Annotated in this window: 51 protein-coding genes, 1 pseudogene and 1 riboswitch (1 of these 53 cut by a window edge); of the genes and pseudogenes, 31 read left to right on the top strand and 21 right to left on the bottom strand. The window is 67.9% G+C overall.

Going from position 1 to position 56,632, the window contains the following annotated elements; genetic code table 11:
- From CLV29_RS04575 to CLV29_RS04620, 10 genes are all read left to right on the top strand, one after another.
- Positions 1 to 134, top strand: partial view of a DUF881 domain-containing protein gene (locus tag CLV29_RS04575; RefSeq protein WP_166649128.1) — the 3' portion only. 697 nt of this gene lie to the left of the window's left edge; only the last 134 of its 831 coding nucleotides appear in the window; the start codon falls outside the window, past its left edge; the stop codon is at positions 132 to 134.
- On the top strand, positions 131 to 463 hold the full coding sequence (locus CLV29_RS04580; protein ID WP_133753848.1) for a small basic family protein: 333 nt from the start codon (positions 131 to 133) through the stop codon (positions 461 to 463). The genes CLV29_RS04575 and CLV29_RS04580 overlap by 4 nt, the downstream gene beginning before the upstream one ends.
- Positions 456 to 1,295: a DUF881 domain-containing protein gene (locus tag CLV29_RS04585; protein ID WP_133753849.1), complete on the top strand. Its 840-nt coding sequence runs from the start codon at positions 456 to 458 to the stop codon at positions 1,293 to 1,295. The genes CLV29_RS04580 and CLV29_RS04585 overlap by 8 nt, the downstream gene beginning before the upstream one ends.
- A 63-nt stretch (positions 1,296 to 1,358) precedes the next feature.
- Positions 1,359 to 1,745 carry a glycine cleavage system protein GcvH gene (gene gcvH / locus CLV29_RS04590; RefSeq protein WP_133753850.1) on the top strand — a complete coding sequence of 129 codons (387 nt, stop codon included), beginning with the start codon at positions 1,359 to 1,361 and terminating at the stop codon, positions 1,743 to 1,745.
- A 55-nt stretch (positions 1,746 to 1,800) separates the two neighbouring features.
- On the top strand, positions 1,801 to 2,322 hold the full coding sequence (locus CLV29_RS04595; protein ID WP_133753851.1) for an FHA domain-containing protein: 522 nt from the start codon (positions 1,801 to 1,803) through the stop codon (positions 2,320 to 2,322).
- Positions 2,322 to 3,026: a transcriptional regulator FtsR gene (gene ftsR / locus CLV29_RS04600; protein WP_133753852.1), complete on the top strand. Its 705-nt coding sequence runs from the start codon at positions 2,322 to 2,324 to the stop codon at positions 3,024 to 3,026. The genes CLV29_RS04595 and ftsR overlap by 1 nt, the downstream gene beginning before the upstream one ends.
- Positions 3,027 to 3,470: 444 nt before the next feature.
- Positions 3,471 to 3,977: a bifunctional nuclease family protein gene (locus CLV29_RS04605; protein WP_133753853.1), complete on the top strand. Its 507-nt coding sequence runs from the start codon at positions 3,471 to 3,473 to the stop codon at positions 3,975 to 3,977.
- A gap of 280 nt (positions 3,978 to 4,257) precedes the next feature.
- Positions 4,258 to 4,827 carry a MerR family transcriptional regulator gene (locus CLV29_RS04610; RefSeq protein ID WP_133755023.1) on the top strand — a complete coding sequence of 190 codons (570 nt, stop codon included), beginning with the start codon at positions 4,258 to 4,260 and terminating at the stop codon, positions 4,825 to 4,827.
- 362 nt (positions 4,828 to 5,189) lie between these two features.
- Positions 5,190 to 5,275: riboswitch (glycine riboswitch) on the top strand.
- A gap of 215 nt (positions 5,276 to 5,490) precedes the next feature.
- On the top strand, positions 5,491 to 8,286 hold the full coding sequence (gcvP, locus tag CLV29_RS04615; RefSeq protein ID WP_243831866.1) for an aminomethyl-transferring glycine dehydrogenase: 2,796 nt from the start codon (positions 5,491 to 5,493) through the stop codon (positions 8,284 to 8,286).
- 98 nt (positions 8,287 to 8,384) lie between these two features.
- Complete coding sequence (locus CLV29_RS04620; protein ID WP_133753854.1) at positions 8,385 to 9,590, top strand: YhjD/YihY/BrkB family envelope integrity protein; 1,206 nt, start codon at positions 8,385 to 8,387, stop codon at positions 9,588 to 9,590.
- A 124-nt stretch (positions 9,591 to 9,714) separates the two neighbouring features.
- Here the strand turns inward: CLV29_RS04620 and CLV29_RS04625 are convergent, their stop codons facing one another.
- The 3 genes from CLV29_RS04625 to CLV29_RS04635 form a co-directional block, all read right to left on the bottom strand.
- A complete protein-coding gene (locus tag CLV29_RS04625; protein WP_133753855.1) occupies positions 9,715 to 10,923 on the bottom strand; it encodes a pyrophosphate--fructose-6-phosphate 1-phosphotransferase in 1,209 nt (402 codons plus the stop codon).
- 97 nt (positions 10,924 to 11,020) lie between these two features.
- On the bottom strand, positions 11,021 to 11,485 hold the full coding sequence (gene soxR, locus CLV29_RS04630) for a redox-sensitive transcriptional activator SoxR (protein WP_133753856.1): 465 nt from the start codon (positions 11,483 to 11,485) through the stop codon (positions 11,021 to 11,023).
- A complete protein-coding gene (locus tag CLV29_RS04635) occupies positions 11,485 to 12,618 on the bottom strand; it encodes a MalY/PatB family protein (RefSeq protein WP_208292750.1) in 1,134 nt (377 codons plus the stop codon). Before CLV29_RS04635 ends, soxR begins: the two co-directional genes overlap by 1 nt.
- 54 nt (positions 12,619 to 12,672) lie before the next feature.
- Between CLV29_RS04635 and CLV29_RS04640 the strand changes: the two genes are divergently transcribed.
- The 4 genes from CLV29_RS04640 (at position 12,673) to CLV29_RS04655 (ending at position 15,860) form a co-directional block, all read left to right on the top strand.
- The gene (locus tag CLV29_RS04640) at positions 12,673 to 13,293 is read left to right on the top strand and encodes an L-threonylcarbamoyladenylate synthase (protein ID WP_133753857.1); all 621 of its coding nucleotides are present in this window, start codon (positions 12,673 to 12,675) and stop codon (positions 13,291 to 13,293) included.
- Positions 13,294 to 13,302: 9 nt separating this feature from the next.
- The gene (locus CLV29_RS04645; RefSeq protein ID WP_133753858.1) at positions 13,303 to 13,785 is read left to right on the top strand and encodes a glutathione peroxidase; all 483 of its coding nucleotides are present in this window, start codon (positions 13,303 to 13,305) and stop codon (positions 13,783 to 13,785) included.
- A 69-nt stretch (positions 13,786 to 13,854) separates the two neighbouring features.
- The gene (locus CLV29_RS04650; RefSeq protein ID WP_133753859.1) at positions 13,855 to 15,030 is read left to right on the top strand and encodes a winged helix DNA-binding domain-containing protein; all 1,176 of its coding nucleotides are present in this window, start codon (positions 13,855 to 13,857) and stop codon (positions 15,028 to 15,030) included.
- 38 nt (positions 15,031 to 15,068) lie between these two features.
- Positions 15,069 to 15,860 carry an inositol monophosphatase family protein gene (locus tag CLV29_RS04655; protein WP_133753860.1) on the top strand — a complete coding sequence of 264 codons (792 nt, stop codon included), beginning with the start codon at positions 15,069 to 15,071 and terminating at the stop codon, positions 15,858 to 15,860.
- Between the two features lie 37 nt (positions 15,861 to 15,897).
- On the opposite strand, the gene ppk2 is transcribed toward CLV29_RS04655, so the two are convergent.
- Positions 15,898 to 16,848 carry a polyphosphate kinase 2 gene (ppk2, locus tag CLV29_RS04660; RefSeq protein ID WP_133753861.1) on the bottom strand — a complete coding sequence of 317 codons (951 nt, stop codon included), beginning with the start codon at positions 16,846 to 16,848 and terminating at the stop codon, positions 15,898 to 15,900.
- Between the two features lie 199 nt (positions 16,849 to 17,047).
- Complete coding sequence (locus tag CLV29_RS04665) at positions 17,048 to 17,395, bottom strand: tetratricopeptide repeat protein (RefSeq protein ID WP_133753862.1); 348 nt, start codon at positions 17,393 to 17,395, stop codon at positions 17,048 to 17,050.
- A gap of 131 nt (positions 17,396 to 17,526) precedes the next feature.
- Here CLV29_RS04665 and CLV29_RS04670 point away from each other — a divergent pair, with 131 nt between their 5' ends.
- The 6 genes from CLV29_RS04670 (at position 17,527) to CLV29_RS04695 (ending at position 25,363) form a co-directional block, all read left to right on the top strand.
- A complete protein-coding gene (locus tag CLV29_RS04670; protein WP_133753863.1) occupies positions 17,527 to 18,579 on the top strand; it encodes a zinc-binding dehydrogenase in 1,053 nt (350 codons plus the stop codon).
- Between the two features lie 120 nt (positions 18,580 to 18,699).
- A complete protein-coding gene (locus CLV29_RS04675) occupies positions 18,700 to 19,533 on the top strand; it encodes a DUF2189 domain-containing protein (RefSeq protein WP_133753864.1) in 834 nt (277 codons plus the stop codon).
- Positions 19,534 to 19,662: 129 nt separating this feature from the next.
- On the top strand, positions 19,663 to 21,459 hold the full coding sequence (locus tag CLV29_RS04680; protein ID WP_243831722.1) for an N-acetylglutaminylglutamine amidotransferase: 1,797 nt from the start codon (positions 19,663 to 19,665) through the stop codon (positions 21,457 to 21,459).
- Positions 21,452 to 23,326 carry a S9 family peptidase gene (locus tag CLV29_RS04685; protein ID WP_208292751.1) on the top strand — a complete coding sequence of 625 codons (1,875 nt, stop codon included), beginning with the start codon at positions 21,452 to 21,454 and terminating at the stop codon, positions 23,324 to 23,326. The genes CLV29_RS04680 and CLV29_RS04685 overlap by 8 nt, the downstream gene beginning before the upstream one ends.
- 73 nt (positions 23,327 to 23,399) lie before the next feature.
- Entirely contained in the window at positions 23,400 to 24,578 is a 1,179-nt protein-coding gene (locus tag CLV29_RS04690) for a Gfo/Idh/MocA family protein (protein ID WP_208292752.1), read from the top strand.
- Between the two features lie 218 nt (positions 24,579 to 24,796).
- Positions 24,797 to 25,363, top strand: coding sequence for an LOG family protein (locus CLV29_RS04695; protein ID WP_133753865.1), 567 nt, complete (start codon positions 24,797 to 24,799; stop codon positions 25,361 to 25,363).
- 308 nt (positions 25,364 to 25,671) lie between these two features.
- Here CLV29_RS04695 and CLV29_RS04700 read toward each other — a convergent pair whose 3' ends face one another.
- Complete coding sequence (locus tag CLV29_RS04700) at positions 25,672 to 27,030, bottom strand: FAD-dependent oxidoreductase (protein ID WP_133753866.1); 1,359 nt, start codon at positions 27,028 to 27,030, stop codon at positions 25,672 to 25,674.
- Positions 27,031 to 27,307: 277 nt separating this feature from the next.
- Here CLV29_RS04700 and CLV29_RS04705 point away from each other — a divergent pair, with 277 nt between their 5' ends.
- Entirely contained in the window at positions 27,308 to 27,697 is a 390-nt protein-coding gene (locus CLV29_RS04705; protein ID WP_133753867.1) for an MmcQ/YjbR family DNA-binding protein, read from the top strand.
- Between the two features lie 91 nt (positions 27,698 to 27,788).
- Here the strand turns inward: CLV29_RS04705 and CLV29_RS04710 are convergent, their stop codons facing one another.
- Genes CLV29_RS04710 through CLV29_RS04715 form a run of 3 tightly spaced genes read right to left on the bottom strand, consistent with a single transcriptional unit; the run spans position 27,789 to position 31,286 of the window.
- The gene (locus CLV29_RS04710) at positions 27,789 to 28,985 is read right to left on the bottom strand and encodes a YeiH family protein (RefSeq protein WP_243831723.1); all 1,197 of its coding nucleotides are present in this window, start codon (positions 28,983 to 28,985) and stop codon (positions 27,789 to 27,791) included.
- Entirely contained in the window at positions 28,982 to 29,137 is a 156-nt protein-coding gene (locus CLV29_RS16125) for a hypothetical protein (protein WP_166649129.1), read from the bottom strand. The genes CLV29_RS04710 and CLV29_RS16125 overlap by 4 nt, the downstream gene beginning before the upstream one ends.
- Before the next feature lie 49 nt (positions 29,138 to 29,186).
- Positions 29,187 to 31,286 (bottom strand): prolyl oligopeptidase family serine peptidase, encoded by a 2,100-nt coding sequence (locus CLV29_RS04715; protein ID WP_341799722.1) that lies wholly within the window; start codon positions 31,284 to 31,286, stop codon positions 29,187 to 29,189.
- Between the two features lie 202 nt (positions 31,287 to 31,488).
- Here CLV29_RS04715 and CLV29_RS04720 point away from each other — a divergent pair, with 202 nt between their 5' ends.
- The gene (locus tag CLV29_RS04720) at positions 31,489 to 32,826 is read left to right on the top strand and encodes a PQQ-binding-like beta-propeller repeat protein (protein WP_133753869.1); all 1,338 of its coding nucleotides are present in this window, start codon (positions 31,489 to 31,491) and stop codon (positions 32,824 to 32,826) included.
- A 132-nt stretch (positions 32,827 to 32,958) separates the two neighbouring features.
- The gene (locus CLV29_RS04725; RefSeq protein ID WP_208292753.1) at positions 32,959 to 33,954 is read left to right on the top strand and encodes an acyl-CoA thioesterase; all 996 of its coding nucleotides are present in this window, start codon (positions 32,959 to 32,961) and stop codon (positions 33,952 to 33,954) included.
- Here CLV29_RS04725 and mftF read toward each other — a convergent pair whose 3' ends face one another.
- The 5 genes from mftF to mftA form a co-directional block, all read right to left on the bottom strand.
- Complete coding sequence (gene mftF / locus CLV29_RS04730) at positions 33,955 to 35,367, bottom strand: mycofactocin biosynthesis glycosyltransferase MftF (protein ID WP_208292754.1); 1,413 nt, start codon at positions 35,365 to 35,367, stop codon at positions 33,955 to 33,957. It abuts the gene before it with no gap.
- A gap of 122 nt (positions 35,368 to 35,489) precedes the next feature.
- On the bottom strand, positions 35,490 to 36,227 hold the full coding sequence (gene mftE / locus CLV29_RS04735; RefSeq protein WP_133753871.1) for a mycofactocin biosynthesis peptidyl-dipeptidase MftE: 738 nt from the start codon (positions 36,225 to 36,227) through the stop codon (positions 35,490 to 35,492).
- Positions 36,228 to 36,229: 2 nt separating this feature from the next.
- Entirely contained in the window at positions 36,230 to 37,486 is a 1,257-nt protein-coding gene (gene mftC / locus CLV29_RS04740) for a mycofactocin radical SAM maturase (protein ID WP_133753872.1), read from the bottom strand.
- Positions 37,483 to 37,764: a mycofactocin biosynthesis chaperone MftB gene (gene mftB, locus CLV29_RS04745; protein ID WP_133753873.1), complete on the bottom strand. Its 282-nt coding sequence runs from the start codon at positions 37,762 to 37,764 to the stop codon at positions 37,483 to 37,485. Before mftB ends, mftC begins: the two co-directional genes overlap by 4 nt.
- Complete coding sequence (mftA, locus tag CLV29_RS04750; protein ID WP_133753874.1) at positions 37,764 to 37,931, bottom strand: mycofactocin precursor MftA; 168 nt, start codon at positions 37,929 to 37,931, stop codon at positions 37,764 to 37,766. The genes mftB and mftA overlap by 1 nt, the downstream gene beginning before the upstream one ends.
- A 266-nt stretch (positions 37,932 to 38,197) precedes the next feature.
- Here mftA and mdo point away from each other — a divergent pair, with 266 nt between their 5' ends.
- From mdo to mftM, 4 genes are all read left to right on the top strand, one after another.
- Entirely contained in the window at positions 38,198 to 39,490 is a 1,293-nt protein-coding gene (mdo, locus tag CLV29_RS04755; protein WP_133753875.1) for an NDMA-dependent methanol dehydrogenase, read from the top strand.
- 205 nt (positions 39,491 to 39,695) lie between these two features.
- Positions 39,696 to 40,955, top strand: a complete 1,260-nt coding sequence (locus CLV29_RS04760) for an AAA family ATPase (RefSeq protein WP_133753876.1) — start codon at positions 39,696 to 39,698, stop codon at positions 40,953 to 40,955.
- On the top strand, positions 40,952 to 42,553 hold the full coding sequence (locus CLV29_RS04765; protein ID WP_133753877.1) for a VWA domain-containing protein: 1,602 nt from the start codon (positions 40,952 to 40,954) through the stop codon (positions 42,551 to 42,553). Before CLV29_RS04760 ends, CLV29_RS04765 begins: the two co-directional genes overlap by 4 nt.
- Before the next feature lie 67 nt (positions 42,554 to 42,620).
- Positions 42,621 to 43,532, top strand: coding sequence for a mycofactocin oligosaccharide methyltransferase MftM (gene mftM / locus CLV29_RS04770; protein ID WP_133753878.1), 912 nt, complete (start codon positions 42,621 to 42,623; stop codon positions 43,530 to 43,532).
- Positions 43,533 to 43,541: 9 nt separating this feature from the next.
- Here the strand turns inward: mftM and CLV29_RS04775 are convergent, their stop codons facing one another.
- The 5 genes from CLV29_RS04775 to mftD all read right to left on the bottom strand — a co-directional run bounded on the left by CLV29_RS04775 (position 43,542) and on the right by mftD (position 49,303).
- Positions 43,542 to 44,258: a MadR family response regulator transcription factor gene (locus CLV29_RS04775; RefSeq protein WP_133753879.1), complete on the bottom strand. Its 717-nt coding sequence runs from the start codon at positions 44,256 to 44,258 to the stop codon at positions 43,542 to 43,544.
- Positions 44,255 to 45,646 (bottom strand): GAF domain-containing sensor histidine kinase, encoded by a 1,392-nt coding sequence (locus tag CLV29_RS04780; protein ID WP_133753880.1) that lies wholly within the window; start codon positions 45,644 to 45,646, stop codon positions 44,255 to 44,257. Before CLV29_RS04780 ends, CLV29_RS04775 begins: the two co-directional genes overlap by 4 nt.
- 48 nt (positions 45,647 to 45,694) lie before the next feature.
- Positions 45,695 to 46,972 (bottom strand): iron-containing alcohol dehydrogenase, encoded by a 1,278-nt coding sequence (locus tag CLV29_RS04785; RefSeq protein ID WP_243831724.1) that lies wholly within the window; start codon positions 46,970 to 46,972, stop codon positions 45,695 to 45,697.
- 68 nt (positions 46,973 to 47,040) lie between these two features.
- Positions 47,041 to 47,847, bottom strand: coding sequence for a mycofactocin-coupled SDR family oxidoreductase (locus CLV29_RS04790; RefSeq protein ID WP_133753881.1), 807 nt, complete (start codon positions 47,845 to 47,847; stop codon positions 47,041 to 47,043).
- A gap of 259 nt (positions 47,848 to 48,106) precedes the next feature.
- Positions 48,107 to 49,303 carry a pre-mycofactocin synthase MftD gene (gene mftD / locus CLV29_RS04795; RefSeq protein ID WP_243831725.1) on the bottom strand — a complete coding sequence of 399 codons (1,197 nt, stop codon included), beginning with the start codon at positions 49,301 to 49,303 and terminating at the stop codon, positions 48,107 to 48,109.
- A 218-nt stretch (positions 49,304 to 49,521) separates the two neighbouring features.
- Between mftD and CLV29_RS04800 the strand changes: the two genes are divergently transcribed.
- The gene (locus tag CLV29_RS04800) at positions 49,522 to 51,213 is read left to right on the top strand and encodes a cation:proton antiporter (RefSeq protein WP_243831726.1); all 1,692 of its coding nucleotides are present in this window, start codon (positions 49,522 to 49,524) and stop codon (positions 51,211 to 51,213) included.
- 105 nt (positions 51,214 to 51,318) lie between these two features.
- The gene (locus CLV29_RS04805) at positions 51,319 to 51,675 is read left to right on the top strand and encodes a hypothetical protein (RefSeq protein ID WP_133753883.1); all 357 of its coding nucleotides are present in this window, start codon (positions 51,319 to 51,321) and stop codon (positions 51,673 to 51,675) included.
- Between the two features lie 377 nt (positions 51,676 to 52,052).
- On the opposite strand, the gene CLV29_RS04810 is transcribed toward CLV29_RS04805, so the two are convergent.
- Positions 52,053 to 53,378 (bottom strand): dicarboxylate/amino acid:cation symporter, encoded by a 1,326-nt coding sequence (locus CLV29_RS04810; protein WP_133753884.1) that lies wholly within the window; start codon positions 53,376 to 53,378, stop codon positions 52,053 to 52,055.
- 499 nt (positions 53,379 to 53,877) lie between these two features.
- On the opposite strand from CLV29_RS04810, the gene CLV29_RS04815 reads away from it, so the two are divergent.
- On the top strand, positions 53,878 to 54,447 hold the full coding sequence (locus tag CLV29_RS04815; protein WP_133753885.1) for a hypothetical protein: 570 nt from the start codon (positions 53,878 to 53,880) through the stop codon (positions 54,445 to 54,447).
- A 44-nt stretch (positions 54,448 to 54,491) separates the two neighbouring features.
- Here CLV29_RS04815 and CLV29_RS04820 read toward each other — a convergent pair whose 3' ends face one another.
- Positions 54,492 to 54,851 (bottom strand): ArsR/SmtB family transcription factor, encoded by a 360-nt coding sequence (locus tag CLV29_RS04820; RefSeq protein ID WP_133753886.1) that lies wholly within the window; start codon positions 54,849 to 54,851, stop codon positions 54,492 to 54,494.
- 202 nt (positions 54,852 to 55,053) lie between these two features.
- Here CLV29_RS04820 and CLV29_RS04825 point away from each other — a divergent pair.
- Positions 55,054 to 56,328 (top strand): annotated as a pseudogene (locus CLV29_RS04825) (MFS transporter); the annotation flags it as partial.
- Between the last annotated feature and the right edge of the window lie 304 nt (positions 56,329 to 56,632).

Genomic DNA, 56,632 nt, shown 5'->3' on the forward strand with positions numbered 1-56,632 from the left:
AGGGAGCTGGCGCCGAGTTGTGGAACCATCTGCGGGACGACTACGGGCTGCGGTACGAGATGGCCGACAGCGCAGAACTCGAGCTGCCGGCCGGACGGCAGCAGCAATTGCATGCAGCGGAGGTGGGTGAATGATCGCCATCATCGGACTGGTGGTGGGCATCCTGCTCGGTGCCCTGTTGCAGCCGACCGTGCCGGTGTTCCTGCAGCCGTACCTGCCGATCGCCATCATCGCCGCACTGGATGCGCTGTTCGGCGCCTTCCGGGCCTGGCTGGAGGGCAGGTTCGACGACAAGGTGTTCGTGGTCTCCTTCGCCTCGAATGTGCTGATTGCGGCGTTGATCGTCTGGATCGGCGACCAGATCGGTGTCGGCAGCCAGCTCTCGACCGGGGTGGTGGTGGTGCTCGGCATCCGGATCTTCACCAATGCCGCGGCGATCCGGAGGTTGCTCTTCCATGCCTGAACGATCCGCCCGGCCGGAGCCGGAGGACGACCCCGCCGCGAGCGAATCGGTCGGCAGTGGCGGCAGCGAAGCTCGAGCCGAGGAGCAGGGTTCGACGGCGATCCCGGCACGCCGGGCACTGCCCGCCACCCGCCGCCGCGGGTTCTTCAGTTTCAGTCGGGGACAGGTGATCGTCGGGCTGGTGCTCTGTCTGGTCGCGGTCGCGGTCACCATGCAGGTACGCGCCCAGTCCACCGATGACACCTACGCCACGGCCCGGCGGGCCGACCTGGTGCAGATCCTGGACGGTCTGAACGCCGAGTCCCGGCGTCTGGACGACGAGATCAGCAACCTGGAGAACACCCGCGACGAATTGCGTAGCGGCGTGGACTCCGAACGGATCGCCCGGGAGGAGGCCATGCGCCGGGAGGAGGACCTGAGCATCCTCGCCGGCACCCGTAGCGCGGTCGGACCGGGGGTGCGGATCGTGATCGAGGACCCGAACGTCGGGCTCACCGATGTGATCATGATCGACACCATCCAGGAACTGCGCGACTCCGGCGCCGAGGCGATCGAGATCAACGATGCTGTACGGGTGGTCGCCTCGACCTGGGTGTCGCGCAGTGAGGATGGTTTGATCATCGACGGTGTCGCGATCACCGCGCCCTATGCGATCGACGCGATCGGCGACGCCAATGCCCTGGCCGAGGCCACCCGGTTCCCCGGGGGATTGGTCAGCGAGGTGGAGAACGAGCGGATCGGCGGCGAGGTCAGGGTGGACCAGCCGACACGGATCACAGTGACTTCCTTGCACACCGTGCGCGAGAATCAGTACGCTCGCCCAGCCCGCTAGCACCGGTTCTCGCTGGTCGGGACGACCCCCGTTCGGTAGGACAGATCACAAAGGATGGTCATGATGTCGGACTTCCCGGAAGACCTCAGGTACAGCTCCGAGCACGAGTGGGTTCGAGTGGGCAACTCCGGTGTCGCCCGGATCGGGATCACCGCCTATGCAGCCGAGCAGCTTGGCGACATCGTCTATGCCCAGTTGCCCGAGCCCGGGGAGGAGATCTCGGCCGGTGACGCGGTGGGCGAACTCGAATCGACCAAGAGCGTGTCCGATCTGTTCACCCCGGTCTCCGGAGTGGTCTCGGCGGTCAACGAGTCGCTGGCCGACTCCCCGGAGACGATCAATGCCGAGCCCTACGGCGACGGTTGGTTGTTCGAGGTCGAACTGTCCGACACGGACGCGCTCGATGAGCTGTTGGATGCGGACTCCTACGCCGAATCCGTGTCATCCTGAGCAGGTAAACAGCGACTACGATTGTCGGACTGGTCGTCGTACGGAGAGCGGAGTCATGCCTTACTGCACGAACTGCGGGCACAACAACCCCGACGGTGCGAACTTCTGCGCCCGTTGTGGCGAGCCGATCGTGCGCCCGCAGGAGGTCGAGAACACCGAGGTCGATGCGTTTTCCGACAGCACCCGGGTGGTCCAGCTGTCCGAGGACAGTGTGCTCGGCGACCTCAGCGCCGATGACGAGAAGGCGATCGACGACCTGCCGCAGGACTCGGCGCTGCTGATCGTCCATCGGGGTGGGCCCGGGGTCCGTTCCCGGTTCCTGATCGACAATGACACCACGACCGTCGGCCGCCACCCGCAGGCCGACATCTTCTTCGACGACATCACCGTCTCCCGGCATCATGCGGAGTTCCGCCGTACCGATTCGGGCATCGTCGTCGCCGACCTGGGCAGCCTCAACGGCACCTATGTCAACCGTGCACTGGTCGACGGAGAGGCTCCGTTGAAGTCCGGTGACGAGGTACAGATCGGCAAGTTCCGGATGCTCTTCTTCGCGAGTTCCCGCGGCGTGGGCTGATGCCGGGCGAGACGCGGAGCATCGGCCAGGTCCTGGCCCAGCTCAAGGCGGACTTTCCCGACATCACAATTTCGAAGATCCGCTTCCTCGAGGACGAGGGGCTGCTGTCGCCACAGCGAGCACCCTCGGGATATCGGCGCTACGTCTCCTCCGACATCGAGCGCCTGCGGTACATCCTCACCGTGCAGAAGGACCACTACCTGCCGTTGAAGGTGATCCGCGAACATCTCGACATGATGGACCGCGGCCTTGCCCCGCCGTCGTTGGAGACGCCGAAACCGCAGCTCTCTGCCGTACCGGAGGAACCGCAGCCGGCTGCCGCGCCCGAGCAACCCCAGCGGCCGCAGCCGAAACCCCCGTTGCGGATGTCGCGGGTGGAGCTGCTGGAGGCCAGTGGCCTGAGCGAACCGGCGCTGATTGAGCTGGAACGACAGATGCTGGTGCTGCCCCGCCGGGGGACGAACTTCTACGGTCGGGAGGCGGTGACGATCGCCGTCGCGGCACGGAAGCTGGCCGAGTTCGGCATCGACGCCCGGCACCTGCGTGCATTCAAGATGGCCGCCGAGCGTGAGGTCGGTGTGATCGAACAGGCGATCGCGCCGCATCGGCGTCGTCACGGCCGGAGCAAGGAGATGGGCCAGGAGGTCACCAGCATCGTGATCCACGTCCATGCCGCGCTGATGCGCATGGCGATGGATCGCTGAAGTGCTGCACGGCTGAGCCACCTCGCTGAGCAAGATGATGGATCGCTGATCCGCATGGACGGCCGAGCCACCTCGCAGAGCAAGATGATGGATCCGGGCCCGGTCGAGCAATCGGCCAAACACAGCCACATATCGCGCTCGCCCGGGGCGCGCCGCCGCCGCCCGTACCAGCTCTCACCTCATTGCCCAGCTCTCACTCATTGCACCGGTCGTCGCGGGTCACCCCTGATTCTTCCAGCGATTTCGGCCGCCTGCCTCGAGACCAGGGGGCCATAACCGCTGAAAAAAGCGGGATCGGGCCGGTGGGGAGTCGAGGGCCGGTGGTGAGTCGAGGGGCTGGCGGGTGAGTCGAGGGGCTGGCGGGAGGGAGTGTTGCGGGTGCGCGTGGATGCAATGTGCCGCGTGCGGGTCGACGCTTCGGGTGATCGGCGTAGGCTGTGGCGTATGCGTGAACTGGATCTGGTCGGTGTGCGGGTCGAGATGCCGCAGAATGCGCCGATGGTGCTGCTCCGAGAGGTGGGGAGCAACCGGTACCTGACCATCTGGGTCGGTGCCAGTGAGGCCTCGGCGATCGCCAATGCGCAGGAGGGGATCGTCCCGCCGCGGCCGTTGACCCATGATCTGCTGGTGGACGTGCTCGCCGGGGTGCAGCGGCGGTTGCTGGAGGTACGGATCACCGAGCTGACCGGCGGCACCTTCTATGCCGAGTTGGTGATCGACGGCGGTCTGGAGGTCAGTGCCCGGCCCTCGGATGCGATCGCCCTGGCGGTACGTACCGGCGTCGAGATCTACTGCGCCGAGGAGGTGCTGGACGAGGCCGGGATCGACGGCCCGGAGGAGGACGAGGAGGTCGAGCAGGACGACGAGGTGGAGAAGTTCCGCGAGTTCCTCGACCAGGTCAACCCCGACGATTTCGTCACCGACGACGGTGGCACCCAGCGGCCGGAATGAGCGGGAGTGACCATGCATCCTTTCCGCAGCATCGGCATCCATCCGGACCGTTTGACCGCGTTTCCTGCGGAACGGACGGGGTGGGGCGACCCTCGACCGGTGGTCGACGGTGGCCGAGTTCTTGGGCTGGTGTTCCGGCGTGTCGTTGACCCATTCGCGCACGGAGCCGTAGCGTGAGCCACAACGATGTACGAAGCCAACCGCCGGTGGCGCATCCCTTCCCCAGGAGCCAACAGTGAGCAAGCAGCCCGAGTTGCCGGAACCGTTGCCTGGGTTGGACATGTCGACGGTGACCGAGCAGGCTCAGGAGCACTTGTTCGATGGTGACTTCTCCCCGGTCCCCGAGGATGTCGGCTACCGCGGTCCGGTCGCCTGCAGCGCCGCCGGGATCACCTACCGACAGCTCGACTACTGGGCGCGTACCGGTCTGGTGAAGCCCGAGGTACGCGGAGCGTCCGGCTCCGGCAGCCAGCGGCTCTACAGCTTCCGCGACATCCTGATCCTGAAGGTGATCAAGCGGCTGCTGGATGCCGGCATCCAGCTGCAGCAGATCCGTACCGCGATCGACCACCTGCGCTCCCGCGGCATCGACGACCTGACCCAGGTCACCTTGATGAGTGACGGCATCTCTGTCTACTGGTGCACCGAGGACAGCGAGGTGCTCGATCTGCTCTCCGGCGGCCAGGGGATGTTCGCGATCGGCCTCGGCAGCGTCTGCAAGGACGTGCGCGGTTCGCTGCACGAGCTCCCGGCCGAACGCTCCGATGTGGCCGAGGACGAGCCCGCGATCGTCGTCCACGAGGGTGACGAACTCGCCAAGCGTCGCGCTGCGAAGCGGCGCGCGGGCTGATCTGCGCTGCGAAGCGGCGCGCGGGCTGATCTGCGCTGCGAAGCGGCGCGCGGGCTGATCTGCGCTGCGAAGCGGCGCGCGGGCTGATCTGCGCTGCGAAGCGGCGCGCGGGCTGATCTGCGCTGCGAAGCGGCGCGCGGGCTGATCTGCGCTGCGAAGCGGCGCGCGGGCTGATCTGCGCTGCGAAGCGGCGCGCGGGCTGATCCGCGCTGCGGCGTCGGCCGAGCCGATTCCCGCCTGACGATGCCCCGGTCGATGGACCGGGGTTCTTCGTCGTCCACTCGGCTGCATCCAGCCACGCTCGCCACGGCGCAAACGCGGGCGGTCACCCGCGATCGCCACGGTGTATCGTGGCCGATGCGACAGGCGGCGTGGGAGAGTCCGCTGACGCGGCGCCGAAGGGGCAACCTCCCCGGAACCTCTCAGGCACCCAGACCACGCCGTGCGCCTGCGTTTGCCGAATCGGCGACGGGGCTGGCAACTCTGGAGCAGGTGCGCCGCACCGGTGACAGAGGGGGATCGGTCAACCAGTCACCGGCGCCCGCCAGCGAGGAGTCACCCGTGGTCCAGCAACTCACCGTCGACGCCCCCGAGGTTCCCGGATCGATCGGCTCGGGTTTCCCCGACCGGCACATCGGTCCGGATCCCGAGCAGCGCGACACGATGCTGCGCACGATCGGGTACGACACGCTCACCGCACTGATGGACGCAGCGGTCCCGGCGAGCATCCGCTCCGCCTCCGGGCCGGACCTGCCGCCGCCGCTGACCGAAGCCGAGGCCGCCGCCCGGCTGCGCGAGCTGGCGGCGATGAACCATCCGCTCCGGGCGATGATCGGCCTGGGCTATCACGGCACCCTCACCCCGGCGGTGATCCGGCGCAACGTCCTGGAATCCCCGTCCTGGTACACCGCCTACACCCCCTACCAGCCGGAGATCTCCCAGGGCCGGTTGGAGGCGTTGCTGAACTTCCAGACCGTGGTCTCCGACCTGACCGGTCTGGCGATCGCCGGTGCCAGCCTGCTGGACGAGGCGACCGCGGTCGCCGAGGCCGTGCAGCTCGCCCGGCGCAATGTCCGGAAGGGACAGGTGGTGGTGGTCGACGCCGGGATCCTCCCGCAGAGCCTGGCGGTGCTGCAGACCCGCGCCGAGGCCATGGGCATCGAGGTCGTGGTCAGCTCCGGTGAGCTGGTCCAGACCTTGCAACAGCACGAGGCGTTCGCCGTGGTGGTGCAGACCCCGACCGCCGACGGGCTGCTGCGGACCCGGGCCGAATTGGCAGCGATCGCCGACAAGGCACACGAGAACGGTGCCCTGGTGATCGCCGCCGCCGACCTGCTGGCGCTGACGCTGACCCACGCACCCGCACAGTGGGGCGCCGATGTCGCGGTCGGTTCCACCCAGCGGTTCGGCGTACCGCTGTTCTACGGCGGACCGCATGCCGGTTACATCGCGGTCCGGGCCAAGCTCGAACGCAGCCTGCCCGGGCGGCTGGTCGGCGTCTCCAAGGATGCCGAGGGAGTCCCGGCGTACCGGCTGGCCCTGCAGACCCGTGAGCAGCACATCCGCCGGGAGAAGGCCACCTCCAACATCTGCACCGCCCAGGTGCTGCTGGCCGTGGTGGCCGGGATGTACGCGGTCTACCACGGTCCGCAGGGGCTGACCGCGATCGCGTCGGCGATCGCGCAGAACACCCGACGGCTGGCCGCGGCGCTGGAGGCCGCCGGGTTCACACTCGCCCATCGGTCCTTCTTCGACACCGTGATCGTGCAGGCTCCGGGCCGGGCGATCGAACTGGTCGAGGCTGCCCGAGAGGCCGGGTTCCATCTGCGCCGGATCGACGCCGACCGGCTGGGCATCAGCATCGGCGAGGACACCGATGAAGCCGAACTGGCCCGGTTGGCTGCTGTCTTCGGCGCCGAACTGACCGATGCCGAGACCGGTGACCTGGCCCAACAGGTACGCGACACCGAGTTCTGCACCCACCCGGTGTTCAACTCCCACCACAACGAGACCTCGATGCTGCGCTACCTGCGGGCGCTGTCGGATCGCGACTTCGCCCTCGACCGGGGCATGATCCCGCTCGGCTCGTGCACCATGAAGCTGAACGCCACCACCGAGATGGAGCCGATCTCGCTGCCCGGTTTCGCCGATCTGCACCCCTTCGCGCCGATCGCCGATGCCCAGGGTTATGTGCAGCTGATCGGCGAACTGGAGGACTGGCTCGCCCGGGTCACCGGTTATGCACGGGTGTCGGTGCAGCCGAATGCCGGCAGCCAGGGGGAGTTCGCCGGTCTGCTGGCGATCCGGCGCTACCACCAGTCCCGGGGTGACGACCAGCGGGTGGTGTGCCTGATCCCGTCCTCGGCGCACGGTACGAATGCCGCCTCGGCGGCAATGGCCGGGATGAAGGTCGTCGTGGTGGCGGCCACCGCCGACGGCTCGGTCGACCTGGACGACCTGCGGGCGAAGATCGAGGCCCATCGCGACGAGCTCGCCGCGATCATGGTCACCTACCCGTCCACCCACGGGGTGTACGAGGAGACGATCACCGAGCTGTGCCAACTGGTGCACGCCGCCGGCGGTCAGGTCTACGTCGACGGGGCCAACCTGAACGCGCTGCTCGGCTACGCCCAGCCGGGCCGCTTCGGCGCCGATGTCAGCCACCTGAACCTGCACAAGACCTTCTGCATCCCGCACGGTGGCGGCGGTCCCGGTGTCGGACCGGTCGGGGTCGGCGAACATCTCGTCCCGTTCCTGCCGAACCATCCGCTGCTGGCCGAGGCGGGACCCGAGACCGGCCTCGGACCGATCTCGGCCGCGCCGTTCGGTTCGGCCGGCATCCTGCCGATCAGCTGGGCCTACATCGCGATGATGGGCGCCGAGGGTCTCGCCTCGGCCACCGAGCACGCCGTCCTGGCTGCGAACTACGTGGCCCGTCGCCTCGCCGATCACTACCCGGTGCTGTACGCCGGCCGGGACGCGCTGGTCGCCCACGAGTGCATCCTCGACCTGCGGCCACTGAAGAAGAGCAGCGGGATCACCGTCGACGACGTGGCCAAACGGTTGATCGACTACGGCTTCCACTCGCCGACGATGAGCTTCCCGGTGGCCGGCACGCTGATGATCGAACCCACAGAATCGGAGGACCTGATCGAACTGGACCGCTTCTGCGAGGCGATGATCGCCATCGCCGAGGAAGCGGAGAAGGTGCAGGCAGGGGAGTGGCCGGCCGAGGACAACCCGCTGGTCAACGCCCCGCACACCGCCGGCGCGGTGACTGCCGAGGAGTGGCACCACCCGTACCCCCGGCGACTGGCCGCCTACCCCGGTGGCCTGCACCGGGGGCCGCTGGCCGCCAGCGGCCACGACAAGTACTGGCCGCCGGTGGCCCGGATCGACGGCGCCTTCGGCGACCGGAACCTGATCTGCTCCTGCCCGCCACCGGAGGCCTTCGAGTAGCCTGACCGTCCGGACCGGGGTGTCGGCAGGGATCGGTGCGCACAGCCGATAGGCTCGCGCACCGAGCGGAACTCGCGCACCGAGCGGAAGGAGACCCGATGTCGGAGAAGGTCGAAGAGGTTCAGCGCAAACCGTGGATCGCCCACCTGCTGCGCGCGAACACCCGGTACGGGACCAGGCTCGGTGCACAGTTCGCCGCCGCCATCACCTACTTCTCGGTGCTGTCGCTGGTGCCGATCATCATGTTCGCCTTCGCCACCACGGGGTTCATCGTCAGCCGTGACGAGGGCCTGCAGGCACTGATCACCGAGCAGATCGGGGTCGTGCTGGAGGGCGCGCCGATGGCCGAGGAGCTGAGCGCGGTCATCCTGGAGGCATTCACCAACTGGGTCGGTGTCGGCATCGTGGCGGTGCTGTCCGGTGCGTATTCGGGTGCCGGCTGGATCGGCAACATCAAGTCGGCGATCCGGGCGCAGATGCGTCCCTCGTTCGACATGACCGAGCAGAAGAAGAACATCGTCCTGGAGACCCTGGTCAACCTGGGACTGCTGGTGATCTTCCTGCTGATCCTGGTGCTCACCTTCGCGCTCTCGCAGGTGGCGACCTCGCTGACCAATGTGATCATCGGCGTCCTCGGTCTGGAACAGATCCCCTACATCACGCTGCTGTTCCGGGCCGTACCCGTCGTCGCCTCCCTGGTGGCCGGCTTCATCCTGTTCCAGTTCATCTTCCGGGTATTCCCCGAGTACCGGCCGCCGAATTCTGCGCTGGCCAAGGGCGCACTCGCCGGCGCGGTCGGACTGGCGATCCTGCAGTACCTGCTGGGTACGTTGATCAGCATCTTCAGCGGCAATGCCGCGGCCTCGGTCTTCGGCCCGGTGATCGCGCTGATGCTGTTCTTCAACCTGTTCGCGCAGCTGATCCTGCGGCTGGCCGGGTGGATCGCGACGGCGAACCAGTGGGCTGTGGCCGGTGAGGAGCAGATCGTCGACGAAGCGCTGGAGGACTCCGATGTGGAGGTGCTCACGCCGGAGAAGTTCGCCGCCGACCGGGACCCCGACGAGCCCGATCCCGAGGAGACCGCCGAGTCGACCCGCGAGCAGTCCAACCGCCCGCGCTGGACGCCGCCGTACCATCCGAAGCCGGTGGATCTGGACGATCCGGACGGTGCCGAGCCGGTGAGCAGTCGGACCGCCGCCCGTGGTGTCCGGGTGGGGATGGCCGGTGGCTGGCTGCTGGGTATCGGCTCCGGCCTCGGCCTGGGCGCCCTGGTCACTGCGATCGTCAGCCGCTTCCGGGGCTGAGCGGCACCCGGCCGACCGGGACCAGGCTGCCCGAACCGAGCTGACCGACGCAACGAGGGGTGTGACCCGATCACCGGGTCACACCCCTCGTTCCTGCTCCGGCCCACAGCGGACCGGAGACCGCTCACTGCGGCGGTCGGGGCTGTCCGATCGCGTCGAGGATCTGCAGGTACCAGTCGGTGCCGATGTCGAAGGGCTTGCCCCCGGCGATCCGGTCGAAGGCGATCGGACCGAGGACGTCGGCGTTCTCGTAGTCCTCACCGATCACACCCGGGGTGCCGGCCAGTGCCGCCTCCACCGCCTTGTCCGACATCGCCTTGATCAGTTCCAGGTCTGCGGCATTGGCCGGTGCCGACCGGGCGTAGTAGCCCGACTTCTGCACCATCACCTTCTCCGCACACAGGCGGTCGGCGAACTTGTCAGCGAACCAGGCGCCCGGGTTCACCTCGTCCAACCGGACGTGACCGAACGGGTCGCGGGGTACGTCGTCACCGGCGGCCTCCATGTCGGCGACGATCGCCTCCAGGCCGGCACCCTCGGAGAGGAAGACGTTCACACAGCCCTGATCGTCCATCACGGCCTTCAGCCGCTGCGCCTCGGCGTCGATGTCCAGGGCGGCCTCGGGCAGCCACAGTGCGTGGATGTCCCAGGCCTCCTTGGTCAGCCCGATCTCCGGCAGCCACTCGCGGGCCTCCAGCCATTCCCGGTAGGCCCGGGCCGTGGCGGCGGTCAGCCAGCCACAGTTGCGCCCCATCACTTCGTGGATGATCAACATCCGCGGGCCGACATTGTGTTCGGCGATGATGTTCTGGGCGAACCGCGAACCCATCTCGGCCGCGGTCCAGGCGCCGAGGGTCTGCTTGATCGGCACCACATCGTTGTCGATGGTCTTCGGCAGCCCGACCACGGTCAGTTCGTGGCCCTGTTCGTGCAGGAACTTCGCCAGGTCGGCAGCGGTGGTGTTGGTGTCGTCGCCACCGATGGTGTGCAGCACATCGACCCCATCGGCCGTGAGCTGGTCGGCGGCGACCTGCAACGGGTCCTGTCCCTCGGCGATCAGCCCCCGCTGGACCAGGTTCTTCACATTGGTCAGCTTCACCCGCGAGTTGCCGATCGGCGACCCGCCGTACTCGGTGAGGATCTCGGCGCTCTCGCGGACGGTGTCGGTGACGGTGATCGAGTCACCGGTCAGCAGCCCCTGGTAGCCGTGCTTGTAGGCGATGATCTCGGTGTCGGGGGAGACCCTGGTCCATTCTTTGATCAGGAATCCGATCGACGCCGACAGACACGGGGCGTACCCCCCGGCGGTCAGCAGGGCAACCTTGTTGGCCATTGCGCGAAGCTCCTTCGTCTCGGGTCCGTTCCAGCCTAGTGGGACACCTGCCGATGTCGGAGACCCCGTCGTCAGTCCCGCTCGCCAGTCCCGCTCATCAGTCCCGCTGCACCCGGCGTTCCAGATAGACCGCACCCGAGCCCAGCTCGGCGGCCCGGTCGTCGGGATTGCTCAACCCGCAGGAGGTGAGGCTGAGGCAGCCGCAACCGATGCAGCTGTCGAGTCGGTCCCGCAGCTCGGTCAGCCGCCGGATCTGTCGATCGAGCCGGGGACGCCAGGATTCGGAGAGGGTACGCCAGTCCTCGGCGGTCGGCGTGCGGCTGCGGGGCAGTGAGGCGAGTGCCTCACCGATCTCGGCCAGCGACAGCCCCACCCGCTGGGCGGAGCGGATGAAGGCCAGCCGGCGCAGATCGCTGCGCCGGTAGAGGCGCTGGTTGGTGGCATTGCGTACCGGGCTGATCAGTCCGTGCCGTTCGTAGTAGCGCAGGGCGGAGTGGGCCAGACCGGAACGGCCGGCGAGTTCACCGATGCTCAGCAACCGGGACGGCTGGTCCTGGTCCATCACTCGATCGCGCGGACCATCCGCTCCACCACCTCGGTCAGGATCTCCGGTGAGGTGGCGACATTGACCCGGACATGCTGGCCGGCGCCGGAGCCGAAGATCGCACCTGGGCTGAGGGCCACCTTGCCGCGGGTACGGAAGACCGCGGCGGGGTTCGTCACGCCGAGGGCCGAACAGTCGACCCAGGCGAGGTAGGTGGCCGGTCCCGGGTGGTAGCGCAGTTGCGGCGCCCGCTCGGCCAGCAACCGGGCCAGCAAGTGCCGATTCGACTCGATCTCACCGATCACCTGGTCCAGCCAGTCCTCGGCCTTGGTCAGGGCCACCGCATGGGAGATCAGCCCCAGATGACTGGCGCTGTGGGTGACCTCGTCGGGCAGGGTCCGCAGGGCCTCGGCGCTGCGCGAACCGCCGATCGCCAGGGCCGCCTTCAACCCGGCCAGATTCCAGGCCTTGGACGCCGAGGTGACGGTGACCGCGTTCTCGGTCCCGGGCAGCGACAGGTACGGCACGAACCCGGAGTCGGCGGCCATCAGCGGCGCATGGATCTCGTCGGAGATCACGGTCACGTCGTAGGTGTCGGCCAGTTCGGCCACCCGGCCGAGCTCGGCGGCGGTGAACTGGGTCCCGGTCGGGTTGTGCGGATTGCACAGCAGGTAGCCCTGCGGTTTCGGGCCGAGACGACCGGCGAAGGCGTCCTCCAGAGCGTCCAGATCGAGCTCGTGATCGGCGGTCAGCGGCACCTCCAGCACATTGCGCCCGACCCACGGCAGATACCCGTAGAAGCAGTTGTAGACCGGGTTGTTCACCACGATGTGGCTGTCCGGTGCGGTGAGCAGCTCGGCCACCCGGGCGGCGCCCTGCATCACATCGGGCACGATCACCGCGTCAGCGGGATCGAACTGCCAGTTCCAGCGGCGGGCGGCGAAATCGGCATAGGCGCGCTGGTAGACATCACCCTCGGGATAGCCGGTGTCACCGGTCTCGATGGCCTCGAACAGCGCATCGCGTACCGCCGGTGCCGGACGGCAGTCCATCTCGGCCACCCAGGCCGGCAGGATGTCGGCACCGAAGCGGCGCCATTTCATGGAGGTGCGCTGCTGCAGTTCGGACAGGGGTACGTCGAAGATCGCCACGGAACCAGCCTAGGCATCTCCGCTCGTACCGTCATCGGTGGCTACACTCCGGACATGGCGAGGTACTTCGATGTGCACCCGGACAATCCCCAACCGCGTTCGATCCAACAGGTCGTGCAGATCATCGAGGACGGTGGTCTGGTGGCCTATCCGACGGACTCCTGTTTCGCCTTCGGCTGCAAGCTCGGCAATGCCGAGGCCCTGGACCGGATCCGGACGATCCGCCAGCTCGACTCCAAGCATCACTTCACCCTGGTCTGCAAGGACTTCGCCCAGTTGGGCCAGTTCGTGCAGTTGGACAATGCGGTGTTCCGGGCGGTGAAGGCGGCGACCCCGGGGCCGTACACGTTCATCCTGCCCGCGACCCGTGAGGTGCCGCGGGCGATGCTGCACCCGAAGAAGCGGACCGTCGGGGTACGGATCCCCATCCACACCACCGCGCTGGCACTGGTCGAGGCACTGGGCGAGCCGCTGCTGTCCAGCACCTTGTTGCTGCCCGGGGCCTCGGAGCCGCTGACCGAGGGGTGGGTGATCAACGAGGAGATCGGCAACTCGCTGGATGCGATCCTGGATTCGGGCGATTGTGGTGTGGAGCCGACCACCGTCGTCGACCTGTCCGGTGACGAGGTGGTGATCGCCCGTTACGGTGCGGGTGACCCTACCCCCTTCGAGTGAGGCCCCGGGATGACCAGCCTGAGTGATTTCACCGCCACCGCGATCGACGGTACGCCGAAGCAGCTCGCCGACTATGCGGGCGAGGTGGTGCTGGTGGTGAACACCGCCTCCCAATGCGGGTTCACCTCGCAGTACGGGCCGTTGCAGCAGTTGCAGACCGACTACGCCGATCGCGGTTTCGTCGTCCTCGGCTTTCCCTGTGACCAGTTCGGTCACCAGGAGCCGGGAACCGAGGCCGAGATCGCGCAGTTCTGCGAGACCTCCTATGCGGTGTCCTTCCCGATGTTCGCCAAGATCGACGTGAACGGCGAGCACGCCCATCCGCTGTACCGGTGGTTGAAGTCGGAACGTTCGGGGATCCTCGGTGGTGCGATCAAGTGGAACTTCACCAAGTTCCTGATCGACCGCGGTGGTGCGGTGGTGAAGCGGTACGCCCCGACCGTCGATCCGGCAGACATCCGCCCCGACATCGAGCGACTGCTGGCAGCCTGACCCCGGACCCACGGACTGTCCGTCCGAACCCGGACAGGAACTGTCCGCTGGGCCCGGCACACTGACGCCATGGCGGACATGATCATCAGCGACGAGCAGCGGCGTGCGCGGCTGGCCGATCGGCACCGGCTGTCGCCGGAGCGCCGTAGCGACGATGTGTTGCTGATCACCGACGGTCTGCTGGCATTGCATGCGACCGATCCGCCGACGGTGCACCTGTCGACCTGGGCGCGGATGCGTACCCCTCGACCGGATGCGGTCACCGAGCACCTGGGCACCGGTGAGCTCCTGCGCCACCATGCGATGCGTCGAACCATCTGGGTGGCCCGGACCCCGACCATGGCCCGGATGCACGAGGCGGCCGGGCGGAAGGTGGCCGCGACCGAACGCCGGACCATGATCACCGCACTGGCCAACGCCGGGGTGGACGATCCCGAACAGTGGATCGACCGGGCCCGGATCGAGGTCCTGGAACTGCTGCGTTCGGAGGGCCCACTGAACTCCCGGGCCATCGGGTCACGGTTGCCCCGGCTGAATCTCACCCTGAGGCTGGCGCCGGGCACCAAGTGGGAGGCCAGACAGAGCGCGCACACCCGGTTGATGACCCTGCTCGGCTTCGAAGGTGTGTTGGCCCGGACCACCCCGATCGGTGGCTGGCACACCAGCGAGTTCGCCTGGCTGCCGACCGAGGACGTGATCGGTACCGCACTGACCGGGCCCCCGCTGGCCGAGTCGGCCGCCGAACTCGCCGCGGCCTGGTTGCGCCAGTTCGGCCCGGCGACCACCGACGATCTGCAGTGGTGGATGGGATGGACCAAGACCCTCACCCGGCAGGCATTGGCCGACGCCGGTGCGCTACCGGTCCGACTGAACGAGGGACCGGGCTGGCTGGCGGCCGACGACCTCGGTGAGGTCGCGGTCGAACCGTGGGTGGCGCTGCTGCCGACGCTGGATCCCACCACCATGGGGTGGAAACATCGTGGCTGGTACCTGTCCGAGCGGGCAGCGACCGATGCCTTCGACCGGGCGGGCAATGCCGCCCCGACGATCTGGGTCGACGGCCGGGTGGTCGGCACCTGGGCCCAGCGTGAGGACCGGGAGATCCGGTTGCACTGGTTCGACGACGTACCGACGAGCCGCCGGGCGCAGGTCGAGGCGCGCGCCGAGGAGGTGGCCACCTGGGTGGGGGACACCCGCTACCGGGTCCGGTTCCCCAGCCGGCTGCACCGTGACCTGGTCGGCTGAGCGAACGGGCCCGGTGGGTCCTCGCTAGCGTGAGTTCCATGACGGACACCGACTTCCTGGCCACCCTCGTCCGCGAGATCGCAACCGAGGCCGCCGGTGCTGCCCTGGCCGGTCGCGGCGACGGCGTCGAGGTGGTCGCCAGCAAGTCGACCTCGGTCGATGTGGTGACCCAGGTCGATCGCGATGTGGAACAGCTGATCCGCAGCCGGATCGCCCAGGCCCGCCCCGACGACGGCTTCTACGGGGAGGAGTCGGGAGCCGAGCCCGGGACGAGTGGCTACACCTGGCTGGTCGACCCGATCGACGGCACCGTGAACTTCCTCTACGGGCTGCCGCACTGGTGCACCTCGGTGGCTGTGGTCGAGGGCCCACCGGAACCGGGCCGGTGGCGTGCGGTCGCCGGTTGCGTGGTCGCACCCGTGCTGGGCGAGACCTTCTGGGCTGCGTCCGGCCGCGGGGCCCACCTCGGCCCGGAACGCCTGAGGATCACCGGCGTACCCGATCTCGAACACAGTCTGGTCGAGACCGGTTTCGGGTACGCGGCGGCCGAGCGCGCCCGGCAGGGCAGGATCGTCGCCGAACTGCTGCCCCGGGTACGCGACATCCGGCGGATCGGCAGCGCAGCACTTGCCCTGTGCGCCGTGGCCGCCGGACGGGTGGATGCCTACTTCGAGGCGAATCTGAATCCGTGGGACTTCGCCGCCGGTGCCCTGATCGCCGCCGAGGCCGGGGCAAGGGTGACCGGGCTGCAGGGGGAGCCGCCGGGCGCGCGGATGGTGCTGGCGGCACCCCCGTCGTTGGCCACCGACCTGGAACCGCTGATCGGCTGATCGCTGTACCCAAGCCTGGGAGGAAAGGACTCGCCGCTCAGTCGCGGGCGTCGTCGCGGAAGATCTCCGCGGCGGGCCCGACGATCAGATGGTCCGGCGTACCGACGACCTCGGTGTCCTTGTTGTCGTAGTCATAAAGCGACAGGACGTGACGCATCGCCTCCAGGCGGGCGCGCTTCTTGTCGTTCGACTTCACCACCGTCCACGGGGCGTCGGGTTTGTCGGTCCGGGCGAACATGTTCTCCTTCGCCTCGGTGTAGGCATCCCATTTGTCGAGTGAGGCCAGATCGGTCGGCGAGAGTTTCCACTGCCGGACCGGGTCGACCTGGCGGATCGCGAACCTGGTCCGCTGCTCGGCCTGGGAGACCGAGAACCAGAACTTCACCAGATCGATGTCGGAACGGGTCAGTAGGCGCTCGAACTCCGGGGCGTCGTCCATGAATCGCTCGTACTGCCGATCGGTGCAGAACCCCATCACCCGTTCGACCCCGGCGCGGTTGTACCAGGAACGGTCGAACATCACGATCTCGCCGGCTGCCGGCAGGTGGGAGACGTAGCGCTGGAAGTACCACTGGGTGAGTTCGCGTTCGGTGGGCTTCTCCAACGCCACCACCCGGGCCCCGCGGGGATTCAGGTGCTCGGTGAATCGCTTGATCGTGCCACCCTTGCCGGCGGCATCACGGCCTTCGAAGATGATCACCAGTTCACGATCGGTGCGCTTGATCCACTTCTGCAGCTTCAGCAGTTCGATCTGCAGCAACCGCTTGTCCAGGTCGTAGACATCGCGGTCCAGCTTCTCCGGGTACGGGTACCCCTCGCGCCAGGTCTCGACCGGACGGCCCTGGGCATCGAGCAGGACCGGATCGTCGTCGTCGACGTCGATCACCCGGTATCCCTCGAGCTTCGCCAGATCGATCGGCCACTGCTGCTGCGCGGTCGGGGTCTTCGTGGCGTCGTGGCCAGTGGGCGCAGAGGTGACTTCGGTCATCGCGTTCGCCTTTCGGTCGGGTGATCCTCACCGAGGCGCGGTACGCCTGCCGGTACTACTCAGCGTAGGGCCGGACAGCCGCCCGATGGGTATCAGGTCCGTCACCTGAGCGGGGTGGAAAAGGCGAGGCCCCCGTCCCCATCGGGACGGGGGCCTCGGTGGCCGCGAACGCGACCGACGGGCGGCGTTCGGGGTGCGCTCACTGGCCGGGGCGGTGATGCTGCAGCAACGAGTCGTCACCGGTCAGTGCGGCCACCAGCTTGCGGTGCGGGGCGGCCTCCTCGTGCTTGGACTGCCGCTCCAGCGTGCGGGCCAGCAGCAACCGCGCGTAGGTCTCGGTCGGATCGGCCTCGACGATCACCCGGAGCTGATCCACGGCCGGCTGCAGCGAGGCGGAGTGGTAGTAGGAGCGGGCGAGCAGCAGCCGGGGCTCGATCGCATCGGGGTGCTCGGCGACGATCTCCTCGAGCAGACGGGCAGCGGTCCGGTAGTCCTTCAGCTCGAAGGCATCCAAGGCGCGGCGGTAGTTGAACCAGCGGAAATCCATTGCGTGCCTCCTTCGACATCGGTGCCGTCGGCGACGGCTCCGATCACTCGAACGCCCATCGGGTGCGGTCTATTCCGGACGGGCTCGGCAGCGGTCGTGGGCCCGTCGGCGACCCCGTTAGGCTTCGGATCATGAAGGCGACGATCATGAATCCCGGGGGTGCGGTCGAGCTGGCCGAGGTCCCCGACCCGACGATCCGGCGAGGAACCGATGTGATCGTGAGCGTGGTCAACGCCGCGGTCTGCGGTTCCGATCTGTGGCGCTACCGCGGCGAGACCGAGGTCACCGCTCCCACGCAGGTCGGCCATGAGTTCCTCGGCGTGATCACCGAGGTCGGCGACGACGTGCGCTCGTTGCGCAAGGGCGAACTCGTCATCTCTCCTTTCACCTGGTCGGACAACACCTGCCCGGAGTGCCGTTTCGGTGTCCAGTCCGCCTGCCGCAATGGCGGGCACTACGGTGCACTCGATCGCGACGGTGAACCCGTCGACGGCGGACAGGGCGAAGCGGTACGCGTGCCGCTGGCCGAGGGAACCCTGGTGAAGGTCACCGAGTACGACCCGGAGCATCTGCCGAGTCTGCTGACCCTGGCCGATGTGATGGGTACGGGCTGGCATGCGGCGATCAGCGCGAAGGTCGAGCCCGGCTCGGTCGTGGTAGTCGTCGGTGACGGGGCGGTAGGCCTGTGCGGGGTCCTGGCCGCGGCGTCGATGGGCGCCCACCGGATCATCGTGATGTCCCGCAACCCTGCCCGCCAGGAGCTGGCACGCCAGTTCGGTGCGACCGAGATCGTCGACCGGCGCGGTGCCGAGGGGGAGGCAGTGATCGCGGAACTGACCAACGGGGTCGGGGCGGATTCGGTGCTGGAATGCGTGGGCACCAAGCAGTCGATGGACACCGCCCTGGCGATTGTCCGGGCCGGTGGCGCGATCGGCTACGTCGGGGTTCCGCACGGCGTGGAGCTGCCCGTGCCGACGATGTTCGCCCGCAACATCCAGATCGCCGGGGGTGTCGCGCCGGCGCGGGCGTACCTGCCGCAACTGGTGGACAAGGTGGTCAATGACGTGATCGACCCCGGGCGGGTGTTCGACCTGCAGGTCCCGCTGAGCGAGGTGTCCGAGGCCTATCGGGCGATGGACGAGCGCCGGGCGGTGAAGAGCCTGCTGCAGGTCTCCGACCTCTGAGCATCCCGAACGGGCGGGGGCCGGTTCGGTTCCACCGGTAGTGGGCATGTCTTTGCGGACCGCCCTCGGGGCATACTGCTGCCCGGTACATCTCTGAGCGTCAAGGGAAGGACATCGTCGATGAGCCAGCCACCGAACGGGCCCAGCCCCGAGGACTCCAACCGCCCCGAGGGGCAGGAGCAGCCCGGGTACGGTCAGCAGCCCGGTTATGGTCAGCAGCCGGTTCCCGCGGTCGGCCAGCCGTACGCCAATGCTGCACCGGAGTTCACCCAGTCGCTGTCGGTGGCCTGGCAGCTGTTCAAACATCACTGGGGCGTCCTGGTCGGCGCCTTCGTCGTCTGGAGCCTGATCATCGGCGCCGTCAGCGTGCTCGCCTACCTCCCGCTGATCGGGTCCCTGGCCGTCGGCATCGACCCCAACACCGGCGAGATGTCCGGCGGCGGGATCGTCGCGATGCTGCTCTCGGTGGCCATCTTCGTGTTGGTCGTGGTGCTGGTCAGCGTCGTGATGCAGGGGGCGATCACCAAGGGCGTGCTGAAGCTGGTGGATCAGCAACCGGTCAGCTTCGGCGACTTCTTCAAACCGCACCAGCTCGGTCAACTGCTGATCCTCAGCCTGTTGCTGGCGGTGGCCATGGGGGTGCTGTACTTCACCGTCATCGGGCCGATCGTCCTCAGCTTCTTCCTCGCCTATGCCACCTACTTCGTCGTCGACCGCGATCTGGGCGCCATCGATGCGATCAAGGCCAGTGCGCAGCTGGCGATGCGCAATGTCGGGCAGACGATCATCATGCTGCTGCTGGGCGGGTTGATCGCCGCTGCCGGCAGCCTGCTGTGTGGCGTCGGCATGCTGGTCACGGCTCCCTTGTCCATGCTCGCCATGGGGCATTTCTACCGGCGTCTGACCGGGCCGAGCGCCTACAGTTCCGCTGCTCCTGCACCGTACCCGTACTGAGCGGCCCGGGGTCGGGGTGAGTGATCATCCCGACTCGACCGCGTGGTCCGGAAGCGGGCACTAGGGTGGTTCAACGGACCGGCTGGCTTCGGGTCCGCGTCGAGGACCGACAGCTGTGCGGTCGAAGGAGTGGGTGGAACGGTGTGCGGGATCGCGGCTGAGATCAGGTTCGACGGGACGCAGGCAGATGTCGGCGCGCTCGCCGCGATGACCGCCTGTCAGGTCCACCGGGGGCCCGACGGCTCCGGGCTGTGGGTACGGGAGCGGGTCGGGCTGGGGCACCGGCGGCTGGCCATCATCGATCTCTCCACCGCCGGCGCCCAGCCGCTGGTCGAGCCCGCGCTGGGATTGAGCGTGGTCTTCAACGGCTGCATCTACAACCACCACGAGCTGCGGGACGAGCTGGGCAAGCTGGGCCACAGCTTCTTCTCGATCTCCGACACCGAGGTGATCGCCAAGGCCTACAAGCAGTGGGGCACCGATTTTGTCGACCACCTGATCGGCATGTTCTCGCTGGTGATCGTCGAGCTCGACAGCGGGCGCACGATCCTCGCCCGTGACCGGCTCGGTATCAAGCCGATGTACCTCGACGAGCGTCCGGGAATGCTCCGGGTCGCCTCGACCGTACCCGCGCTGCTGGCCGCCGGCGGTGTGGACACCACGATCGACCCGGTGGCGCTGTCGTACTACATGAGCTGGCATGCGGTGGTGCCCGCGCCGCGGACCATCCTGAAGGGCATCCGAAAGCTGCCTCCGGCGACCGTCCGGGTGATCGAGGCCGACGGCAGCTCTCGGGAGTGGGTCTACTGGGAGCCCCGGTTCGAGCGCGATGCCGAACTGGCGGGCTGGAGCCAGGCCGACTGGTCGGAGGCGCTGATCGACAAGCTGCGGACCGCGGTCAAGCGGCGGATGGTGGCCGACGTGCCGGTCGGAGTGCTGCTCTCCGGCGGTGTCGACTCCAGCCTGATCGTCGGCCTGCTGGCCGAGGCGGGGCAATCGGGACTGGCGACCTACAGCATCGGCTTCGAATCCGCCGGTGGTGAGTCCGGCGACGAGTTCGAGTACTCCGGACTGGTCGCCGAGCATTTCGGCACCGACCACCATCGGATCCCGATCGAGTCCTCGCGGCTGCTGCCGGGAATCGATGCCGCGGTACGGGCGATGAGCGAGCCGATGGTCAGCCATGACTGCGTCGCCTTCCACCTGCTCAGCCAGGAGGTGTCGAAGACGATCAAGGTCGTCCAGTCCGGCCAGGGTGCCGATGAGGTCCTCGGCGGCTACTCCTGGTACCCGCCTCTGGCCGGCGTACCGCGATCCGAGGCCGCCGAGGTCTATGCCGATCACTTCTTCGACCGGCGATGGGATTCGCTGACCAAGATCGTCAATCGGCAGTGGCTTCCCGATCATGACGCTCCGATGGCCTTCACCGAGCAGCGTTTCGCCGTACCCGGGGCCGAGACCGCGGTCGATGCCGCATTGCGCAACGACACCACCGTGATGTTGGTCGACGACCCGGTCAAGCGGGTCGACACGATGACCATGGACTGGGGCCTGGAGGCACGGGTGCCGTTCCTCGACCACGAGTTCGTCGAGTTCTGCGGCAAGATCCCGCCGGAGTTGAAGCTCGCCGACGGTGGCAAGGGGGTGCTGAAGCGGGGCGCCCGCGGGCACATCCCGGATGCGGTGATCGATCGGACGAAGGGCTACTTCCCGGTGCCGGCGATCCGGCAGCTGTCGGGCCCGTACCTGGACCGAGTGAGTGACGCACTGAATGCCCAGGCCGCCCGGGACCGTGATCTGTTCGATCGCTCCGTGGTGGATCAGTGGCTGGCAGCGCCCAATGATCATCGGACCGAACTGGACGGCAATGCCCTGTGGCAGTTGGCATTGTTGGAGATGTGGTTGCAGGAGCATTCGATTGGTTGAGCTGAATCCCTTGATCGACACCCGCAGCGACGCGGACCTGGCACCGGATCCGGCCCTCGCCCTGGAGCAGGCGTGGGGGAGCTGGTGCCCGACGATGACCCCGGACGCCTCCCGGGTCGCCTTCATCAGCGACCGGGACGGTTCCCCTGCCGTGTGGGTGCAGGATGTGGCCGGGGGAGCCGCGCAGCGGATCCATCTGTCCGAGGATCCGGTGGTCGACGTCCAGTGGTCGGCCGACCGCTCCTGGCTGTCGGTGGCGGTGGCCACCGACGGCGGTGTACGTACACAGGTCTGGGTCGTCCGGCCGGACGGGAGTGACGCCCGTTGTGTCGCGGGCTCGCGGCAGGTGCACGCCGAGCTCGGCCCCTGGGCCCGCAGCGGACAACGGCTGGTGGTCACCATCCCCTCGGCCGAACCCGGCTGGCAGGGTCAGTCCTATCTGGTGAACCCGGTCGACGGTGAGCGCGAGCTGCTGGCCGGCGCCGACCTGATCCATGTCCTCGACCTGTCGGTGGAGGAGCGTTTCGTGGTGATCCTCGACGGCCGGCGCGGTGAGCAGTACTGCGCCCTGGTCGATCGGATGGCCGACACCACGATCCCGTTGCTGCCGCATCGGGAGGTGGGGAGCACCGAGAAGGCGATGATCCGTCCCTCGCCGCCGGATGAGGCGGGGCCGATGACGGTCTACCTGGTGACCGACATGGGCGCGCCGCGGCGCCAGTTGGTGGCGATGGCGATCGGGCCCCACGGTTGGCGCAGCGCCGAGCGGGTGGTCGCGGCCCGTCCGGATGCCGAACTGGAGTCGGTCGACGCCGATGATCAAGGGCGGCTGCTGGTGCTGACCTGGAACCTCGACGGAGGCGACTCCGAGATCGAGTTGCTCGACTCCCACACCGGCGAGCAGCTGATCGTGCCGGACGTACCGAGCAGTCCCGGCAGCCCGAGCATGGTGATCTCGGGGGTCGTGCTCAGCCGCGACGGCACCCGGATCCTGTGCTGTGTCGACGGTCCGACCGCGCCGAGGCGGATCTGGTGCTTCGACACCCGCGTACTGCGCTGGCAGCCGGTGACCGCGCTGACTCCGATGCCGGACATCGAGTTGATCATCCCCACCCTCGAACAGTTCCCGGCCGAGGACGGGTTGATGCTCAGCGGCTGGCTCTACCGGGCACCGGGGGCGGACCGGAGCGCACCGGCGATGTTGTCGCTGCACGGTGGGCCCGAAGCCCAGGAACGTCCGGGATTCTCCCCGCAGCATCAGGCGCTGGCCAGCGCCGGAATCACGGTGTTCGCCCCGAACATCCGTGGCTCGTCCGGTTTCGGCCGGCACTTCGTCCATGCCGACGACAAGCAGAAGCGATTCGACGCCTTCGGTGACGTCCTGACCTGTCGCCAGTTCCTGGTCGACCAGGGCCTGGCCGCGCCCGAGCGGATTGCGGTCACCGGGCGGTCCTACGGCGGTTACCTCACCGCAGCGATGGTCGCGTTCCATCCCGACGCCTTCGCGGCCGGGGTGAACATCTGCGGGATGACCGACCTGCGTACCTTCTACCGCGACAGCGAGCCGTGGATCGCCGAGGCGGCGAAGTCGAAGTACGGCGATCCGGAGCTCGACGCCGACCTGCTTGCGCGGATCTCGCCGATGACCTCGATCGACCACGTCGTGGCGCCGGTGCTGGTCGTGCACGGCGAGCTGGACACCAATGTGCCGATCGGTGAGGCGATGCAGTTCGTGGATGCCCTGCGCGAGCGCGGTCGGGTCGTGGAATACCTCGAGCTGGCAGGGGAGGGGCACAACTATCGCCGGATCTCGTCCCGGGTGCAGCTCACCCGGGCCATCCGCCGTTTCCTCACCGAGCATCTCTGAGCGCTGCCCGACGGCAGTGCCGAACTGGTGGAGTGCAGCGGTCGTCGGGTGGTGAATGTGGGAGAGTTCATCGATGCAGCATTCGAGTCCGCAAGCCACAGTGTCGGGGTCGCTCGGCATCGGCATGGTCGGGTACGCCTTCATGGGCCGGGCCCACTCCCAGGGGTGGCTCGGGGCACGGGAGTTCTTCTCCCCTCCACTGTGGCCGCAGTTGCGTACTGTCGCCGGACGCAACCGTGCCGGTGCCCAGGAGCTGGCCGATCACTTCGGCTGGGGTGGGGTGACCACCGATTGGCAAGACCTGTTGTCCGACGACGGGATCGGTCTGGTCGACATCTGCACCCCGGGTGACACCCACGCCGAGATCGCCATCGCCGCACTCGAGGCAGGTCGGCATGTGCTGGTGGAGAAACCGATGGCGAACACCGTCGCCGAGGCCGAGCGGATGGCCGCCGCGGCCGAACGCGCCGCGGCACGCGGTCAGATCGCCATGGTCGGATTCACCTACCGTCGGGTGCCGGCGGTGCAGTTGGCCCGACAGATCGTCGCCGAGGGCAAGCTCGGCACGATCAGGTTGATCCGCGCGGAGTACCTGCAGGACTGGCTGGTGGATTCGGCCGCGCCGTTCACCTGGCGCTCGGACCGGGAACTGGCCGGTTCGGGTGCGCTGGGTGACATCGGGGCGCATGCGATCGACCTGGCGCAGTTCGTCAGTGGGGAGTTGATCACCGAGGTCTCCGGGTTGCTGGACACCGCGGTGGCCACCCGTACCGATGCGGAGGGGGTGGCGCAGGAGGTGACCGTCGACGACACGGCGGCTTTCCTCACCCGCTTCCAGGGCGGGGCAGTGGGCAACTTCACCGCCACCCGGATGGCGACCGGGCGGAAGAACTCACTCCGGCTGGAGATCAGCGGCGAACTGGGGGCGATCTCCTTCGACCTGGAGGACCTGAATGTGCTGCAACTGCAGGACACCTCCGAGGGTGACCGCGCGGGGTTCCGCCGGATCGATGTCACCGAACCCAGCCATCGGTACCTGTCGGGGTGGTGGCCGCCGGGACATGCGCTGGGTTATCAGCACGGTTTCACCCACCAGGCGCTGGACCTGTTGAACGGGATCGCGGCGGGTGAGAACCCTCGGCCCACCTTTGCCGATGCCCTCGGTGTGCAGCGGGTGCTGCAGTCGGTCGAGGACAGCGCCCGCGATCGCTCCTGGGTCGCGGTGGACCAGCTGGCCAGGACAGACAACTGACGGCAGCGCACGGACGGCCCACAGGCCGCGGTGGAATCGGCAGAAACATTCGTCATTCGGTCACTGCTGCCACATACGGCAGCGATGGCCGAATAACGACCGCAAATGCCTGTGCCCCGACATGCACGCCCAAGTCGTGCCGGTCTTCGGCCGGCTGCCGGGTCACAAGTTGATTGCGACGACCACCGGCACCATCCGGCCGGGTCTAGGGTGCGGCCATGTCGAACGCAGCTGGACAGGTCCGCAGGGCCGGCTCGATCACCGTCTTCGCCGGTGCCGCCGCCGGGATCGATGATCGTTGGGCGAAGACTGCCTACGAGCTGGGGCGGTTGATCGCCCAGGGGCCGGGGACGCTGGTCTTCGGGGCCGGCGGCACCGGACTGATGGGTGCGGTCTCCGACGGCGCACTGGACCACGGCGGGCACGTCGTCGGTGTGATCCCGGAGTCCATGATCGAGAAGGAGTGGGCCCGGCCCGATCTGACCGAGCTGATCGTCACCGACGGGATGCACGAGCGGAAGAAGATCATGGCCTCGCGCGCCGACGGGTTCATCTGCCTGCCCGGTGGGGCAGGGACCCTGGAGGAACTGGTCGAGATCTGGAGTTGGGTGAACCTCGGGTTCCTCGACAGCCGGATCGTGCTGCTCGACGACAACGGTTTCTGGCAGCCGCTGCTGGAGCTGGTGCAGCACTTCGAGCGTTCGGAGTTCCTCGGCGAACAGACCCGGCGACAGCTGCTGGTGGCCGAGGATCCGGCCGAGGCATTGGTCATGGCCCTGGGCTGAGTTTCCGGGTCCACCCAGCGGGGCGGCTGCGGTGACATTCCGGATGGGATCGGTGGTGTGCGCTGGGGTGGGCCGGCCCGCGACCGGCGGACCTGCCCGAGGGGAAAGCGGGCCACCTCGGCTGGCGTGCTCCGAGCTCTGGATGACCGGTAGGGACGGCGAAGGCCCCGCCCGGACCGGCGTACCGGACTGGGCGGGGCCTTCGGCTTCGATCCGCAGTGGGTCAGTGCACCTCATGGGTCAGTGCACCTCATGGGTCAGTGCACCTCGTGGGTCAGTGCACCTCGTGGGTCAGTGCACCTCGTGGGTCAGTGCACCTCGGCGCGGATGGCGGAGATCTCGATCATCTCCTCGCGGGGGACGACCTTGATCCGCTCGCGGCCGTGCGGCTCGCCCAGCGCACGCTCGTGGGCGTCCAACTGCAGCCAGCCCTCGAGAGTCGTGTAGTTCACGCCCTTCTCGGACAGGAACTCCAGCACCGCATCCTCCGAGGGCTGCTCCGGGGCCGGCAGCGACTCGACATCCTCCAGCAGGTTCTTGATGGTCTCGGCGGCGTCGGACTTGGTGTGACCGATCAGGCCCACCGGACCACGCTTGATCCAGCCGGTGGCATAGGCATGCGGCAACTGCTCGCCGTCCTCGCCGAGAACCCGTCCGCCCTCGTTCGGGATCACCCCGGCGACATGGTCGAAGGGCAGGCCCGGCAGCGGGGAGGAGAGGTAGCCGATCGCGCGGTAGACCGCATCCACGTCCCAGTCGGTGTACTCGCCGGTCCCGCGGACCGTTCCGTCGCCGACCAACTCGGTCCGCTCGGTGCGCAGACCGGTGACCTTGCCGTCCTCGCCGAGAACCTCCACCGGGCTGGCGCAGAAGTGGATGTGGATCCGGTGGGCGGCACCGGTCGGCTCGTTGTCCAGCCACTTGAGCAAGGTGTCGACGACCATCTTGGTCTGCTTGCTCTTCTGGATCGCCTGCTCGCTGCCCTCGTCGATCTCGAAGCCCTCGGGGTGGACCAGCACGTCGACATTCGGCGAGTGGTTCAGCTCGCGGAGTTCCAGCGGGGTGAACTTGATCTGGGCCGGGCCGCGACGGGCGAAGACGTGGACGTCGGAGGCCTGGTTCGCCTTCAGCCCCTGGTAGACGTTCTCCGGGATCTCGGTGACCAGCTGCTCATCGGCGGTCTTGGCCAGCACCCGGGCGATGTCCAGGGCGACGTTGCCGGCGCCGAGGACGGCGACCTTCTCGGCATGCAGCGGCCATTCGCGGCCGACATCGGGGTGACCGTCGTACCAGGAGACGAAGTCGGCCGCGCCGTAGCTGCCGTCGAGCTCGATGCCCGGGATGTTCAGCGGCCGATCAGCCATGGCACCGGTGGCCACGATCACGGCGTCGTAGAACTTCAAAGCCTCGTCGAAGGTCAGATCGGTGCCGAACTCGACATTGCCCAGGAAACGGATTCCCGGCTTCGCCAGCACCCGGCCGAGGGCCTTGATGATCTCCTTGATCCGGGGGTGATCGGGGGCCACACCGTAGCGGACCAAGCCGTAGGGAGCGGGCAACCGTTCGAACAGGTCGACCGTGGCCCCCGGGTGGTTGTTGGTCAGGATGTCGGCGGCGTAGGTACCTGCCGGCCCGCCGCCGATGATCGCCACGCGAAGGTCGCGCATGTTGTGTGTGCCTTCCTCGATACTTCAGGTCTCGTATTCAGACGTGCCTTAGGTGAGCCTACCTACCGCTGGTGACGGATCGGATGCGAGTTTGCTCACGTTGACGCCTGGCCCCAGCGTCTGGGGATGTCCACCGTTCCAGTGCACTCTAGGCGCCATCGGGCGTCGGACCTGGTACGTGCCGCCCACTGGACAGCGGTTGCGGACCGGCCGGTCTGTTGTAGAACCCGCGCCCTTAGGCTGATCCGATCACCTCGTACCTCAGCAGGAGACGGCCATGGCCCATGAACCGATGTTCGACCCCGATGATCCGCTGCTGGCCCGGCTCCGGGAGATCGCCCTGGCCCTGCCCGAGGCAGCGGAGAAGGTGTCCCACGGCCGGCCCGCCTTCCACACCGTGAAGGTCTTCGTCTACTTCGGAGGATCGATCAAGGTCGACGGCTCCTGGGAGCAGCACCCACAGTCGGTGTTGCTGTACGCCGATCTGCTCGGGCAGACCCAGCTGCGCTCCCGTCCGGACAGCTTCATCCCCGGCTACCTCGGGGGCAGCGGCTGGACCGGTCTGGACCTGGGCCCGGCCACCGATTACAACGAGATCGCCGACCTGATCGAGGAGTCCTACCGGCTCACCGCGCCGAAACGGCTGCTGCGGGCCTTGGACGACTGAACCGACGCTCGGCGGATGCGATGCGCCGGGGGTGACCACGGGCTCCGGCACCGTGGTGGTGCCGGCGCCCGTCGTCGCCCCGGACGAGCCGCTAGAAGGTGAACCAGCTGAACAACAGCACCGCCAGTCCCAGGCCGACGACCAGGTTCACCCCGGTGGCCGCGGCGAAGACCGCGATCGGTCGCCAACCCGCCTCCCGCAGTGACCTCGCCTTGAACTCCAGGCCGATGCTGACGAAGGCCAGGATCAGGAACCAGGTACGGAGGTCGTTGGCGACGTCGATCGCCGCCTCGGAGGTCTCCGGGGAGACCGAGGCCGCGTAGATGGTGGCGATCACCGAGGCGGCGATGAAGCCGAGCACGAACTTCGGGAAACGATCCCAGAACGCCCGAACGGTCGGTCGTCCCTCACCCGGTCGGCGCTCGATCTTGATCGCGAAGTAGGCCGTCAGCGCCACCGCGGCCACGCCGAGCAACGCATTCTGGGTGGTCTTCACGATGGTCGCGATCTGCAGCGGTTCCTCGCCGGCGATCGCACCGGCCGCCGAGACTGCGGCAGTGGTGTCGATGTTGCCGCCGATCCAGGCACCGGTCACCGCTGGGCTGAGCCCCAGCAGCCCGGACAACCACGGCAGCAGGAAGATCGACGGCAGGGCGAAGAGGATCACCAGGCTCGCGGTGTAGGCGAGTTGCTCCCGTTTGGCCCGGACCGCTCCGGCAGCCGCAATGGCCGCGCTGACACCACAGATGGACACTGCCGCAGCCAGCAGTGCGCGCAGTTTGTCGTCCAGGCCGAGTTTCCCGCCGATCCACCAGGTGAACGCGAAGACGATCGAGATCAACAACATCGCCTGGGCGATCGCCGGGCCGAGCGCCTTGATGATCACGGCGAAGTTGATCGACGCGCCCAGCAGCACCAAACCGGTCTTGATGAAGAACTCGGTACGGAACGCCGCGGCAAGCCGTTCCTTGATCCGCAGGGCCGCCAGGACGGCATTGCCCAGCAGCCCCAGGGCGATCGCGTAGACCGGGAACTCGATCGCGTCCGCGACCCGGCCGAAGCCCGTGCCCTCGGTCCACTCCGGTACGCGGTCGGTCAGCACCCGGGTGAGATAGGCCAGGCCGATGACCACCACCAGCCCGGCGATCACCCCGACCACCGTCACCGGAGGTCGCTGTTCGTCCTCATAGGCCTCCGGCGTGGTCTCCTCGGTGGGTGCTGGTGGCACCGGTGTGCCCTGCGCGTCGCTGCGGTGGTCATGGTGCAGATCGGGTCGGGAGTCACTCACGGGATCACTCCGTCCGGGATCAGTCCGGTCAGCGCTGCGGCCAGCAGTGCCAGGCCGACGACCACGGCTGCCCAGTCCTCGCTGATGGAGAACTTGCCGTGTTCGCGGGGGTCGGGTTCGGCGGCGGCGCTGGGCTGGGGGTTGCTGCTCATGTCGTACCTCACTTCCTGTCAGGGCACGACATTAAAGTGAACCAACTGGCTACAGATTGGTCTCAGCATCCGGTCGCGCTTGACGCGGTCCGGTCTGTTCCAGTCCGAGCCGCTCGGCGAGGAAGGTGTAGGCCAGTGCCTGCATGAACGCGCGCTGTTCATTGGTCGCCGCGCCACCGTGCCCGCCCTCGATGTTCTCGAAGTAGGTGACATCGGCACCGGACTCGAGCATCAGGGCGGCCATCTTCCGGGCATGTGCGGGATGCACCCGGTCGTCGCGGGTGGAGGTGGTGAACAGGATCGGCGGATAGGTCCGTTCGGGATCGAAGAGGTGGTACGGGGAGAAGGTCCGGATGAACTCCCACTCCTGCGCCAGGTCGGGGTCGCCGTACTCGGCCATCCAGGAGGCGCCGGCCAACAGGTGCCGGTAGCGCAGCATGTCCAGCAAGGGCACCTGGCAGACGATCGCCCCGAACAGCTCGGGGCTGCGTACCAGCAGGTTGCCGACCAGCAGTCCGCCGTTGGAACCGCCTTGCACCCCCAGGTGCGCGGGGCTGGTGATCCCGCGCGCGATCAGGTCGCGGGCGACCGCCTCGGCGTCCGCGTAGGCACGGTGACGATGCTGCTTCAGCGCGGCCGTGTGCCAGCGGGGGCCGTACTCGCCGCCGCCGCGGATGTTCGCCACCGCATAGGCGCCGCCGCGTTCCAGCCAGCCGGCGCCGAGCGGACCGGAATAGGTCGGGGTCAACGAGATCTCGAATCCGCCGTATCCGTAGAGCAGGGTCGGGGTGCTTCCGTCCGGCTCGAGGTCGGCGCGGCGGACCAGGAACCAGGGCACCTGGGTACCGTCGGCCGAGGTGGCGAAGTGCTGTTCGGCAACCAGTCCGGAGGCGTCGAAGAACGCCGGTGTCGACTTCAGCGGCCGGCTGTCGACGAGCGCCCCGGAGCCGTCGAGTTCGACCAGCGAGAGACTGGTGGGCGAACAGAAGTCGGTCTCGTACCACCACAGGTCGTCACTGCTGAGCGGATCCACCGCGGCGACGGCGATCGTCCCGACGGCGGGCACGCCTTCCACGGGGCGGGGGGAGAAGGCCCCCGATCCCGGGGTGAGCACCTCGACCCGGCTCTTGACGTCGTCGAGCAGGGTCAGCACCAGATGGTTCCGGGTCCAGGTCGAACCTGACAGCGACACCGACTCGGTGGGCGCGAACGCGGTACGGAAGTCCCGGTCGCCGGCGAGGAAGGCCGTGAAGTCGATCAGCAGCAGTGAACCGGCGGCGTGGACGGTCTCGCCGAGCGTCCAGTCCTCACGCAGTTCGACGCTGAGCCACTCACGGTGCAGATCGATCTCGGCCGAGGCCGGGACGTCGATCGGGACCGGCCCGTCGTCGGTGAGCAGTTGCACCTGCGAGGTCCAGAAGGTCGGTCGCGTGATCAGCAGGGTCCGCTCGAATCCGGGCGTGTCGTCATGATGGGCGCCGACGTACATGTCCTCGGCCCGGCCGCTGATCAGCGTCTCGGCGACCTCCAACGGGGTGTCACGATGCCAGCGTCGGACGGTTCGCGGATAGCCCGAGTCGGTCATCGATCCGGGGCCGAAGTCACGGAAGACGAGCAGGGTGTCGGCGTTCTCCCAGACCGCACCGCCCTTGGACTCGGGCAGGCTGAAGCCGTCGTCGACGAACTCGTGGGTGTCGAGGTCGAACTCGCGGACGACGTCGGCATCGGCGCCGCCCCGGGACAGGCTGACCAGTGCCCGCCGGTACGCGCCGTCCCCGCCACGCAGCACCTGCGCGCCGTGCCAGACCCAGTTCTCCGCCTCGGCATCACCCAGTGCGTCGAGGTCGAGCAGTACCTCCCACTCGGGATCGTCGTCGGCCCAGGACTCGGGGGAGGTACGTCGCCAGAGGCCACGCGGATGCTCGGCATCGGTCCAGAAGTTGTAGACGAGATCCCCGCGGCGTACCGGCGTCGGGATCCGGGCGTCGGAATCGAGGATCGCCCCGATCCGTGCGGCCAGGTCGGCGAACCCGTCGGTGGCCACCAGGTCGGCCGCGCGCTCACCGTTGCGGGCGCGTACCCATTCCAGGGAGGCCTCGCCCTCGACATCCTCCAGCCAGGCGTAGCGATCCTGCGTCATCGATCTCACTCTCGTCTCGAAGTCCGTCTGCCGTTCCCGCCCATGCGTACCACGGACTCCGGCGGGCAGAACTGTGGACGGGCTGCCCCTCCACGCATCTCATCGGGAGCTCTGGTGACCTGAACGGCCCGTGAGGTCGGCATAACTTCCGACAAGATGGGTGAGCGCGGGCTGGTAGGTGAACAGACACCCCGCCGGTACGGTGGGGCGCATGTGCCCCCGCCCCGCCTCCTTCGTCGCGGTGCTGGCGGCTCTGACCCTGGCGGTGAGCAGCAGCGGATGTTCACTGGTGGGCCGGACCATCGAACAGGGAAACGCCGTCGAACTGGAACTCGATGCGATCGCCGGGATCGGCGGCCGTGACCCCGAACCGGGACTGGCGATGGCCGGACACCTGGCAGTCGCCGAGAACGGTCTGGCCGTGGTCGACGCGAGCACCGGCGAACCGAGCGCGGTCTACCCCGAATCGGCCGTCGTCGCCAGCCCGCAGGTGGTGCACATCGCCGAGGACGGCTCAGCCCTGGTCGCCGACGGCGAAACCGGCGAGGTGCCGCAGTTCTTCCGGATCCAGGGTGACGAACTCGACCGGTTCCCGCTGCCCGACCTGACCGGCAGCGGCGACCGGCTGACCGAACTGAGCGTGATCGGCACCAGCACCGGCGCGATCACGATCAGCGCCTGCACCGAGTCCTCGGAGGTGAAGTACCTGGCCGGCCTCGACCCGGTCACCGGTGCGATCCTGTGGCGCGCGGAGTCCGACCGGGGCAGTGCCTGCCTGCCCGATGCGGTCGGTGAGTTGCACGAATCGACTGCGGTGGCGGTGGCGGTCGGTACGGCCGAGGAACCGACCCAGCGGGTCTTGGACCAGCGCACCGGGACCGTGCTGAACGACTGGAGCGAGGACCTGGTGGTCGGCAGTGCGTTCCTGCGCGGTGAGCAGGTGATCGCCTTCGACCTGCACGGGCAGGTTGCCTCCTGGCCGCTGGGCGACAACCGGGTTTCCTGGTCCACCCCCAGTTGTCTGCGGACCGATCGCGGGGCCGCCTGGCGGTGGGGCAGCGAGGTCGGGACGATGCCGATCGGTGCGACCTCGGTGCGGTATGCCACCTTGATCTGCGGTGAGGAGTCGATGCTGATCGATTTCAGCGCCGGCACGAGCATTCCGACCGAGACCGACGCACCGGCGAGTGAGGAACGTCTGTCCACCGGCAGGTTCACTGTGTTGCTGAGCGACGGCACCCTGTCCGGCCGGGACGAACTCAGTGGCACCGAGGCCTGGTCCGAGTCCCTGGAACTGGAGCCCGGGGAGGCGGTGACCTTGGCAGCGACCACTGGTCAGGCCCAGCCCCTGGTGGCGCTGGAGATCACCCAGCCCAGTGAGGACGGCCGGCTGATCGAGTCCCAGCGGGTGCAGGTGATCGATCCCGAGACCGGGGAGGTCGTGGCACGATCCACCGACGGATTCGTCAGCGCCCGGGCGGGGTCGGCCATGTTGGTGGTCGACCAACGCCGTCAGCGGGTACTGCTGGTACCGAATCCGCAACGATGAGCTGCGGTTGGCACAGGTCGATGCGGCTGGCACAGGTCGAGGCGGCCGGCTCGGTGTCCGGCTGATTCCGGCTCGGCGGACCTGAGGTCCGGATCGGCCCCGGTGGCAGGCGGCTGCCCTAGGCTGTCGCCCGTGGGAGAGACTGCCGGGCGCGACGACCGGATCACCTTGCGATTCATGACCACCCCGGCAGACACCGCGGCCGGTGGTCGGTCGGTGGCTGCGGGCAGCGTCATGGAGTGGATCGACAAGGCCGGGTACGCCTGCGCGGTCGGCTGGTCGGGTGCGTACTGTGTCACCGCCTATGTGGGCAATGTCCGCCACACCCGGCCGATTCCGCCGGGCAGTCTGGTCGAGGTGCAGGCGCGGATCATCCACACCGGCCGCAGCAGTATGCATGTGGCCGTCACTGTCTGTTCGGCCGATGTCAGCGACCACCGGTACTCGCCGGCGACCGCCTGCGTGTTGATCTTCGTCGCCAAGGACGCCGATGGCGCCAAGGCGACAGTGCCGGTGTGGGAACCGCTGACGGCTTCGGACCGCCAACTGGCCCGGATCGCCCTGGAACGCATCGAGCTGCGAACCGAGATCAAGACCCGGATGTTGGCCGAGGAGTTCACCGAGGCGACTGCGGCGCCGCGGACGACGCTGCGATTCCTGGTCCCTCCGTCGGTGGTGAACTGGGGCGGGAAAGCCCACGGCGGGACCGTCATGCGCTGGATCGACGAGGCCGGGTATGCCTGCGCCACGGCATGGCTGGGCCAGGGCCCCGAGCCTGCGGCGGCCGACTCGGCGATCGCGGTCTACTCCGGAGGAATCCACTTCCTCAACCCGGTACGGATCGGCGATCTGGTCGAGTTGGAGGCCAGAGTGCTCCACACGACCGAGCGGAGTATGCACCTGAGTGTGCTGGTCTGGTCGGCCGATCCGCGCCACCCCCGGGAGCGATCGCTGACCACCTTGTGCCAGACGATCTTCGTTGCTGCCGGTGATCATGGTGCGCTGCCGGTGCCGCAGTGGGATCCGGAACTGCCCGAGGATCGTCGCCACGCCGAGCACGTCACCGAGCTGATCGAACTGCGCAAACAGATTGCGCCGCTGCCGGTCGATCTCACCCTGCGGGCATGATCATCGGCTGAAGTATCTGCGCAACCTGGTCCGGCCGCCGGCCTTCGGTGTGGAGGACCCGGAGCCGAACCGGACCCTCGGCACCAGCGCAGCCAGCCGTCGGCTGCGGCAGACACCGAGCCACAGCCCGGCACCGTAGGCGAGGTCGTCCAACCGGCGAAGGATGCCGAAGCGCAGCAGGTCCAGTTCGGGTCGCTGCCGACGGTGGGCCGAGACGACATCGGTGAGGGCCGCGATCAGCAGCACGCGACGGGCGCGGACCGAGCACAGGGCGGCGAGCAGGGACAGCGGCCAGTAATGGCGAACCACCGCCGAGGACAGATGCCGCACCGAGGAGACCGTTGCCCTGCCCACCAGGTCGGCGGCCAGGAGCTGCGGATGCCGGTAACCATCCAGGCGCCGGGACAACCGGGCCATGGTGATCAACAAGGTGAGGGCCATGACCGGTGGCGACCAGCGACGCTGGGCCACCGCGGCGATCACGACCAGCAGCAACCATGGTGGCAGCTGTACCGGGCTGACCGCCTGGCGGTGACGCTGTGCCAACGGCGCCGCCGAGGTCCCGTAGAAGGCCTTCCGGGTCAGCCATTGCGCCATCCGTACCCGATGACCATGGTGCACCCGGGAGCGCGGCTCGTATCGCACCTGCCAGCCGGCCGACAGCACCCGCCAGACCAGATCGACGTCCTCGCCGCAACGCATGGACTCGTCGAAACCGTCGACCAGCAGCTCGCGCCGACCGAGCAGAGCGGCACTGGGCACATAGCTGATCAATCGGCCCGGGCCGACCGGCCCGGGGTCGGGACCCAGGTCCAATGACGATGCAGCGCGCTCGTAGGCGTGGAGAAGTCGATCAGCATCGGTGGCCGGCAGTCCGAGCACCCGGGGTGCGACCAGGCCGACCCCCGGATCGTCCAGATGTGCCCGCAACAACGCCAGCCAGCCCGGCTGCGGCACCACATCGGAGTCGACGAGGGCGACGAAGGCGGTGGTGCAATGGCGTACCCCCGTGTTGCGGGCCGCAGCAGGACCGCGATTGACCGGATGTCTCACCAGTTGTGCGCCGTGACGATGGCAGAGGACCGCGATCGGTTCGGGATCCGCCGATCCGTCGTCGACCACGACCACCTCCACACCCGCCAGTGCGGGAAGTAGTCGGGCGAGCTGTTCGGGCCGGTCCTTGATCGGGATCACCACGGTGATGTCGCCGGTCTCACCGGGCACCTGGCCGATCTGCGGATCGGCGAAGCCACCGTCCAACAACAGGCGGACCAGCCTGGCCTCGACGCCCGGCCGGGACCGCAGTCGCTGCTCGGCGGCCAACCGCAGCCCCGACCGCAGATGCATCACTCGGCCCGCGCTGCCCCCGACCAGGGTCCGGCCGTTGTCGAGCACCCGGGTGTGCCTGGACAACACGACCTCGAAGCCCGTCGGCGGTTGCCGCTCGCCGGGAGGAGCAGGCAGTGGCGGAGGGCCTTTGCTGCCGGATCCGGGAGCGTGGGCGGCGGTCGAACTCCGGTGAGTGCCGAGCAGGCTCATCGGCCGGCCACTTCGGCACCCAGCCGGCCGGCGGCCGAGGTCACCGGGGTGGTGATCGCCTCGACCAGCCGATCCACGATCCCGGCGAAGTGCTCGGCGCCGGCCTTCCCGGTGGCCCGGGTCGGATCGCCGAGGACGCCGCTGGCGCTGACCCCACGCACCCCGTCCAGCAGCATCGAAGGCAGCAATGCCGAGAGCGGCTGCGTCACTCCCGGAGCCATCGCGGGAAGATCGACCAGCTCGGGCCGCAGGTGCAGCACCAGCGAGGTCTCCCAGGCCCCGGCGTGGCTGTCACGGTCGTCGGCGGCCGACGCCGCTGGGGCGCAGGCGAACCAGGTCACGTCGCGGCCCTCGTACCGCAGCCGGGCCACCGCCTGGGTCAACGGCGCCAGATTCCCGCCATGGGCATTGACGATCACCAGACGAGAGGCCCACCGCAGGCACGACCGGCCATACTCCAACAACAGCAGTTGCAGTGCGTGGGCACCCACCGAGACCGTGCCCGGGAACCCCTCATGTTCACCGCTGGCGCCGTAGCTGATGGCCGGTGCGACCAGGATCCGGCCCTCGAGTTTCCCCGCCGCCGCCGCAGCCACCCGTTCGGCGATCAGGGTGTCGGTGATCAGTGGCAGGTGCGGACCGTGTTGTTCCACGGCGCCCAGCGGGAGCAGCACCAACGATTCCGGCGCGGCGGCCAGCTCGGGCCAGCACCGCTCGCCGAGCGGAGCCGTCATGATCAGACCTTGGGCATGCTGCTCATACCGGCCAGCGGGCTCTCGTCACAGGCGCTCGCCGGACGTCGCGGCAGCAAGGTCAAGGGCACCGGTGCATTGCGTACCTTGCCCTTGTGCGAGTGGTCCTGCGAGGGCGAGGGCTTCGCGCTCCGGTCGGCTGCGAGGGTCTGTTCGGCATTGCCCTTCACACATTCGGGATCCGGTCCGTCCAGCGGCAGACCGGTGAAGAACTTCGCTGCCATGCACCCACCACGACAGGCATCGAAGGCCGAGCACGAGGTGCAGGCACCACCGGTCTGCGGGTTGCGCAGTTCGGCGAACAGCGGGGCGTCCTGCCAGACCGCGCGGAATCCGCCTTCCTGACCGACATTGCCGGCCTTGAAACGATCATGGATCGCGAACGGGCAGGCATAGACGTCACCGACCGGATCGACCAGGCAGACCACCCGGCCGGCACCGCACAGGTTCAGCCCGGGCAGCGCATCACCGAAGGCGGACAGGTGGAAGAAGGAGTCACCGGTCAGCACCCGGTCGCCATTGGCGACCAGCCAGTCGTAGAGCTCACGTTGCTGTTCGGGCAGCGGATGCAGATCGTCCCAGACATCGGCGCCCCGTCCGGAAGGGCGCAGCCGGGTCAGCCGCAGTTGTGCACCATAGGTGTCGGCAATCGCCTTGAACTCGTCGAGCTGGCCGATGTTGTGCCGGGTGCAGACGACCGACATCTTGAAGTCCCGCATACCGGCGGCCTGCATGTTCGCCATCGCCCGCAGCGCTGCGTCATAGGTGCCGGCACCGCGGATCGGGTCGTTGACCTCGGCGGTCGCTCCGTCCAGGGAGATCTGCACGTCCACGTAGTCCGTGGCCGCCAGCTTCGCCGCCCGCTCGGGGGTGATCCGGAACCCGTTGGTGGAGAACTTCACCCCGACGTGGTGCTCGACAGCGTAGTCCAGCAGTTCCCAGAAGTCCGGCCGGACCGTGGGTTCACCACCGCCGATGTTGACGTAGAAGATCTGCATCCGCTCGAAGGTGTCGATCAACTCCTTCGCCTCGGCGGTCGACAACTCGTTCGGATCACGTCGCCCGGACGAGGACAGGCAGTGGACGCAGGACAGATTGCAGGCATAGGTGAGTTCCCAGGTGAGGCAGATCGGTGCGTCGAGGCCGTACTCGAACTGTTCGACCAGGGTTCCGGGGCTGGGCGTGTTGGACCGCGACTCGTTTCGATCGATGCCGGCCGGGGCCTGGGGTGCGAGGGTCATGCGGTGGTCTCCTGGAGGATTCCCTGACCGGCCAAGGAACGCAGCGCGATCAGATAGGCATCATGGTGGGCGGGGTCCACCCCGGCCCTGGCCAAGGCGTCACCGACCGTTCCCGCCGTGCCCAGGTCCTCGACCACGGCAGCCAACTGCGGCGTCTTCAGGAAGCTGAGCTGGCGGGTGTGGAAGTCGTAGGCCAGGGCGCCGAACGGCTCGGGGCGCAAGGAGACCGACGGGCTGAGCCGCCAGTTCCGGTCGGTCAGGGTCGGGGCGGCCGTCATCAGTACACGCCGCACATACCGTCGATGGAGACCTCCTCGACCAAGGACTCCTCGGCGACCACCGGATCCGGTGCCTGCGGCTGCTCGGGAACATCGCCCGAGCGGTCCTGGCCGGCAGAGGTGGTCTGGAGTTCCTCGGCGGCAGCTGCGTTGGGGGTGACGGGCATCTTCGACCTCCTGATCATCACGGAGAGGGTGCTTCTCCGCTGCGTCTTGCCAACCTAGGCAGCGGTCGGGTCGGCGGATACTCCCGTGCAGGGCCGGGTCGGCCTGTCCGGTCGGGCAGGACCGACCTCCCTTCGCCGCCCGTTTCGCAATCCTCGTCTGTTCGGCACCGGTCCTACGCCCTAGCGTCGGCCGAAACCCGCCCCCGACACCGGTCGGTTCATGATCGAGTCCTCGGGTCGGCGGCACCATCAAAGGAGATGTGCAGATGCAAGTAGAAGAACTGCTGAAACCGTTCCCGATCAAGGAGTTCCACCCCTTCCCCCGGGCGCTCCTGGGACCCGGGTCGCACGAGATCATCGGTCCGGAGGCGAAGAAGCTGGGCTTCAAGAAGATCTTGGTGATGACCTCCGGGCTGCGCGGGACCGGCATCGTGGAGAAGATCGTCGGTTCGTTGGAGTACCACGGCCTGGAGACCGTGCTGTACGACAAGGTCGAGTCCAATCCGAAGGACTACAACGCGATGGACGGCGCCAAGCTGTACATGGAGAACGACTGCGATTCCTTCGTCTCCATCGGTGGCGGTTCCTCCCATGACGCCTGCAAGGGTGCGCGGATCGCGGTGGCCCACGACGGACGCAATGTGAACGAGTTCGAGGGATTCAACAAGAGCGAGAACCCGAAGAATCCGCCGCACATCGCCGTCTCCACCACCGCCGGCACCGGGTCGGAGACCTCCTGGGCCTATGTCATCACCGACACCACCACCGACCCGAGCAAACCGCACAAGTACGTGGCCTTCGACGACGCGGCGGTGGCGACCCTGGCGATCGACGACCCGGTGCTCTACTACGACTGTCCGCGGCATTTCACCGCCCAGTGCGGGTTCGATGTGCTGGCCCACGGCTCGGAGCCCTATGTGTCACGGCTGAACTTCGAACCGTCGCTGGGCAATGCGATCCGGTCGATCGAGCTGACCTCCCAGAACCTGGTGAAGGCCACCTGGAACGGTTACGACCTGGCTGCGCGCGAGGGCATGATGTATGCCCAGTACATCGCGGCACAGGCGTTCAACTCCGGCGGTCTCGGGATCATCCACTCGATCAGTCACGCCACCAGCGCCTTCTTCGACACCCACCATGGTCTGAACAACGCGATCGCACTGCCGCGGGTCTGGGCATTCAACCTCTCCACCGAGTACCAGCGGTTCGCCAACATCGCCAAGGCGATGGGTGTCGACACCACTCACATGACGACCGTGCAGGCTGCCGACGCAGCGGTGGCGGCGGCGATCCGGCTGCTGCGCGACTGCGGCATCCCGGAGAAGATGACCGACATCACCAAGGAGACGCACGAGAAGAACCGCCTGGGTGAGGGCCCGACCGAGTACTACAAGGAACACCCCACGGTCAGCGGTGACCCGGAGACGATCGACAACGTGACCAACCACGTCCTCGGTGACTCCTGCACCGAGGCGAACCCGCGCGAGTGCACCTTCGAGACGGTACGCCCGGTCGTCGATCACACCTACAACGGCGACCTCGACGATCTGCTGACCTGATCAGCCGTGCCGGAGACGGCGTCGCTGACGCCGGCCCCGGACGAGGTGAACACCGGACCGCCTGGATCCAGGCGATCTTGATCCCGCATGTCGATTCAGGACGGGACGTGGGGGAGGGGTACGGCGACGAGCCGGCCTCCGTACCCCCACGTACCCGTCATCGGTGCCCCCGGCACCCACCGCAGGACGCGACAAGGAAGTAGCCATGGCACACACCGCCGATGACCGGCCCGAAACCGGTGCCGACCCACGATCCGCCCGACCATCCACTGCGACGGCCGACGACCCGCCGGCCCAGCCGGACGGCTTCGCTTCGGTGGAGGACGTGGGACGCGCACTGGCCGCTGTCGGCTACGTCACCGACGAGCGGATCTCCGCCACCGTCTACCTGGCATGGCGTCTCGGCCGGCCGCTGTTGTTGGAGGGACCGGCCGGGGTCGGGAAGACCGAGCTTGCCCGTAGCCTGGCCCAGGCCCTGGGTCGGGACCTGATCCGGTTGCAGTGCTACGAGAGCCAGGACGAGTCCAAGGCCTTGTACGAATGGGATTACGGCAAGCAGTTGCTCTACACCCAGATCCTGCGCGACAAGATCGCCGATGTCGTCGGTGAGGCACCCGACCTGGAGTCGGCGGTGGACCTGATCGCTGATCGCGACGAGGTGTTCTTCTCCCCGAGGTTCCTCTCCGAACGTCCGTTGCTGACCGCGATCCGCAGCCCCGAGCCCACGGTGCTCCTGATCGACGAGATCGACCGCTCCGACGAGGCGCTGGAGGCTGTGCTGCTGGAGACTCTGGCCGAGAATCAGATCTCGATTCCCGAGATCGGCACCATCGTGGCCACCCACCCGCCGCTGACCCTGTTGACCTCCAACAACACCCGAGAGCTGTCGGCGGCGCTGAAGCGGCGCTGTCTGCACCTGTTCCTGGACTACCCCGATCACGACCGGGAGCTCGACATCGTCCGGTCCAAACAGACCGGGCTGGACGAGGCGGTCGCCGACGAACTGGTCGGCCTGGTACAGCAGTTGCGCGCACTGGACCTGCGGAAGGCGCCCTCCATCGCCGAGACGGTGGACTGGGCTCGGACGCTGGCCATCCTGGATGCCGATGCGCTGAGCGAGGAGCTGCTGACGACGACGGCGAATGTGGTGATGAAGCACGAGCGTGATCTGGGCCGTGCGGTCGCCCACATCCGGCACCGATTCGGCAACGGATCGCCCGGAGCGGAGGAACCATCGACTGCCGACGGTGGTGGTCGGCCGACCCCGGTCGCCGGACGGGACCCGTCCCGCCGCGACGGTCCCGGATCGAAGGTCGGTGGTGACGTCGACGCCGAAGCGGCGCGGGCGATCCGCGACTCCAAGGAGGTGCCGCACCGACATGGTGCGGCTGCCTTCTTCGGTGCCCGCGGTTCCTCCGAGGCCGCCGGTGCCCCACGGCAGGGAAGTCGTCGGCGGCCGCTGTGAGGATCGCGGATGAGGGCCGGCGGGACACCGGGCCCGCCGGTGGGGTCGAGTCGGACACCGACGAGCACTCCGACGCCGATCCGCAGACGATGGAGGTCTGCCTGCTGGCATTCGCCGAGGCCCTGCGACGCAACGGCATCCGGGTCAGTACCGCCGAGATCGTCGACGCCGCCGTGGCAGCCCGACAGCCGGGAATGGTACGCAGCCGAGAACGGCTGTCGGCCGCACTGCGGTCCTGCATCGTGACCCGGCCCCGGGATCTGTCGACCTTCGACGCGGTGTTCGCCCTCTTCTTCGCGCTGCGGCCGGTGGATCTGCCAACCGCCTCCGCCGGACAGGACGCGGAGGGACTGCTCGGGCCCGAGGTGGGCTCGAACGCCGAGATCGGCGACATGGCCCTGGTCGACGCCACGAAGGACGTGGGCCAGATCGACAGCGGGTCCTCGGCGGAGGCGGACATGCGGGAGTTCTTCGACCCCGAGTCGCTGAAGCAGGGACGCAACCTCGACGAGGACGCAGACCTGGCCGATCTGGCGTCGATGTCGGACGAGATCTCCTTCTCACCGTCGGGTGCCGGATCACGAGGCCAGGGGATGAAGGTGCAGCTCGACGTCTCCCGTACCCGAGGTGACGAACCGGCCGGTGCGCTCACCCCGGCCACCGGTCAGGCGATCGACCTCGACCTCAGCGGCGAGGAGGAGAATCAACTGCTGGCCTGGCTCGGCGCCGGTGGCACTCCAGCGGGCCCCGACGACACCGATCCGGACCTGCTGAGTGCCCTGCTGCAGCGATTGCCCGAGCAACTGGCTGCGCACCTGCAACGGCTGATGAACCTGCGCCGGACCGTACCCGAGCTGGACGAGCCGTCGGTGCTGGACCGGATCTCACCGGCCGAGGAACAGGAACTGGAGAACTCGTTGCGGCAGCTGGCGCACAGCCTGCGCGGCGGACTCAGCCAGAAGCTGCGGCCACACCCACGCGGCCGGGTCGCACCGGCCGCGACCGCCCGGCGCAGTATGCGGTTCGACGGTGTCCCCTTCCGGCCCGTCACCGTCTCCCGGGTACGGGAGAAGCCGAAGGTCGTGGTCCTGGCCGATGTGTCCCTCTCGGTCCGTGCGACGGCCCGATTCACCCTGCATGTGGTGCACGGGATGCAGGCGCGGTGGGGCAGGGTCCGATCGTTCGTCTTCGTCGACGAGGTGGCCGAGGTGACCGAGTTGTTCGCCGCCCACCCGATCGAACATGCCCTGGGCCTCACTTTCGGCGGCGACGTCCTCGACACCGAGGCCAACACCGACTACGGCGCGGTGTTCACCCAGTTCGCCGACGACCATGCCGGTGCGATCGACCACCGGACCTCCCTGCTGGTCCTGGGCGATGCCCGCAGCAACGGCAAGGATCCCGCCGTCGACACCTTCGCCGAGCTCGCCCGCGCCGCCAGGACGACCATCTGGTTGACGCCGGAACCCAGCTACTCCTGGGGCCTGGGTGCCTGCGCCCTGGCCGAGTACGCCGAGCACTGTGATCGGGTGGAGGTCGTCCGCGACCTCCGTGCGCTGGAACGTACCGCCGAGTCGATGAGTGAGGTCCGACCATGATCATCGAGGCGGCCGGCCGAGTGCCGGCGCCCCCCTCGCCGGCCGCCCGCGTAACGGCGGACGGGAGATGATCATGGGACTCGAGCGGCTGGACCTGGACACACCGATCGACGCCTTCGCGCCCCTGGTCGACGGGGCCTATGTCGATCCGGTCGTGACCGTCCGCCGGGTGGGCCGCCGGGACCGGCGTGGGCGGGGTATCCACACCACCAGCTTCGACCTGCACAACCGCGACGCACGGCTGGAGGTACGGCACTGCCTGCCGCCCGAGGAGCTCAGCAACACGCTCTCGGTCCGTCTGGCGAGCGAGCTGTTCGAGACCGGCTGGTTGCGTGGCTCGACGCTCTTCGAACGGATCTTCACCGGGATCGTCCGCTCGTTCGCCGAGGATCCGCTGGACTCCTGGGAGCTGTTCTACCGCAACACCATGGCCGGCCGGCCGACTCCGCCCCCCGGCGGGGGAGAGGATGCCACCCTCGGCCCGGTCCATGATCATCTCCACGCGCTGCTGACCGAGGACACGATCGGGTCGGTGCTCGATCTCGCGAGCTGTTTCGGCTTCCTGCCGCTGGAGCTCTCCGCACGGGGTTTCGACGTCACCGCGACCGATGCCGATGCCGACATCGTCGAGCTGCTCGCCGCCGTCGCCGGCAGACTGCGCAGTGAGCTGCGGGTGGATCGCGTCGACGCCCGCCGGCTCCCGTACCGCGACAACTCTTTCGACACGGTGCTGGCCCTGCATCTGTTGGAACATCTGCCACCCGAGGATGGTGAATCGGTGGTGGAGCAGGTGATTCGCGTGGCCACCCGGCGGGCGATCATCGCGGTGCCGTTCGAGGACGAACCGAACGAATCCTACGGCCACCTACGCACGATCGCTCTGTCCGATCTGCACCGGTGGGGCGAACGGAGCGGGCTGCCGTACCACGCCTACGAACACCACGGGGGATGGTTGATCATCGACTGCGGCCGCAGCTGATCGCGTGGTTCAGAGCAGACCCGCCTTCGTCGCCTCGTAGACCGCTTCGGCCCGCCCGGAGGCGCCGAGCTTGCGCAGGATGTTGCCCACATGGAACTTCGCCGTGGTCTCGGAGATGAACAGCTCGGCCCCGATCTCCTTGTTCGACATCCCGCCGGCGAGCAGCCGCAGCACCTCCTCCTCCCGCGAGGTCAACCGCTTGGTCTCCACCTCCGGAGCAGCGTTCAGACCCCGCACCATGGCCGCGGCCGAGCGGGCATCGAAGGCGCTGCCACCTCGCGCCACATCGCGGATGGCGCGGAGCAGACTCGTGGTGTCGACATCCTTCACCACATAACCCCGGGCACCGGCCCGGATGGCACGCAGGATCAGCGCCTCGTCCAGGAAAGTGGTCAACACCAGCACCGCGACCCCGGGATGCTGCGAGGTCAACTTCTCGCAGAGCTCCAGGCCCTCGGTGTCGGAGGAACTGGAGAGCTTCAGATCCAGCAGCACCACATCGGGGGCGGTCCGCTGCACCATGATCATCGCCTCGTCGGCGGTCGACGCCTCGGCCACCACCGCGAAGTCCTGCTCCCGTTCGAGGATCGAACGCAGCCCCTGGCGGACGATGGCATGATCATCGACCAACATGATCCCGACCGCCTCGGATTCGGCACGCACCTCCTTGCCGGCCGCCGACCGGTCGGCAGCACCCGTCCCTCGGGGAACCTCGTGAACGGTCATGATCGACTCCTGTCTGCAGGCTGATGCGGACCGACGAGTCCGGAGATCACTCCGGGGCCGACCCGCAGGGGAAGGGGGAGATGCATCTCCAACCGAGGACCGCCGATCCTGGACTGGCTGAACCGGACCTCGCCGCCGAGTTCGGCCACCCGGCTCTCGATGTTCGCCAGACCGCGGTGTCGCCCGTCGACCACCGACTCCCGGGAGCGCGCGAGGGCCTCGGTCAGGTCGGCGGCCCTGCCCTTGCCGTCGTCGGCGACGGCGACCAACAGGTCCTGGGGTCCGTAGCGGAGTCGGATCACCGCCCGGGTCGCCTCGGCATGGGCGCTGACGTTGAACAGGGCCTCACCGACGGCCCTGGCCAGCTCGTGACTGGCATCGGCCGGGATCGGGCAGGGGGTGCCGACCATCCGGACCCGGACGTCCAGACCGGGTCGGTGATGGGCCGCCACCTCGTTCAGCAGATCCGGCAGAGAGGCGACGGTCTCGTGGTGGGGTTGATGCAGGGCATAGATGGCGCGTCGCAGCTGCTCGACCGCCTGTCCGCACAGCTGTTTGGCCGACTCCAGACTGCGGGCGGCCAGGCCGGGATCGAAATCGGGATCGCTCAGTGAGCCCCGGACCAGTTCCAGTGACATCCCTGCCGACAGCACGACCTGGGTCACGCTGTCGTGCAGTTCGCGGGCGATCCGGTGCCGCTCGGCGTCGAGCAACTCCCGCTGTTGGGCCAGCGTCAGCCGCTCCTGGGCCTGATTCAGCTCGGCGGTCCGTTCGGCCAGTTCGCGGGTCCGCAGATCGGCCTGGGCATACAGCTCCCGTGCCTGCCGGTGCATCTGCTGACCGGCCTGATACTGCTGGGAGGTGTGCAGGCTGACCGCGGCGAGGTTGGCCAGGATGCCGAGGACCGACAGATCAGCCGGTTCGGACAGGTCGGCCGGACTGGGCAGCGCCAGCAGATATCCCACCTCGGTGTTGCCCAGCGTCATCGGGGTGCCGATCCAGCCATCGGAGAGGTCGGGTCGGCCGCGGCGGAGGGTCGCGGCCAGCCGGTCGATCGGTACGGGCAGGCCCTCGGTGTCGGTACGTACCTGCAACTCCGCGTCGATGATCATCATCCGCGGCAGCGCACCCGGCAGGGCACCGTCGACCAGACCGAGCAGCACCCAATCGGCCTGCAGGTGATGGGCCGCGGTACGGGCGATCTCCTCCAGCACCCCACGGGGGCCCTCGACGGTCCGGACCAGCGCCCGGGAGATCGCGTCCATCGCCTCGACGGTGCGTTCCAGCCGTTCGTCGGAGCGGCGGTAGGCACGGTAGAAGGAGCGCTTGCCCGACCGCACACCGGTCAGTGCGGCCACATCGGGGCCGAGGGGTTCGGCAGTGGTCATCACCTCACCCAATTCCCTGCCGGTGCGAGTGTCGGGTCAGGTCGGTGCTCACAGCGCCGCTCGGAACAGTGATTCGATCTCGGCAGCCGAGGAGGAACGGGGATTGGTGGTCAGGCAGGCATCGTCGAGGGTCCCTTGGGCCATCTCCGGCAGTTGCTCCTCGGTCACCCCGAGCGCGCGCAGTCCCTTCGGCACACCGACCTCGTCGGCCAGCGCGCGTACCCGTTCGGCCAGCAGTTCGGCTGCCTCCAGACCGGGCATGCCGTGGGCCGGGAGTCCGGCAGCCAGCGCCAGATCGACGAACCGCTCGGGGGCGGCGCGGGCATTGAAACGGATCACATGGGGCAGCAGCACCCCGTTGATCAGCCCGTGCGGGGCATCCAGCAGCCCACCCACCTGGTGCGACATGGCATGGGTGGCGCCGAGAATCGCGTTGGTGAAGGCGAGTCCGGCGTTCAGGGAGGCCTGGGCCATCTGCTGCCGGGCCTGCTCGGCCTGTCGGCTCACCATCTGTTGCAGGTTCCCGGTGACCAGCCGTACCGCGGCCAGGGCGTGCATATCGGTCAGCGGGTTGTGCGCCAGGGAGACGAAGGCCTCCACCCCGTGGGTGAGGGCATCCAGACCGGTCGAGGCTCCCAGGTCGTCGGGCATCGTGGACAACAGCCGCGGGTCGGTGATCGAGACGTCGGGTACCAGTGCCCGACCGATCATGGTCACCTTCACCGAACGCGCGGTATCGGTGACGATGCAGAACTGGGACACATCGGCACCCGTCCCGGAGGTGGTGGGGATCATCACCGTGGGTGGGATCGGGTTGCGTACCTTGTCAAGTCCGGCGAAGGAGAGGATGTCGCCGTCGTTGCTGCTGAGGACGGCGACTCCCTTGGCTGCGTCGATGCAGGACCCGCCGCCCAGGGCGACGATCACATCCGATCCGGTCGCGCAGTAGTACTCGTGGGCGGCGCGAATCTCGTGGTCCTTGGGATTCGGGCTCACCTGCGACCAGACACTCGGGCGCAGACCGGCCTCGCGCAGATGCATGATCAACTCGTCCAGCCAGCCGGCCTCGATGATCCCGGGATCGGTGACCACCAGCGGGCGCTGACCGCCCAGCCGGGCCGTGGCATGTCCGGCTTCGGCGAGCGAGTCGTGGCCGAACACGACCTCCGGGGCCTGGAACTTCAGCAGGCCGACCTCATCGCGTTCGGGGATCGGCGCACCGTGGGCGATCGGGGTCGTTCGTAGGGTCGCGGTCGGTACGGTCGGGTCGTCCGGGGATCGCCGGGCGGTCTCGACCGACCGGGCCTTCGTCATTGAAGCGCCCATGGGTCACCTCCTCGTGGGTGTCTACGCTACCTGCCGGGTCGTCGATGCGGAACTGCGCCGGTCGGTCGTCAGCTGAAACCACCGTCGGCGTGGACGATTCCGCCGTTCAGTGCCCGGCCGGCCGGGGACACGGCCAACCCGATCACCGCAGCCAGGTCCTCGGGGGAGAGGGTCGTCCGGATCAACTGGGACTGAGCCAGGTCGTCGATCCCGGTGCCGTAGATGTCGGCGGTGGCCGACAACATGTCGGTCCGGGTCGAACCGGGGGAGATCGCGGTGGCCGTCACTCCGGTGCCGACCAGATCGGCGGCCAGGGCACGGACGATTCCAACCACCGCATGTTTGGCCACCACATAGGCCGAGAGGCCGAACAGTCCCCGGTCGCCGGCGGCGGAGGCGATCGCGACGAACCTGGCGCCGGAGGGGTCCGGGCTGCGCAGCAGGTGCGGCACGGTCGCCACAGCGGTGTTCCACACACCACCGGCGTCGATGTCGATGAGTGCCCGCGCCTCCTCGGCCGGGGTCTCCCACAGCGGTGAGCCACCGGAGATGACCGCTGCCGCGGCGACCACGGCATCCAGCCTTCCCCAGCGTTCCAGCGCGGTCCCGGCGGCGGCGCGGAGCGCATCGAGATCACGGACATCGGCCCGTACCGCGACCACGGCATCGGGGTACGGCGCGACCACCGCCTCGAGTTGTTCGGCACCGGCCAGCGGGTGCGCCACCCCGGGCAGGTCATGTACGCCGCCGAGACAGGCGTCCACCGCGACCACCCGCAGGCCGTCGGCGACCAGGCGTCGCACCGCGGCCGCACCGATCCCGCGGGCGGCACCGGTCACCAGGGCCACCCGTGCCGGATCCGGTTGGCGGTTCACCGGTCTCCGTACCGACAGCGACGTCCGCTGGGGGAGACGACAGGGTCGGGCACGGTGGCGCCGATCAGGGGGAATGGCCGGGCCGGGATGGGCGCCGGGTCAACGAGGGGCGTGCCGGATTCGGTCCCTGCTCCGGGACCGGCCTGTGGGTACGCCACTGTGCGACCTCGCTTCCGTCGGTGATCCGAACGTTAACCCGGGCCACCGTCACGGCGACCCCTCCGACCGGACGGTCTTGGCCGTCGGCCCGTGCGGCGGTTCAGTCGGTCGCCAGTGCACGGCTGGGATGTGCGCCGAGGGTACGGGTGAAGTCCTCGGGAACGAGGATGTGCTCGCGGTTCAGTTCCTGTACCGAGCCGACGCCCAGGGCGAGCAGGGTCGAATCGATCCCGCCGCGGAGGATGTCGAGCACGTTCTCCACCCCGGCCTGACCGTTGGCGGCCAGGCCCCACAGATAGGCACGGCCGATCATCACCGCCTTGGCGCCCAGGGCGAGGGCCTTGACCACGTCGTTGCCGCGGCGTACCCCGCCGTCCATCACGACCTCGATCTGCTCGCCGACCGCGTCGACGACCGGTCCGAGCATCCGGATCGCACCCGGCGTGCCGTCGAGATTGTTGCCACCGTGGTTGGACACCGAGAGGGCACTCACTCCGGCGTCGACGGCCCGCTGGGCGTCGTCGATCCGGGAGACTCCCTTCAACATGAACGGTCCGCCCCATTCCCGGACCATCCAGGCGATGTCGTCCCAGGTCGGGGGAGGCGACTGCATCCATTCGAAGTAGGCACCGAAGAAGGTCGGCGCGGGACCGTCCTGGGTCAGGTTCGGTGTGGTCAGGTCCGGCAGGGACCGGGACCTGGCGAAGTTCAGCAACCAACGCGGTTTGGTGATCACCTCGGGTGCGAACTGCGCCATCGCCTTCAGGTCCAGCTTCTCCGGGATCGCCGGACTGCCCCAGTCACGACCGTAGGAGAACGACCAGTCCAAGGTGGCGATCAGTCCGACGGCGCCAGCCCGGCGGGCCCGTTCCATCCGCGCGGCCATCACGTCCCGGCCGCCCATCCAGTACATCTGGTAGAAGGTCTGCGGGTTGGCGGCGGTGACCTCCTCGACCGGTTTGGAGGCAAACGAGCTCAGGCCGATCGCCGTACCGCGGGCGGCTGCGGCCCGGGCGACGGCCACCTCACCGTCGGGGTGGACGGCCTGCACGCCGGTGGGGGAGATGAGCACCGGCAGCGCAATGTCCTGGCCCATCACCCGGGTACCGAGGTCACGTTCTGCGTGGTTGCCGGCGACATGCGGGGCGAACTGCAGTTCGGAGAAGGCGTTGATGTTGTCGGCATAGCTGAGGCCTTTCTCCGACCCGGCCAGCAGTGCGGAGTAGACCGATCCGGGGAGTCGCTTCTTCGCCCGCCGTTGGGCTTCTGCCACCGTCTCCATCCATGCGTTCGCCACGTCGCGACCTCATCTCCGTTGGTTGTGGCTCGAGACTAGGACCGCTGTCACAGCGGCGGACCCCTCCGACCGGAGGGTCCGATCCTGCCGGGTTCGGTGCGGTGGACCGTCGGGTGCGGTCGGTCGGCTGCGGTGGTACCGACGGTGATCGACGGCCCGCTCCCAGCAGGTCGAAACCCATTGGTCACGCAGAGGCGTTAGCGTGAAGTGTGAGCCCGATGATCCTTGCGATTGCCGCACTGGCGGCCATTGTCATCGCGGCCCTGTTGTCGCGCCGGACCGGGGTCGCTGCACCATTGCTGTTGTTGGTGATCGGGATCGGGATCAGCCTGATCCCCAGCACCCCCAATTTCGAGCTGGAACCGGAGTGGATCCTCGCCGGTGTCCTGCCGCCGCTGTTGTATGCCTCGGCGGTACGGGTGCCCGTGCGCGACCTGCGCCGGAACTTCCGGATGATCGGACTGCTGTCGGTCACCTTGGTGATCGTCTCGGCCTTCGTCATCGGTGGGGTGATCAGCTGGTTGATGCCGACGATCCCGTTCTGGGCCGCCGTGGCGCTGGGTGCGGTGGTCAGTCCCACCGATGCGGTGGCCGCGACCTCGATCGGCAAACGTCTCGGCCTGCCGCACCGGCTGATGACGGTGCTGGAGGGGGAGAGCCTGCTGAACGATGCCTCGGCGCTGGTGCTCCTGCGTACCGCCACCGTCGCCCTGGCCGGGTCGTTCAGCATCTGGTCGGCCAGCTGGGAGTTCCTGCGGGCGGTGGTGATCGCGGTCGTCGTGGGGCTGCTCGTCGGCTGGCTGACCGTACACCTGCGGGCCAGACTGGCCGACCCGGTGCTGACCACCGCGGTCAGCTTCATCGTCCCGTTCCTGGCCTACCTGCCGGCCGAGCAGGCCGAGGCCTCCGGGGTGGTGTCGGTGGTGGTTGCCGGGCTGGTGACGGGCAACATGAGTGTTCGCAAGTTGAGCGCCCGGGAGCGTTCGACGGAGCGGACCAACTGGAACACCTTGCAGTTCCTGATCGAGAACGGTGTGTTCTTGCTGATGGGCCTGGAGATCAGCACGCTGCTGGCCGACCTGCAGGACAACGGGCACACGGCCTGGACGGTGTTGGGGCTGGCGGGCCTGGTGATCGTGTTGTTGCTGGTGCTTCGGACAGCATTCATCGGTGTCGAGGTCCTAGGGCAGCGGCGGGTGGCAGCCCGGTTCCCGGCCGCCCGTGAACGGGTCAATCGGATCGGCGCCAAGTTGGATGCCTACGATCCCGAGGACGAGCGGATCCAGCAACGGATCGATCGCTACTCCCGCCGGCTGGCCAGGGGACGTGCGGATCTGGACTTCTACGAACGCGAGCCGATCGGACTGCGTGGGGCAGTGGTGCTGTCCTGGGCCGGTATGCGCGGTGTGGTGACGCTGGCCGCCGCGCTCACGCTGCCGTTGAGCACCACCGACCGATCCCTGCTGATCGGTGTCGCCTTCGCCGTCGCCGTGATCTCCCTGCTGTTGTACGGGGGCACGTTGCCGCTGGTGATCCGCTGGGCGAAGGTACGTACCCCCGATGCCGACGAACAGCGAGACGAGGTGATCAGCCTGATGGAGAGTCTCGGCGAGACGGCCGAGAACAGCCTGGCGAGTCAGAAGGACGTGACGATCGACGGCCACCACATCGATTCCGATGTCGTCGATTCGGTGTTGGATCGATTCCGCCAACTCCGGGACCGGCGCCGCCCGGCCGACGATCCGGATCAGCTGACCAAGCGGCAGCAACAGAAGATGGTCTCGCGGACCTATCTGGAGGCCATGCAGGAGGCATTGCACGAGGAGCGGGCGATCGGCGCCTACAGCACCTATGCGCTGCAGCGGGCGCAGTCGTTCCTCGATGCCGAGGAGTTGCGCCAGGACCGCTGATCGACTGTTGTCCCTTGCCGTGGTTCGCTTTGCAGCATGCATGCCCCTGCGAGGTCCATACTGCTTGGCACAGCAGCCATCTTTGTGCTCTACGTGGGAATACCCATGATGGTGTGGCTGGTCCACCTTGGACGGCCACCACTACGGCAAGCCGGGTTCATCGGCCACGCGGAGCTCTTGGCGCTGTGGGTCGGTGTTCCCGGTGTGGTCGGTGCGGGTGTCGCTGCGGCCGTGCATGCGCTCACTCGAAGGTCCCGGGCGGGATGGGTGGCTGGTTTGCTGGCGATGGTTTCTTCGTGCGCTGGTGCCGGATACATCCGTGGCTGGTCGCTCGACACGTTCTTCGACATCCGCAATACGCTCGAAGCGTTCGCGTTCGTGGGGTGGGTCCACGTCGTGGTGACTCTCTTCGCAGCGATCGTGTGGACTGCCGTGTCGAACCACCGACCTTCGCGAGCTTGACCACAAGCGTTGGCAGGGGGAGTCGCGTTTCCGGTCGGTACTCCGTGCCAATGCGCTGTTTTGTCATAATGTGGCTTATCGGACTAGTCGCGGGCTGCCGTCGTTGGTACCGGTTCAGTGCGTCGGGTTGGAGTATTCGGAGGTGTAATAGCCCCCCGGCGCCTCGAAGTCCTCCGCATCGCATTTCGGCGCCGGGTTCAGTGTCTGTTCATCACCGTTGACATCGGTGATCGTGAACCATGAGTCGGTGAGTTCCTTCGACGATTCGACCTTGGTCCAAACGGCATTGAACAGGTCCAGGCCGGCCAGACTGACCGAGACTGCGCCGGCATGCCGAACCGGTGAGGTTGATCTTCAGCGATGCCGGCGATCAACGATCATTCCTGATCCGCCTTCTCGAAGTCGTGGGCGTCCATGTCGATCTCCTCCGCGGTCACCGACTTCGTCCCGTTGTAGACCTCCCGGTCGATCTCCCCTGTGCCGTTGGCCACCAGCATCGCTACGAAGGTGTCCCCGTTGACGTTCAGGAAGGTACGCAACACCCCGGTGAACCAGTCGACGGCGATCAACAGGCCGATTGCCTGGATGGGCAGGCCGAGGGAGGTTGCCAGGAACATCGCCACCACCGGGAACCCACCGGGCACGGTGATCGTGCCCATGTTCAACAGGATCGCCAGGGCCATGCCGAGCACGATCTGCCCTGCGCTCAAATCCACTCCCCCCGCCTGGGCGAGGAACAGGACGACGATCGTGTAGTTGAGCACCGCCCCGCAGGAACCCATCGTCATGCCGATGGACAAGGTGAAGTTGGCGACCCGCTGGCTGATCCCGACCTTCTCCACGGCATTGCGCAGCGCGGTCGGGAAGGTGACCGCCGAACTGGTCGTGGTCACCGCGATTGCGGTCTGCTCGGCCAGCTTCTGCGGCAGCAGCAGCGGATTCAGACGGGTCACCAGGGTGGTCACCACGACGAACATGATCAAAATGATGATCACACCGAGAGCATTGGTTCCGAGGTACGCCAGCGCCGAAGTGATCACGGCGAAACCGACATCGCCTGCCACCACTGCCAGCAGGCAGAAGACGCCGATCGGCGCCAGGTACATGACGAGTTTGATCATGCCCAGGATGACCTGCTGTGCCTGGTCCAGCACCTTCAGCAGCACGGTGTTGCCGGTGCGTGCGATCAACTGGTTCATTGCCAGTCCGAAGAGCAGCGAGAAGACGATGATCGGCACCATGTCCCCCTCGGCCATGGCGCTGAGCACATTCGTGGACACGAAGTTCAACAACGTGTCCTGCCAGCCGGTGGGTTCACCGAGATCGGCAGGGTCCACCTCCAGTTCACCGGTGAACACCATGCCTGCGCCCGGACGCAACAGCGTGGCCAATGCGACCGCGACCAGCGCCGACACCACGGCGAAGCCGAACATCCAGCTGAAGGTGCGGACGGCCAGGCCGCCCATCCCCTTGCCCGACATCGACGCGGTGGCCACGATCACCGAGGTCATCACCAGCGGCACGATCGACATCTGGATCAGCCGGATGAACAGATCCCCGATGAACTCGAGGTTGGCCGCCCAGTCGCCGACCACCAGACCGAAGACGATCCCGAGGACCGCGGCCAGCCCGATCAGGATCGCCGGCGAGGTGAACGGACTCTTCTTCGGTGCTGTTGTCGTCGACGGTTGCGTGGTCGTCATCGGGTGGTCCTTCGTCGGTGGGGGTACGAGACACCGACGCTAGGTCCGAGTGGTTACGGCCACGCGCGCGATTGTTACCGGTCTGTTGCGCCGCCGGTGGCGATGCGTGTCAGCTGTGTTCGAACGGTGGTTGTTCAGTTGGCATCGTTGAACACTCCCGACCGGGTTGCTCGCTCCCCTCGGTCTGTGTCGCTCACCCACTTCGGGTCCTGACAGCCAACTCTTATCGACTCACATCGGGTGGACCTCAGGGCGCCGTTGCGCGGTCTCAGATCATGGCGACGGGTCCGCGCGGGTCCGTTCCGGCGACTCGGATTGAATCCTGAGAATTTCTTTGTTTCAGTGGCGGACGCCGCCGCACGGTGGCAGACCGAACGGAAACGAACGTCCCGAGTGGGGCACCTCCGGTCCCGGATCGCTGCAGGGGGAAGTCCTGCGATCCGGTTCCGGGGCCCCCTTCGACTCTGCGGCAGCAGACGGACGCCAACCAAGGAGACGCATGATCAAGACCAACCGGTTCCCGGTTCACCGACTGGCGGCCGTGGTCGCCGGTGCCGCCCTGGCCATCGGCACGCCTGTTGCCGCTTCCGCAAGCGCCGGCACCGGCCACTTCTGGGGTGAACGTGGGTCATGGCAACAGCGGGACTCGAGCAGCAAGCAGTCCAGCGGGGGCGGCGAGTCCTGCACCATCCCGAGTGATGCCGATTCCGACGTCCTGAAGACGATCGAAGAGGTGCTCGACGAGCGCGACGCCAGCAGCAAGGTCCGCCTGTCCGCCTACGAGGCGGCCTGGGTCGAGTCGCATGCGAACAACCTCGACTGTGGCCACAGCGATTCCGTCGGTGTCTTCCAGCAGCGTCCGTCGGCGGGTTGGGGTTCGGTCGACGAGCTGACCGATGTCGAGTACGCCACCAATGCCTACCTGGACCAGGCGATCCCGGGTGAGAAGAACAACCCGGGTCGGAGCGCCGGCCAGTTGGCGCAGTCCGTCCAGCGCTCGGCCTACCCCGACCGGTACGACGAGGCTGAGGAGAAGGCGCGGGACCTGATGGAACGCGCCCAGGACTGAACCCGGTGACCGGCATCGGCTGATCTCCCGACCGACGCTGCAGGTCAGAGGCGGCCGGCCGCCGGCCCCTGGATCGAGGGGTCCAGCGGCGGATCGGGCGCCAGGCTCCCGTCCGGGGCGATGTGTTCGAACATCTGCCGGACGACAGTGACGATGTGCGGGTCGTCCACCACATAGATCAGCCGGCGCCCCTGCCGTCGAGCGCTCACCAAACCGGCCAGCCTCATCTTGCTCAGGTGCTGACTGGCCGCGGTCAGGGTGACCCCGGCGGCTTGGGCCAGGGCGCTCACATCGCGTTCACCGTCGGCAGCCAGGGCCAGCAGATGGAGCCGGCTCGGGTTCCCCAGCAGATCGAAGATCCGGGCGACGACCTCCAACTGCTGTGGGGTCGGCTGCTCGGTCATTGCTCCATTCTGCCCCCTCGCCACCCCACTCCTGACTCAAGGGTGGGGTGAGTCCCCCGGAACCTCCTCGTGAAAGAAGCTTCCGCGGCGCCGGAGGTTGGGAATCATCGCTCCAAGGCATAGACTGCTCACAGCAAAGGGTTCATTGCGTACCGGATGGGTGGGACGGTACGCGCCGAAAGACGAACCCAGGAGCGTTTCCTTGTCCCAGCGCGTCACCACCGCGCCCCAGCCGAGCCTGATCGCGCGTTACCGGGAGCTGATCTCGATCGCCGGCCCCACCTTCGTCCTCACCGCCGCACTCGCGCGACTGCCGTTGGCCATGTCCCAGCTGGGCACCCTGCTGCTGGTCTCCGGAGTCACCGGATCCTATGCCGCCGGTGGCATCAGCGCCGGTGCGTTGGCGGTGGCGAACGCGGTCGGGTCACCGACTGCCGGTTGGCTGACCGACCGGCTCGGGCAGCGATGGGTGCTGTTGATCTCCTCCCTGGTCGGTGGAACCGCCTTGATCGGCTTGGTCCTGGCCGCACGCTCCGGGTCGGATTGGCCAGTACTGGCAGCGATCGCCGGTCTCGCCGGCTTCTTCCTGCCGCAGATCGGTTCCCTGGCCCGCGTCCGCTGGCCGCTGCTGATCAGCGGTCGGGATTTCGAGCCTCTGCCCCGGCGGCGACGTGTCGAGACCGCCTTCTCCTATGAGGGGACGGCCGACGAGGCATCGTTCATGATCGGCCCGGCCGCCGTGGGGTTGGCAGCAGCACTGCTCTCCCCTGCCGGTGCCCTGCTGCTCGCCGGCGTGATGATCATGACCTTCGGCAGCTGGTTCGCCCTGCACCCCACGGCCGCGCTGACCAAGCCCGATCTGCGAGTGGACGCTCCGGCCCGTGGTCGCCTGCTGAGTGCGCCGCTGGGGATGTTGATCGTCGGTCTGCTCTTCATGGGCATGATCTTCGGGTCGGTGCAGACCGGCAGTACGGTGCTGGCCACCGCCGCCGGACAACCGGGCCTGACTGGGGGTCTGCATGCGCTGCTCGGCCTCGGCAGTGTCATCGCCGGACTGACCCTGCCGCTGTTGCCGGAGAAGTACGCACTGCCGAAGCGTTACCGCGCATTCGCCCTGGCCATGGCATTGCTGTCGCTGCCGCTGCTGTGGGTCGACCGGATCAGCCAGTTGCCATTGCTGCTGATCGCCCTCGGCCTCTCCGTGGCGCCGTACATGATCACCATCTTCACGATCGCCGAACGGATCTCCGATCATCGTCGCCTCGGCATGGTGATGACGGTGCTGGCGGCGACGATCGGTGTCGGGTACGCCAGTGGCTCCTCGTTGGCCGGACGACTTGCCGACCTCGGAGGCCACCACCTGGCCTATGCGGTCACCGCCGGTGCTGCCGTGGCAGCCGCCGTCTTCAGCATCTTCGGTGAACGGCTGCTGACCCGGACGACCGGGCAGGCCCCGGTGTCCACGCCATCAGCCCCGGGTCCGTCGGACGCGGCGTCGGACAACGTCGCGGCAGCCGATGACCCGATCCGACCGGGCGCTGCGCGGACCGCCGGGACTTCACGCCCTGCCGCGCGCGTGACCGCGACAGCCTCCAGCCCGCCTGTCGGCGTCAGCTCCGTCCGGAGCCGCGCTGCCACCCGTGGACGGTCGCTCTGCGGATGTGACTGGTGTCAGCTCTGAGAGCCCCTCGACGCACGACAGATCGGTGAGCCGAGTGGTGCGGCAGCCTTCGGGCGCCTCACCGGACTCGACTGCCGCGACTGCGGGGCGTGAATCGAGT

Source organism: Naumannella halotolerans (assembly GCF_004364645.1).
In the GTDB taxonomy this organism is placed as follows: domain Bacteria; phylum Actinomycetota; class Actinomycetes; order Propionibacteriales; family Propionibacteriaceae; genus Naumannella; species Naumannella halotolerans.

What these genes read in the sequence shown, in the direction of transcription:
- CLV29_RS04580 (WP_133753848.1), top strand. Translation starts at nt 131, where the DNA reads ATGATCGCCATCATCGGACTGGTGGTGGGCATCCTGCTCGGTGCCCTG.
- CLV29_RS04585 (WP_133753849.1), top strand. Translation starts at nt 456, where the DNA reads ATGCCTGAACGATCCGCCCGGCCGGAGCCGGAGGACGACCCCGCCGCG.
- gcvH (WP_133753850.1), top strand. Translation starts at nt 1,359, where the DNA reads ATGTCGGACTTCCCGGAAGACCTCAGGTACAGCTCCGAGCACGAGTGG.
- CLV29_RS04595 (WP_133753851.1), top strand. Translation starts at nt 1,801, where the DNA reads ATGCCTTACTGCACGAACTGCGGGCACAACAACCCCGACGGTGCGAAC.
- ftsR (WP_133753852.1), top strand. Translation starts at nt 2,322, where the DNA reads ATGCCGGGCGAGACGCGGAGCATCGGCCAGGTCCTGGCCCAGCTCAAG.
- CLV29_RS04605 (WP_133753853.1), top strand. Translation starts at nt 3,471, where the DNA reads ATGCGTGAACTGGATCTGGTCGGTGTGCGGGTCGAGATGCCGCAGAAT.
- CLV29_RS04610 (WP_133755023.1), top strand. Translation starts at nt 4,258, where the DNA reads ATGTCGACGGTGACCGAGCAGGCTCAGGAGCACTTGTTCGATGGTGAC.
- gcvP (WP_243831866.1), top strand. Translation starts at nt 5,491, where the DNA reads ATGCTGCGCACGATCGGGTACGACACGCTCACCGCACTGATGGACGCA.
- CLV29_RS04620 (WP_133753854.1), top strand. Translation starts at nt 8,385, where the DNA reads ATGTCGGAGAAGGTCGAAGAGGTTCAGCGCAAACCGTGGATCGCCCAC.
- CLV29_RS04625 (WP_133753855.1), bottom strand. Translation starts at nt 10,923, where the DNA reads ATGGCCAACAAGGTTGCCCTGCTGACCGCCGGGGGGTACGCCCCGTGT.
- soxR (WP_133753856.1), bottom strand. Translation starts at nt 11,485, where the DNA reads ATGGACCAGGACCAGCCGTCCCGGTTGCTGAGCATCGGTGAACTCGCC.
- CLV29_RS04640 (WP_133753857.1), top strand. Translation starts at nt 12,673, where the DNA reads ATGGCGAGGTACTTCGATGTGCACCCGGACAATCCCCAACCGCGTTCG.
- CLV29_RS04645 (WP_133753858.1), top strand. Translation starts at nt 13,303, where the DNA reads ATGACCAGCCTGAGTGATTTCACCGCCACCGCGATCGACGGTACGCCG.
- CLV29_RS04650 (WP_133753859.1), top strand. Translation starts at nt 13,855, where the DNA reads ATGGCGGACATGATCATCAGCGACGAGCAGCGGCGTGCGCGGCTGGCC.
- CLV29_RS04655 (WP_133753860.1), top strand. Translation starts at nt 15,069, where the DNA reads ATGACGGACACCGACTTCCTGGCCACCCTCGTCCGCGAGATCGCAACC.
- ppk2 (WP_133753861.1), bottom strand. Translation starts at nt 16,848, where the DNA reads ATGACCGAAGTCACCTCTGCGCCCACTGGCCACGACGCCACGAAGACC.
- CLV29_RS04665 (WP_133753862.1), bottom strand. Translation starts at nt 17,395, where the DNA reads ATGGATTTCCGCTGGTTCAACTACCGCCGCGCCTTGGATGCCTTCGAG.
- CLV29_RS04670 (WP_133753863.1), top strand. Translation starts at nt 17,527, where the DNA reads ATGAAGGCGACGATCATGAATCCCGGGGGTGCGGTCGAGCTGGCCGAG.
- CLV29_RS04675 (WP_133753864.1), top strand. Translation starts at nt 18,700, where the DNA reads ATGAGCCAGCCACCGAACGGGCCCAGCCCCGAGGACTCCAACCGCCCC.
- CLV29_RS04690 (WP_208292752.1), top strand. Translation starts at nt 23,400, where the DNA reads ATGCAGCATTCGAGTCCGCAAGCCACAGTGTCGGGGTCGCTCGGCATC.
- CLV29_RS04695 (WP_133753865.1), top strand. Translation starts at nt 24,797, where the DNA reads ATGTCGAACGCAGCTGGACAGGTCCGCAGGGCCGGCTCGATCACCGTC.
- CLV29_RS04700 (WP_133753866.1), bottom strand. Translation starts at nt 27,030, where the DNA reads ATGCGCGACCTTCGCGTGGCGATCATCGGCGGCGGGCCGGCAGGTACC.
- CLV29_RS04705 (WP_133753867.1), top strand. Translation starts at nt 27,308, where the DNA reads ATGGCCCATGAACCGATGTTCGACCCCGATGATCCGCTGCTGGCCCGG.
- CLV29_RS16125 (WP_166649129.1), bottom strand. Translation starts at nt 29,137, where the DNA reads ATGAGCAGCAACCCCCAGCCCAGCGCCGCCGCCGAACCCGACCCCCGC.
- CLV29_RS04720 (WP_133753869.1), top strand. Translation starts at nt 31,489, where the DNA reads ATGTGCCCCCGCCCCGCCTCCTTCGTCGCGGTGCTGGCGGCTCTGACC.
- mftE (WP_133753871.1), bottom strand. Translation starts at nt 36,227, where the DNA reads ATGACGGCTCCGCTCGGCGAGCGGTGCTGGCCCGAGCTGGCCGCCGCG.
- mftC (WP_133753872.1), bottom strand. Translation starts at nt 37,486, where the DNA reads ATGACCCTCGCACCCCAGGCCCCGGCCGGCATCGATCGAAACGAGTCG.
- mftB (WP_133753873.1), bottom strand. Translation starts at nt 37,764, where the DNA reads ATGACGGCCGCCCCGACCCTGACCGACCGGAACTGGCGGCTCAGCCCG.
- mftA (WP_133753874.1), bottom strand. Translation starts at nt 37,931, where the DNA reads ATGCCCGTCACCCCCAACGCAGCTGCCGCCGAGGAACTCCAGACCACC.
- mdo (WP_133753875.1), top strand. Translation starts at nt 38,198, where the DNA reads ATGCAAGTAGAAGAACTGCTGAAACCGTTCCCGATCAAGGAGTTCCAC.
- CLV29_RS04760 (WP_133753876.1), top strand. Translation starts at nt 39,696, where the DNA reads ATGGCACACACCGCCGATGACCGGCCCGAAACCGGTGCCGACCCACGA.
- mftM (WP_133753878.1), top strand. Translation starts at nt 42,621, where the DNA reads ATGATCATGGGACTCGAGCGGCTGGACCTGGACACACCGATCGACGCC.
- CLV29_RS04775 (WP_133753879.1), bottom strand. Translation starts at nt 44,258, where the DNA reads ATGACCGTTCACGAGGTTCCCCGAGGGACGGGTGCTGCCGACCGGTCG.
- CLV29_RS04780 (WP_133753880.1), bottom strand. Translation starts at nt 45,646, where the DNA reads ATGACCACTGCCGAACCCCTCGGCCCCGATGTGGCCGCACTGACCGGT.
- CLV29_RS04785 (WP_243831724.1), bottom strand. Translation starts at nt 46,972, where the DNA reads ATGGGCGCTTCAATGACGAAGGCCCGGTCGGTCGAGACCGCCCGGCGA.
- CLV29_RS04800 (WP_243831726.1), top strand. Translation starts at nt 49,522, where the DNA reads ATGATCCTTGCGATTGCCGCACTGGCGGCCATTGTCATCGCGGCCCTG.
- CLV29_RS04805 (WP_133753883.1), top strand. Translation starts at nt 51,319, where the DNA reads ATGATGGTGTGGCTGGTCCACCTTGGACGGCCACCACTACGGCAAGCC.
- CLV29_RS04810 (WP_133753884.1), bottom strand. Translation starts at nt 53,378, where the DNA reads ATGACGACCACGCAACCGTCGACGACAACAGCACCGAAGAAGAGTCCG.
- CLV29_RS04815 (WP_133753885.1), top strand. Translation starts at nt 53,878, where the DNA reads ATGATCAAGACCAACCGGTTCCCGGTTCACCGACTGGCGGCCGTGGTC.
- CLV29_RS04820 (WP_133753886.1), bottom strand. Translation starts at nt 54,851, where the DNA reads ATGACCGAGCAGCCGACCCCACAGCAGTTGGAGGTCGTCGCCCGGATC.